The organism is Salipiger bermudensis, from assembly GCF_017309175.1.
Classification (GTDB): Bacteria; Pseudomonadota; Alphaproteobacteria; order Rhodobacterales; family Rhodobacteraceae; genus Salipiger; species Salipiger bermudensis.
Genome location: NZ_JAEKJV010000006.1, coordinates 1 through 55460, shown reverse-complemented (window position 1 = coordinate 55460; position 55460 = coordinate 1). Strand labels below are relative to the sequence as shown.

At 66.6% G+C, this 55460-nt stretch carries 52 protein-coding genes and 1 tRNA gene; 16 read left to right on the top strand and 37 right to left on the bottom strand.

What is annotated here, in order from left to right; genetic code table 11:
- Positions 1-278: 278 nt before the first annotated feature.
- The 5 genes from JF542_RS09655 to JF542_RS09635 all read right to left on the bottom strand — a co-directional run bounded on the left by JF542_RS09655 (position 279) and on the right by JF542_RS09635 (position 5896).
- Complete coding sequence (locus JF542_RS09655) at positions 279-1598, bottom strand: NAD(P)/FAD-dependent oxidoreductase (RefSeq protein ID WP_207075691.1); 1320 nt, start codon at positions 1596-1598, stop codon at positions 279-281.
- On the bottom strand, positions 1595-2413 hold the full coding sequence (locus JF542_RS09650; RefSeq protein ID WP_207075690.1) for an ABC transporter permease: 819 nt from the start codon (positions 2411-2413) through the stop codon (positions 1595-1597). The genes JF542_RS09655 and JF542_RS09650 overlap by 4 nt, the downstream gene beginning before the upstream one ends.
- A complete protein-coding gene (locus tag JF542_RS09645; protein WP_207075689.1) occupies positions 2410-3300 on the bottom strand; it encodes an ABC transporter permease subunit in 891 nt (296 codons plus the stop codon). Before JF542_RS09645 ends, JF542_RS09650 begins: the two co-directional genes overlap by 4 nt.
- Before the next feature lie 3 nt (positions 3301-3303).
- A complete protein-coding gene (locus JF542_RS09640) occupies positions 3304-4743 on the bottom strand; it encodes an ABC transporter ATP-binding protein (protein ID WP_207075688.1) in 1440 nt (479 codons plus the stop codon).
- 67 nt (positions 4744-4810) lie between these two features.
- Positions 4811-5896, bottom strand: a complete 1086-nt coding sequence (locus tag JF542_RS09635) for a polyamine ABC transporter substrate-binding protein (protein WP_040545172.1) — start codon at positions 5894-5896, stop codon at positions 4811-4813.
- A 151-nt stretch (positions 5897-6047) separates the two neighbouring features.
- Here JF542_RS09635 and JF542_RS09630 point away from each other — a divergent pair, with 151 nt between their 5' ends.
- A complete protein-coding gene (locus JF542_RS09630; protein ID WP_207075687.1) occupies positions 6048-6707 on the top strand; it encodes a GntR family transcriptional regulator in 660 nt (219 codons plus the stop codon).
- A 264-nt stretch (positions 6708-6971) separates the two neighbouring features.
- Entirely contained in the window at positions 6972-8372 is a 1401-nt protein-coding gene (locus tag JF542_RS09625) for an aspartate aminotransferase family protein (RefSeq protein WP_207075686.1), read from the top strand.
- A 111-nt stretch (positions 8373-8483) separates the two neighbouring features.
- Here the strand turns inward: JF542_RS09625 and JF542_RS09620 are convergent, their stop codons facing one another.
- Together JF542_RS09620 and JF542_RS09615 are read right to left on the bottom strand one after the other, a co-directional pair.
- Positions 8484-8858, bottom strand: a complete 375-nt coding sequence (locus JF542_RS09620; RefSeq protein ID WP_007794817.1) for a rhodanese-like domain-containing protein — start codon at positions 8856-8858, stop codon at positions 8484-8486.
- A 235-nt stretch (positions 8859-9093) separates the two neighbouring features.
- Positions 9094-10332 carry an MFS transporter gene (locus JF542_RS09615; protein ID WP_007794813.1) on the bottom strand — a complete coding sequence of 413 codons (1239 nt, stop codon included), beginning with the start codon at positions 10330-10332 and terminating at the stop codon, positions 9094-9096.
- Between the two features lie 143 nt (positions 10333-10475).
- Here JF542_RS09615 and zapE point away from each other — a divergent pair, with 143 nt between their 5' ends.
- Positions 10476-11552, top strand: a complete 1077-nt coding sequence (gene zapE / locus JF542_RS09610) for a cell division protein ZapE (protein ID WP_207075685.1) — start codon at positions 10476-10478, stop codon at positions 11550-11552.
- Positions 11553-12158: 606 nt separating this feature from the next.
- On the opposite strand, the gene JF542_RS09605 is transcribed toward zapE, so the two are convergent.
- From JF542_RS09605 to JF542_RS09595, 3 genes are all read right to left on the bottom strand, one after another.
- On the bottom strand, positions 12159-13436 hold the full coding sequence (locus JF542_RS09605; RefSeq protein ID WP_207075684.1) for a bifunctional folylpolyglutamate synthase/dihydrofolate synthase: 1278 nt from the start codon (positions 13434-13436) through the stop codon (positions 12159-12161).
- Positions 13433-14350: an acetyl-CoA carboxylase, carboxyltransferase subunit beta gene (gene accD, locus JF542_RS09600; RefSeq protein ID WP_207075683.1), complete on the bottom strand. Its 918-nt coding sequence runs from the start codon at positions 14348-14350 to the stop codon at positions 13433-13435. The genes JF542_RS09605 and accD overlap by 4 nt, the downstream gene beginning before the upstream one ends.
- Before the next feature lie 68 nt (positions 14351-14418).
- Positions 14419-15306, bottom strand: coding sequence for a CPBP family intramembrane glutamic endopeptidase (locus JF542_RS09595; RefSeq protein ID WP_207075682.1), 888 nt, complete (start codon positions 15304-15306; stop codon positions 14419-14421).
- Between the two features lie 195 nt (positions 15307-15501).
- On the opposite strand from JF542_RS09595, the gene JF542_RS09590 reads away from it, so the two are divergent.
- From JF542_RS09590 to JF542_RS09575, 4 genes are all read left to right on the top strand, one after another.
- The gene (locus JF542_RS09590) at positions 15502-16095 is read left to right on the top strand and encodes a dihydroxy-acid dehydratase (RefSeq protein WP_242533695.1); all 594 of its coding nucleotides are present in this window, start codon (positions 15502-15504) and stop codon (positions 16093-16095) included.
- A 117-nt stretch (positions 16096-16212) separates the two neighbouring features.
- Positions 16213-16986: a DUF6478 family protein gene (locus JF542_RS09585; RefSeq protein ID WP_207075681.1), complete on the top strand. Its 774-nt coding sequence runs from the start codon at positions 16213-16215 to the stop codon at positions 16984-16986.
- A gap of 12 nt (positions 16987-16998) precedes the next feature.
- The gene (locus JF542_RS09580) at positions 16999-17373 is read left to right on the top strand and encodes a hypothetical protein (RefSeq protein WP_207075680.1); all 375 of its coding nucleotides are present in this window, start codon (positions 16999-17001) and stop codon (positions 17371-17373) included.
- 102 nt (positions 17374-17475) lie between these two features.
- Positions 17476-18387: a DMT family transporter gene (locus JF542_RS09575; protein ID WP_207075679.1), complete on the top strand. Its 912-nt coding sequence runs from the start codon at positions 17476-17478 to the stop codon at positions 18385-18387.
- A gap of 84 nt (positions 18388-18471) precedes the next feature.
- On the opposite strand, the gene JF542_RS09570 is transcribed toward JF542_RS09575, so the two are convergent.
- Complete coding sequence (locus tag JF542_RS09570) at positions 18472-18981, bottom strand: Hint domain-containing protein (protein WP_207075678.1); 510 nt, start codon at positions 18979-18981, stop codon at positions 18472-18474.
- A 135-nt stretch (positions 18982-19116) separates the two neighbouring features.
- Here JF542_RS09570 and JF542_RS09565 point away from each other — a divergent pair.
- A tRNA-Leu gene (locus tag JF542_RS09565) sits at positions 19117-19200 on the top strand.
- A gap of 315 nt (positions 19201-19515) precedes the next feature.
- On the top strand, positions 19516-20883 hold the full coding sequence (locus JF542_RS09560; RefSeq protein WP_207075677.1) for an aminotransferase-like domain-containing protein: 1368 nt from the start codon (positions 19516-19518) through the stop codon (positions 20881-20883).
- Between the two features lie 10 nt (positions 20884-20893).
- On the opposite strand, the gene JF542_RS09555 is transcribed toward JF542_RS09560, so the two are convergent.
- The 12 genes from JF542_RS09555 to pcaQ all read right to left on the bottom strand — a co-directional run bounded on the left by JF542_RS09555 (position 20894) and on the right by pcaQ (position 32701).
- Positions 20894-21268: a DUF983 domain-containing protein gene (locus JF542_RS09555; protein ID WP_207075676.1), complete on the bottom strand. Its 375-nt coding sequence runs from the start codon at positions 21266-21268 to the stop codon at positions 20894-20896.
- 233 nt (positions 21269-21501) lie between these two features.
- Positions 21502-23073 (bottom strand): acyl-CoA dehydrogenase family protein, encoded by a 1572-nt coding sequence (locus JF542_RS09550; RefSeq protein WP_207075675.1) that lies wholly within the window; start codon positions 23071-23073, stop codon positions 21502-21504.
- A gap of 1 nt (position 23074) precedes the next feature.
- Positions 23075-23947 (bottom strand): 4-hydroxyphenyl-beta-ketoacyl-CoA hydrolase, encoded by an 873-nt coding sequence (locus JF542_RS09545; RefSeq protein WP_007794793.1) that lies wholly within the window; start codon positions 23945-23947, stop codon positions 23075-23077.
- Between the two features lie 12 nt (positions 23948-23959).
- Complete coding sequence (locus JF542_RS09540; protein WP_207075674.1) at positions 23960-25834, bottom strand: feruloyl-CoA synthase; 1875 nt, start codon at positions 25832-25834, stop codon at positions 23960-23962.
- 21 nt (positions 25835-25855) lie between these two features.
- Entirely contained in the window at positions 25856-26623 is a 768-nt protein-coding gene (locus JF542_RS09535; protein WP_207075673.1) for a crotonase/enoyl-CoA hydratase family protein, read from the bottom strand.
- Between the two features lie 23 nt (positions 26624-26646).
- Complete coding sequence (locus JF542_RS09530; protein ID WP_207075672.1) at positions 26647-27414, bottom strand: SDR family NAD(P)-dependent oxidoreductase; 768 nt, start codon at positions 27412-27414, stop codon at positions 26647-26649.
- Between the two features lie 11 nt (positions 27415-27425).
- Positions 27426-28706 (bottom strand): TRAP transporter large permease, encoded by a 1281-nt coding sequence (locus JF542_RS09525; RefSeq protein WP_007794781.1) that lies wholly within the window; start codon positions 28704-28706, stop codon positions 27426-27428.
- Positions 28706-29245: a TRAP transporter small permease gene (locus JF542_RS09520; RefSeq protein ID WP_007794778.1), complete on the bottom strand. Its 540-nt coding sequence runs from the start codon at positions 29243-29245 to the stop codon at positions 28706-28708. The genes JF542_RS09525 and JF542_RS09520 overlap by 1 nt, the downstream gene beginning before the upstream one ends.
- A gap of 77 nt (positions 29246-29322) precedes the next feature.
- Positions 29323-30426 carry a C4-dicarboxylate TRAP transporter substrate-binding protein gene (locus tag JF542_RS09515; RefSeq protein ID WP_207075671.1) on the bottom strand — a complete coding sequence of 368 codons (1104 nt, stop codon included), beginning with the start codon at positions 30424-30426 and terminating at the stop codon, positions 29323-29325.
- A gap of 48 nt (positions 30427-30474) precedes the next feature.
- Entirely contained in the window at positions 30475-30951 is a 477-nt protein-coding gene (locus JF542_RS09510) for a MarR family winged helix-turn-helix transcriptional regulator (protein ID WP_007794771.1), read from the bottom strand.
- Between the two features lie 189 nt (positions 30952-31140).
- The gene (locus tag JF542_RS09505; RefSeq protein ID WP_040545169.1) at positions 31141-31638 is read right to left on the bottom strand and encodes a MarR family winged helix-turn-helix transcriptional regulator; all 498 of its coding nucleotides are present in this window, start codon (positions 31636-31638) and stop codon (positions 31141-31143) included.
- A gap of 148 nt (positions 31639-31786) precedes the next feature.
- Entirely contained in the window at positions 31787-32701 is a 915-nt protein-coding gene (gene pcaQ / locus JF542_RS09500) for a pca operon transcription factor PcaQ (RefSeq protein ID WP_207075670.1), read from the bottom strand.
- Between the two features lie 185 nt (positions 32702-32886).
- Between pcaQ and pcaD the strand changes: the two genes are divergently transcribed.
- Genes pcaD through JF542_RS09475 form a run of 5 tightly spaced genes read left to right on the top strand, consistent with a single transcriptional unit; the run spans position 32887 to position 36370 of the window.
- Positions 32887-33675, top strand: coding sequence for a 3-oxoadipate enol-lactonase (pcaD, locus tag JF542_RS09495; protein ID WP_207075669.1), 789 nt, complete (start codon positions 32887-32889; stop codon positions 33673-33675).
- Entirely contained in the window at positions 33668-34054 is a 387-nt protein-coding gene (gene pcaC, locus JF542_RS09490; RefSeq protein WP_007794729.1) for a 4-carboxymuconolactone decarboxylase, read from the top strand. The genes pcaD and pcaC overlap by 8 nt, the downstream gene beginning before the upstream one ends.
- Complete coding sequence (gene pcaH, locus JF542_RS09485) at positions 34051-34776, top strand: protocatechuate 3,4-dioxygenase subunit beta (RefSeq protein WP_007794732.1); 726 nt, start codon at positions 34051-34053, stop codon at positions 34774-34776. The genes pcaC and pcaH overlap by 4 nt, the downstream gene beginning before the upstream one ends.
- A gap of 4 nt (positions 34777-34780) precedes the next feature.
- Positions 34781-35473 carry a protocatechuate 3,4-dioxygenase subunit alpha gene (locus tag JF542_RS09480; RefSeq protein ID WP_207075668.1) on the top strand — a complete coding sequence of 231 codons (693 nt, stop codon included), beginning with the start codon at positions 34781-34783 and terminating at the stop codon, positions 35471-35473.
- Between the two features lie 60 nt (positions 35474-35533).
- Positions 35534-36370 carry a 3-oxoadipate:acetyl-CoA acetyltransferase gene (locus JF542_RS09475; protein ID WP_207075667.1) on the top strand — a complete coding sequence of 279 codons (837 nt, stop codon included), beginning with the start codon at positions 35534-35536 and terminating at the stop codon, positions 36368-36370.
- Between the two features lie 347 nt (positions 36371-36717).
- Here JF542_RS09475 and JF542_RS09470 read toward each other — a convergent pair whose 3' ends face one another.
- The gene (locus JF542_RS09470) at positions 36718-37581 is read right to left on the bottom strand and encodes a helix-turn-helix domain-containing protein (RefSeq protein WP_207075666.1); all 864 of its coding nucleotides are present in this window, start codon (positions 37579-37581) and stop codon (positions 36718-36720) included.
- A gap of 93 nt (positions 37582-37674) precedes the next feature.
- Between JF542_RS09470 and pobA the strand changes: the two genes are divergently transcribed.
- Entirely contained in the window at positions 37675-38853 is a 1179-nt protein-coding gene (gene pobA, locus JF542_RS09465) for a 4-hydroxybenzoate 3-monooxygenase (protein ID WP_207075665.1), read from the top strand.
- A 115-nt stretch (positions 38854-38968) separates the two neighbouring features.
- Here pobA and JF542_RS09460 read toward each other — a convergent pair whose 3' ends face one another.
- The 10 genes from JF542_RS09460 to cyoA all read right to left on the bottom strand — a co-directional run bounded on the left by JF542_RS09460 (position 38969) and on the right by cyoA (position 50215).
- Positions 38969-40021: a 3-carboxy-cis,cis-muconate cycloisomerase gene (locus JF542_RS09460; protein ID WP_207075664.1), complete on the bottom strand. Its 1053-nt coding sequence runs from the start codon at positions 40019-40021 to the stop codon at positions 38969-38971.
- A gap of 84 nt (positions 40022-40105) precedes the next feature.
- Positions 40106-41308 carry an OpgC family protein gene (locus JF542_RS09455; RefSeq protein WP_207075663.1) on the bottom strand — a complete coding sequence of 401 codons (1203 nt, stop codon included), beginning with the start codon at positions 41306-41308 and terminating at the stop codon, positions 40106-40108.
- A complete protein-coding gene (gene mdoH / locus JF542_RS09450) occupies positions 41295-43082 on the bottom strand; it encodes a glucans biosynthesis glucosyltransferase MdoH (RefSeq protein WP_207075662.1) in 1788 nt (595 codons plus the stop codon). Before mdoH ends, JF542_RS09455 begins: the two co-directional genes overlap by 14 nt.
- Before the next feature lie 11 nt (positions 43083-43093).
- Positions 43094-43276 carry a hypothetical protein gene (locus tag JF542_RS09445; protein WP_207075661.1) on the bottom strand — a complete coding sequence of 61 codons (183 nt, stop codon included), beginning with the start codon at positions 43274-43276 and terminating at the stop codon, positions 43094-43096.
- A complete protein-coding gene (locus tag JF542_RS09440) occupies positions 43273-44829 on the bottom strand; it encodes an OpgD/OpgG family glucan biosynthesis protein (protein ID WP_242533694.1) in 1557 nt (518 codons plus the stop codon). The genes JF542_RS09445 and JF542_RS09440 overlap by 4 nt, the downstream gene beginning before the upstream one ends.
- 445 nt (positions 44830-45274) lie before the next feature.
- Positions 45275-45994 (bottom strand): SURF1 family protein, encoded by a 720-nt coding sequence (locus tag JF542_RS09435; protein WP_207075659.1) that lies wholly within the window; start codon positions 45992-45994, stop codon positions 45275-45277.
- A gap of 64 nt (positions 45995-46058) precedes the next feature.
- The gene (gene cyoD, locus JF542_RS09430) at positions 46059-46442 is read right to left on the bottom strand and encodes a cytochrome o ubiquinol oxidase subunit IV (protein WP_207075658.1); all 384 of its coding nucleotides are present in this window, start codon (positions 46440-46442) and stop codon (positions 46059-46061) included.
- On the bottom strand, positions 46442-47101 hold the full coding sequence (gene cyoC / locus JF542_RS09425; RefSeq protein ID WP_007794699.1) for a cytochrome o ubiquinol oxidase subunit III: 660 nt from the start codon (positions 47099-47101) through the stop codon (positions 46442-46444). Before cyoC ends, cyoD begins: the two co-directional genes overlap by 1 nt.
- Positions 47098-49092, bottom strand: a complete 1995-nt coding sequence (cyoB, locus tag JF542_RS09420; RefSeq protein ID WP_207075657.1) for a cytochrome o ubiquinol oxidase subunit I — start codon at positions 49090-49092, stop codon at positions 47098-47100. The genes cyoC and cyoB overlap by 4 nt, the downstream gene beginning before the upstream one ends.
- Positions 49082-50215, bottom strand: coding sequence for a ubiquinol oxidase subunit II (gene cyoA / locus JF542_RS09415; protein WP_207075656.1), 1134 nt, complete (start codon positions 50213-50215; stop codon positions 49082-49084). Before cyoA ends, cyoB begins: the two co-directional genes overlap by 11 nt.
- Before the next feature lie 407 nt (positions 50216-50622).
- Between cyoA and htpX the strand changes: the two genes are divergently transcribed.
- Positions 50623-51570 (top strand): zinc metalloprotease HtpX, encoded by a 948-nt coding sequence (gene htpX, locus JF542_RS09410; RefSeq protein WP_007794713.1) that lies wholly within the window; start codon positions 50623-50625, stop codon positions 51568-51570.
- A gap of 12 nt (positions 51571-51582) precedes the next feature.
- Here htpX and JF542_RS09405 read toward each other — a convergent pair whose 3' ends face one another.
- Genes JF542_RS09405 through JF542_RS09395 form a run of 3 tightly spaced genes read right to left on the bottom strand, consistent with a single transcriptional unit; the run spans position 51583 to position 54588 of the window.
- Complete coding sequence (locus JF542_RS09405; protein WP_207075655.1) at positions 51583-53103, bottom strand: PhnE/PtxC family ABC transporter permease; 1521 nt, start codon at positions 53101-53103, stop codon at positions 51583-51585.
- Complete coding sequence (locus JF542_RS09400; RefSeq protein WP_207075654.1) at positions 53072-53734, bottom strand: ATP-binding cassette domain-containing protein; 663 nt, start codon at positions 53732-53734, stop codon at positions 53072-53074. The genes JF542_RS09405 and JF542_RS09400 overlap by 32 nt, the downstream gene beginning before the upstream one ends.
- A complete protein-coding gene (locus tag JF542_RS09395) occupies positions 53731-54588 on the bottom strand; it encodes a putative selenate ABC transporter substrate-binding protein (RefSeq protein WP_207075653.1) in 858 nt (285 codons plus the stop codon). The genes JF542_RS09400 and JF542_RS09395 overlap by 4 nt, the downstream gene beginning before the upstream one ends.
- Positions 54589-55460: the final 872 nt, after the last annotated feature.

Sequence of the window (55460 nt, the reverse complement as noted above, 5' to 3'; positions counted from 1 at the left end):
TGGGGCAATCGAGCGGAGACCAGCGCGGAATCAAGGCCGCAGGCTGCCTCTCACACATCGCGTTCTGCGATGTGTTGCCGGCAGGCGTTTGCAAGCAAACGCCGAGAGGCGTGCCATTGTCGGGCTGCCCCCCGGACCGGCGATTTGGTCGGGCTGGGTGCCGAGCTGTGAGGTCCTTCGGGTTTGGCGGGGATAAATCGAGGGATTCTGCACTGGTATCGCCGATCCGCGGCCCGACGATGCGCGGCGGCGTCCTGATCCCGAAAGGTCGTACCCTCTCAAAGATCGAACAGCGTCGCCGTGGCGTAGGCCGGGGCCAGCAGCGCCCGGCGCCAGCGGCCCAGCGGAAAGCGGCGCGGGGGATGCCGCATAATCTCGGGGTATGGCCCGCGCGGTGGCTTGTCCTGCACCAGATCGGCCAGCACCATGCCCGTGTGGCTCGCCATGGCGACGCCGTTGCCGTGATAGCCCATGCCGGCAAACAACCCGGGATGATCCGGTACCGCGCCGGCGAAGGGCGTCAGGCTCGCCATCAGGCACACCAGCCCGTCCCATTCGTGGGTGATCTCGGCGTCCTGCCAGCCGGGGAACATGCGGGCGAAATCGGCACGGATCTTGCGCGAGATCGAGTCCCGCGCCCGCGGCGTCGCGGTCAGCCCGCCGCGCATCCCGAACAAGAAGCGTCCGTTCGGCATCAGGCGGAAGTAGTGCAGCAGCACCCGCGTGTCATAGGCCATCTGGTGCGAGCTCCAGCCCTGCGCGTCGATTTGCGCCTGCTCCAGCGGGGCTGTCACGATGACGCTGGACTGTACCGGCAGGTAGCGGGCGCGCAGCCAGTCGGGCAGGTCTTCCGAGGAATAGCCGTTGGTGGCGAGGATCACGCGGTTGGCGGTGACCGTGCCGTGCGGGGTCTCGAGCTCCCAGCGCGCCCCCCTGCGCAGCGCGGTGACCGGGCTGTGGCCGTGCAGCACGGCCCCGGCAGACTGCGCGGCGCGGGCGAGCCCGGCATGGTACTTGCGCGGGTTGAGCGCGATGCCGACGGGCGTGGTCATGGCGCCGAAGAACGGCCCCGAAAGCCCTTGCGCCGCCATCTCCTCGAGCTCGATGAGCTGCGGGGTGACGCCGTATTCGCGCTCGGTCTCCTCGATCCCGTCACGCAGCTTGGCGAAGGCGCGCGGCGAGTGGGCGATCAGGGTCTCGCCCTCGGAATGGGTGTCGGCCTCGATGCCGTGCGCGTCGATCAGGCCGCGCGCGGTGGCAACGGCGGCCTTCTCGGTGGCGCGCCAGCCGCGCAGGGCCGTCTCGCCGTAGCGCCGGCGCAGGTAGCCGCTCGAGCCCTTGGATCCTCCGAGGCAGCAGAACCCGCCATTGCGCCCCGAGGCCCCGTAGCCCGCGTGACCGGCCTCGAGCGCGGTGACCTCGACCCCGTCCTGCGCAAGGTGAAGCGCCGCCGAAAGGCCGGTGAACCCGCCGCCGATGATCGCGACCTCGCTGTGGCGCGGGCCGGTCAGGGCGGGCCAGTCGTCGCCCTCGACCGTGTCGGCCCAGTAGCACTTGCCCTGTGGCCCGTAGGCCGGGGCCTCGTAAATACGTTTCATTCGTTGCGCTCGGCCGCCTGTTCGTCACGCGCCTGCGCCACCGCCGCCCGCTTGGTCACGATCGAGGCGGTGATGACGCCGACGGTGACGATGCCGATCAGGAGGGTCGAGAGCGCGTTGATCTCGGGGCTGACGCCGAGACGCACCGCCGAGAAGATCTTGATTGGCAGGGTGGTGGCCGAGGGGCCGGTGGTGAAACTCGCGATCACCAGGTCGTCGAGCGACAGGGTGAAGGCCAGCAGCCAGCCCGAGATCACGGCGGGTGCGATGATCGGCAGGGTCACCAGCCGGAACGCCTCGAAGGGCGAGCAGCCAAGATCGAGCGCCGCCTCCTCGAGCGAGCGGTCGAAGCTGGTGAGCCGCGACGACACCACCACCGAGACGTAGCACATCGAGAAGGTGGTGTGTGCCAGCACGATGGTCAGCACGCCGCGGTCGAGGCCGATGCCGATGAACAGCAGCAGCAGCGACAGGCCGGTGATCACCTCGGGCATGACGAGCGGCGCATAGATCATCCCCGAGAACAGCGTGCGCCCCCGGAACCGGCCCGCGCGCACCAGCACGTAGGCCGCCATGGTGCCCAGCACCGTCGCGATGGTCGACGAGAACACCGCCACCTTGAGCGTCACCCATGCGGCGTCGAGGAACTCTTCGTTGCGCAGAAGCTCGCCGTACCACTTGGTCGAGAAGCCGGCCCAGACGGTGACCAGCCGGCTCTCGTTGAAGCTGTAGACCACCAGCAGGATCATCGGAAGGTACAGGAAGGCGAAGCCGAGCGTCAGCGATGTGACGTTGAACCAGGAAAAGCGTCTCATCCTTCGGCCTCCCGTGCCTTCTGCTCGTTGCGCTGGAACAGGATGATCGGGATGATCAGGATCAACAGAAGGATCACCGCCACCGCCGAGGCCACCGGCCAGTCACGGTTGGAGAAGAACTCCTCGAACAGCACCTTGCCGATCATCAGCGTGCCGGAGCCGCCGAGCAGCGAGGGGATCACGAATTCGCCGATGGCCGGGATGAAGACGAGGAAGCAGCCGGCGATGATGCCGTTGCGCGAGAGCGGCCAGGTCACCAGCCAGAAGGCGGCGAGCTTGGAGCAGCCAAGATCCTCGGCGGCCTCGATCAGGCTTTCGTCCATCTTCTCGAGCGCCGAGTAGATCGGCAGCACCATGAAGGGCAGGTAGGTGTAGACGATGCCGATATAGACCGCGGTGTTGGTGTTCATGATCTGCAGCGGCGTGTCGATCACCCCGAGCCAGAGCAGCACGGTGTTGAGCGTGCCCTCGTTCGACAGGATTCCCATCCACGAGTAGACCCGGATCAGGAACGAGGTCCAGAACGGCAGGATCACCAGCATCAGGAGGGTCGGGCGCCATTCGTTCGGGGCGCGCGCCATGCCGTAGGCGATGGGATAGCCCACCAGCAGGGTCAGCAGGGTCGAGACCAGCGCGATCTTGAGCGAGCTGACATAGGCCTTCCAGTAGAGATCGTCGGTGGTCAGGAAGACGAAGTTCTCGAAGTCGAGCTCGGAGAAGAAGGCGCGCAGCCCCTCCCAGCCAGCGCTGAGGTCGAGTTGCGGCGTGTAGGGCGGTCGGGCCAGCGCCACGTCCGACAGCGAGATCTTGAGCACGATCACGAAGGGAACGAGGAACAGGATCATCAGCCAGAAATACGGGATGGCGATCAGGGCGAAGCGGCGCATGGCTTACTCCTCGAGCACGACGCCGGCGGTCTCGGTAAAGCCGATCCAGACCGCGTCTTCCCAGGTGATGTGCCGGTTCGAGAGACGCCGGGCGTTGACCATCTGCGCCTTGACCATCTGCCCGCTGGCCAGCTCGACATGGTAGGTCGAAATGTTGCCGAGATAGGCGATGTCGATGACCTTGCCGGGCAGCACGTTGGGTCGGTCGGGCTTTTCGAGGTCGATGGTGACCTTCTCGGGCCGGATCGACAGGGTCACCGGCTTGCCGTCGAGCGCCGGATCGCCATTCGCGGCGATGATCGGCGGCTGGCCTTCGGCCCAGTCAATGAGGATGCCTCCGGGCTTGATCGCCGGCTTTGGCGCCGGGGCGGGAGACGGCGCGGGTTTTGCGGCGGCTTTGGCCTCGGCCTTGCGGGCCGCGGCGAGCTCTTCGGGGCTTGGCGGGGGCAGTTGCGGCGTTGCGAGGTCGCGCTGGCCCATGAAGCGGGCGAAGACCTTCTTGTAGAGCCACTCGCCGCGCGCGTTGGGCGCGGGCAGGCGAGCGTCGGTCTGGACCTTGGCCTGCGCGGTGGCCTCGGGGGAAGTCTCCTCCGCCGCGGGCGCGGCGTCTTCGACCGCGGCCGGAGCGGGCTCCGGGGCGGGCGCCTCCGGCTCTGCAGGGCGCGGTTTGGCGGTACCGGGAATGAGGTTCACGTCGCCGATGAAATCCGCCACGTAGACCGAGTTCGGCGCCTCGTAGATCACGTCCGGGGTGTCGACCTGCACAAGGCGGCCCTCGTCCATCACCGCGATGCGGGAGGCCACGGTCATCGCCTCTTCCTGGTCGTGGGTCACGATCACGAAAGTGGTGCCGGTCTTTTCCTGAATGTCCATCAGCTCGAACTGCGTTTCTTCACGCAGCTTCTTGTCGAGCGCGCCGAGCGGCTCGTCGAGCAGCAGCAGTTTCGGCGCCTTGGCGAGGCTGCGCGCCAGCGCCACGCGCTGCCGCTGGCCGCCGGAGATCTGGTGCGGCTTGCGCCTGGCGAACTTGGTCAGGCGGGTGAGGCGCAGCATCTCCTCGACGCGCTCCTCGATCATCGCCTTGTCCTTGCTCTCGCGCCGCAGGCCGAAGGCGATGTTGTCCCAGATCGACAGGTGCGGGAACAGCGCGTAGCTCTGGAACATCATGTTCACCGGGCGCTTGTTGGGCGGCACGTTGATGATGTCCTGCCCGCCCAGCCAGATATGGCCCTCGGTGACGCTCTCGAAGCCCGCGAGCATCCGCATCATCGTCGTCTTGCCGCAGCCCGAGGGGCCGAGCAAGGCGAAGAACTCGCGCTCGTAGATATTGAGCGAGAGATCGTCGATCGCGGTGAACTCGCCGAAGCGCTTGGTCACATTGCGAAACTCGATCAGCGGCTTCTGCTCTGGGTCTTCCCAGGGGGCAAAGACGGTCTGGGCCATGTGCGGGATACGTCCTGTCAGAGAAAGGCCCGCGCCTTCGCAAAGGCGCGGGCCGGTCAGTCGCGGATCAGGTGCCGGACTTGATCTTGGTCCAGAGGCGCGTGACGGTGCGCTGCACGCGGGGCTCGTAGGGCGTGGTGGTGTAGGTGTTCTCCATCGCCTCTGGCGTCGGGTAGATCGCCGGATCGCCGATCACGTCCTCCTCGAGATACTGCTGCGAGGCCTCGTTGCCGTTGGCGTAGTAGACGTAGTTCGACGCCGCCGCCATGTTTTCGGCATCCATGATGAAGTTCAGGAAGGTGTGCGCCGCCTCGGGGTTCGGCGCGTCGACCGGAATCGCCATCTGGTCGAACCACATCTGCGCACCCTCGTCGGGGGCATAGTAGGACACCTCGACGCCGTTGTCGGCCTCGGCGGCGCGGTCGCGGGCCTGCAGGATATCGCCGGACCAGCCAACCGCCACGCAGACGTCGCCATTGGCCAGCGCGTTGATGTATTCCGAGCTGTGGAATTTCTGGATGTAGGGGCGGATCGGCATGAACACGTCTTCGGCCTTGGCGATCACGTCGGGATCGTGGCTGTCAGGATCCTCGCCGATGTAGTTCAGCGCCGCCGGGATCATCTCGGCCGGGGCGTCGAGGAACATCACGCCGCATTCGGCGAGCTTTTCCATGTTCGCCGGATCGAAGACGAGGTCCCACGAGGTCACCGGGGCGTCTTCGCCGAGGATCTCGCGCACCTTGGGTTCGTTCACGCCGAGGCCGGTGGTGCCCCACATGTAGTTGATGGCGTATTCGTTGCCGGGGTCGTATTTCGAGGTCCGGTCCGAGATCACGTCCCACATGTTGTCGATGTTGGGCAGCTTCGACTTGTCGAGCGGCTGGAACGCGCCGGCCATGATCTGGCGTTGCAGGAAGGTGCCGGTGGGCACCACCACGTCGTAGCCCGAGCCGCCGGCGAGCATCTTGGTCTCGAGCACCTCGTTGCTGTCGAACACGTCATAGATCAGGTCGATGCCGGTCTCTTCCTCGAACTTGGCCAGCAGGCTCTCGTCGATATAGTCGGACCAGTTGTAGACCCGGACCTCGTCGGCCTGCGCCAGTCCGGCGGTCAGGGCGAGGGTCGCGGTGAGGGTCAGAAAGGGTGTCTTCATCATGTGCTCCCGGTTGGTCATGGGGTCTTGCCGCCCCGTGGCCCCTGAATTTGATCAAATGTTGCACCCGTTGGCAACATGAGAGATGTTTCCACGGCCCAACATGCCGTGCAAGATGGCTTAGCGGGCGGTTTGGTCAAGCAGGAGGCAGATGGTGAATATGCGGGCAGACAGCGCGGGGCTCCCGACTCACGAGGTGGTCTACCGCCGCCTGCGGGACATGATTCTCTTCGGCGAACTCGCGCCCGGGCAGCCTGTGACGATCCAGGGGCTGGTCGAGCGGCTCGAGGTCGGCATGACCCCGGTGCGCGAGGCGCTGCGGCGGCTGATCGCCGAGGGCGCACTGGTGTTTCAGGGCAACCGGCGGATCACCGTGCCGGTGCTTGATGCGGCGGCGGTGGAGGAGCTGACGCTGGCGCGCGTGGCGCTCGAGCCGCAGCTGGCGCGGCGCGCGGCACGGCGCTGCGGTGCCGAGGGCGTGGCGCGGCTACGTGCCACGGACGCGCGGCTCGATGCGGCGATCGGCAAGGGCGACGTCACCGGCTACCTCGTCGAGAACCACCAGTTCCACACCGAGCTGAACGAGATCGCGGGGGCACCGATTCTCACCGATCTGGTCGAGGGGCTGTGGCTGCGCTTCGGTCCGTCGCTGCGCGTGGTCTGCGGCCAGTTCGGCACCCGCAACCTGCCTGACCTGCACAAGGCCATCCTCGATGCGCTTGAGGCCGGGGATGCCGAGGCTGCGGCGGAGGCGATGGAGCAGGACGTGCGGCAGGGGATGGAGCAGATCGCGGCGGCGCTGGAGGGGTAAGGAGCCGGCGCAAATGCGGCCCGCGTGCGTCCAGGCTCATCGAAACCGGTTGAGGTCGTCGTGCCATCGCCAGCCCGCTCGGGCGGGTCTTGCCGAATGCAGGCCCTTCGCATGACGATAGCGCGGCGACACGGTCACCTGGAGGCGCTGCGCATCCGGCGGCGGTGCTGCCCTCGGCAACGTCGTGAAAGCCGCGATTCGATTGACAGGAAATAATTTGATCATATTCTGCGGCCAAACCCGGATTCCCAAGGAGGCGCGGCCATGACGCTGATTTCCACCAACACCCCCACCGCCGAGCTTCAGGCGCTGGACGCCGCTCACCACATGCACCCGTTCACCACCGGCGCCGACCTTGCGCGCAAGGGCGCGCGGGTGATTACCCGCGCCGAAGGCTGCTGGCTCACCGACAGCGAGGGCGAGCGCATCCTCGACGGTATGGCGGGCCTGTGGTGCGTCAACGTGGGCTACGGTCGCAAGGAGCTGGCCGCCGCCGCGGCGCGCCAGATGGAAGAACTGCCCTATTACAACACCTTCTTCCAGACCACGCATGTGCCGGCGATCCAGTTGTCGGCGCGGCTTGCGGAACTGGCGCCGGGCGACCTGAACAACGTGTTCTACGCCTCCTCCGGTTCGGAGGCGAACGATACCAACATCCGCCTCGTGCGCACCTACTGGGAAGAGAAGGGCCAGCCCGAGCGTAAGGTCATCATCTCGCGCTGGAACGCCTATCACGGCTCGTCGGTTGGCTCGGGCAGCCTTGGCGGCATGAAGGGCATGCACGCGCAGGGCGGCATGCCGATTCCCGACATCCATCATATCGACCAGCCCAACTGGTGGGCCGAGGGCGGCGACATGACGCCCGAGGAATTCGGTCTCGAGCGCGCGCGCCAGCTTGAGCAGGCCCTCGAGGAGATCGGCCCCGAGAAGGTTGCCGCCTTCATCGCCGAGCCGGTGCAGGGCGCCGGTGGCGTGATCATCCCGCCGGAGACCTACTGGCCCGAGATCCAGCGCATCGTCGACAAGTACGGCATCATCCTGATTGCGGACGAGGTGATCTGCGGCTTCGGGCGCACCGGCAACTGGTTCGGCTCCGAGACCATGGGCATCAAGCCGCACATCATGACCATCGCCAAGGGGCTGTCCTCGGGCTACCAGCCGATCGGCGGCTCGATCGTCAATGACGAGATCGCGGGCGTCATCGGCAAGACCGAGTTCAACCACGGCTACACCTATTCCGGCCACCCGGTGGCCGCCGCCGTGGCGCTCGAGAACCTGCGCATCCTCGATGAGGAGGGCGTCGTCACCCGCGTCCGCGAGGAGACCGGCCCCTACCTCAAACAGAAATTCGAGGCGCTGGCCGACCACCCGCTGGTGGGCGAGGCCAAGATCTCGGGTTTCATGGGCTCTTTGGCGCTGACGCCGGACAAGGCCAGCCGCGCGCCCTTCGCCGCCGATGCCGGCACCGTGGGCTATATCTGCCGCGAGCGCTGCTTCGCCAACAATCTGGTGATGCGCCACGTGGGCGACCGCATGATCATCTCGCCGCCGCTGGTGCTCTCGAAAGACGAGATCGACACGCTGATCGACCGCGCGACCCGCTCGCTGGACGAATGCCATGCCGAGCTGAAAAAGCAGGGGCTGATGGTCGCCGGCACACACTGACCCTCACGGCTGGGGCACGCCCGCGACACGAAAACACAAGAGCCCGGCGTCCAAGAGAGGGACGCCGGGCTCTTTCATGTCATGATGGCCGCATCGGGGCGGTCCCGTGACTCAGCTCACCTGATGCGGGGCGCCGGTGGCCATGTTGGTGCCGATATAGGGCTTCTTGGCGCCTTTCCACGCGCCGAAGCCGCCTTCCATGTGGGCGATCTTGGCAAAGCCGGCCTCGATCGAGGCCCGCGCAACCTTTTCCGAGCGCACGCCCGATCCGCAATGGAACACGATGCGCTTTTCGGTCTGCCCCGGCAGCTTCGCCGCCTTGAAGAAGGCCAGCGGCATCAGCAGCGCGCCCTCGATATGCTCGAACATGTATTCCTGCGGGGTGCGCACGTCGATCAGCACGATCTCGTTCTTGTCGAAGGCCTCCTGAACCTCGTCCACGGTCCAGGTTTCCAGAATGCTGTCGCCGACCTGTTCGGTTTTCATGGCGTGTGTCCTTTCGAACGTTGGGAACGGTTCCATTCGATAATTGGGATGTATCGCGCCGCTGGCAAGGGCAAGGGGGGCTTAACTGGTCGTGGCACGGGCAAATCCGCGGCATTTTGCTGACGCCGTAGTGGGTGCCGGGATCACGCGATGCAAAGCCGGGGGATCTGGGCTTCTTGGGCGGGAGCCGAGCCCCGGGGCTCGGTCGCGTCGCGGGGCACGTCGGTCCGGGGGCTCAGCCGGCCGCCGGCACAGGGGCGCGGTTTTCCTTCACCGGCAGGTGGATGATCGCCGAGAGCGCGCCGACGCCCACGCCAATCCACCAGACCAGCGTGTAATCGCCATAGGCGTCGTACATCCGACCACCGAGCCAGACGCCGAGGAAGCCGCCAAGCTGGTGCGAGAAGAACACGATGCCGTAGAGCGTGCCCATGTAGCGCAGCCCGTAGAGATGCGCGACAAGTCCCGAGGTCAACGGCACCGTGGCAAGCCAGAGCGAGCCCATTACGGCGGAGAACACGATCACCGTGGCCGGCGTGATCGGAAACATGATGAACAGCGCCGCGGCGATGGTGCGGCCGGTATAGATCAGCGCCAGCAGGTATTTCCGCGGGAAGCGCTTGCCGGCCCAGCCGGCGGCCAGCGTGCCGGCGATATTGGCGATGCCGATCACCGCGATGGCCCATGCGCCGAGCGCCGAGGTCGTGGTGATGCCCACCGAGTGCAGCACGCCCCCGGGCTGGATCGGGCCACACATCTCCTCGACGAAGGCCGGGAAATGCGCGGTGATGAAGGCCAGCTGGTAGCCGCAGGAAAAGAAGCCGATGAAGATCATCGCAAACGATGGATCGCGCGCGGCGCGCTTGAGGATTGTGCCCATGCTCTCCTCGATCTCGGCCTTGCTGGCCGCCGGCGCGCGCATCAGCGGCAGCGTGAGCAGCATCGCGAGAATGAGAGCGGCAAAGATCAGGAAAACGGTCTGCCACGTGTAGAGCCCGAGCAGCGCCTCGGCCAGCGGCGCGCCGATCACCTGCCCGGCGCTGCCGGCGGCGGTGGTGATCGCCAGCGACATCGAGCGGTTGTCGTCCGACGAGGCCCGGCCAACGACGGCGAGGATCACGCCAAAGCCGGTGCCGGCGATGCCGAAGCCCACCAGAACCTCGGCGCTCTGCATCCCGAGAGGCGTGTTGGCACCCGCCGACAGTACGAGGCCCACCGCGTAGACGATGGCGCCGATGACGATGGCCTTGCGGTCGCCGATGCGCTCGGCCACGGCACCGAAGAGCGGCTGGCCGATGCCCCAGAACAGGTTCTGCAGCGCGATGGCGAGGCTGAACTCGGCGCGCGGCCAGTTGAACTCCTCGGCAATCGGGATCTGGAACACGCCAAAGCTCGCCCGGATCGCGAAGGACACGAGGATGATCAGGCACCCGACGATCAGGACCGGGGTGAAGATGCTGGGCTGCTTGGGCATGAGACGCTTCCTTTGCGGCGGTGCGGCGTCAACCTGAGCCGCGCCTCCGAAAGCGTCAATCGAAGAAATGTTACCGATACAATCATGTTTGCTGATGCTTGAGGCATCTACACTTTCCTGTCCGGGCAAGCTATGCGCGGGATATGACCACGCTGACCGACCTTTACGACGAACGCGTTGCCGAAGGGCACATCCTGCGCGATCCCGCGCAGGAAGAGGCGCTTCCCGAGTTCGAACGCATCCGCCGCGAGCTGGCAGAGGCGCCGGAGAAGCCCAAGCGCGGGCTGTTCCGCAAGGCCAAGGTGCCCGAGCCGCCGAAAGGGCTCTATCTCTGGGGGGGCGTCGGGCGTGGCAAGTCGATGCTGATGGATCTCTTTGTCGAGAGCCTCGACGTGCCGGTGCGCCGGGTGCATTTCCACGCCTTCATGCAGGAGATGCAGGCCGAGTTGCACCGCCTGCGCGGCGAAGGCGTCGACGATCCGGTCAAGCCGATGGCCAAGGGCGTGTCGGACGCGGTCAAGGTGCTGGCCTTCGACGAGATGCAGATCACCGACATCGCCGACGCGATGCTGGTCGGACGGCTTTTCGAAGAACTGTTCAAGGCCGGCACAGTGGTGGTCACCACCTCGAACCGGGTGCCCGACGATCTCTACAAGGATGGGCTCAACCGGCAGCTCTTCCTGCCGTTCATCGACCTGATCAAGGAGCGCCTGGTGGTGCGCGAGCTGGCCTCGGAGCGCGATCACCGGCAGGACCGGCTGAAGGGGGCGAAGGTCTATTTTACCCCCATCGACCGCGAGGCGCGGGCCGAGATCGACCGGGTCTGGCAGGAGCTGACCCACGGCAACGAAGAGCCGCTGGTGCTCACCATCAAGGGTCGCAAACTCGAGCTGCCGCGCTACCACAACGGCGTGGCGCGGGCCTCGTTCTACGATCTCTGCGGCCAGATGCTTGGACCGGGCGACTACCTCGCCATAGCAGACGCGCTGCGCCTGCTGGTGCTCGAGAACCTGCCGCGGCTGGGACGGACGAACTTCAACGAGGCCAAGCGCTTCGTGACGCTGATCGACGCGCTCTACGAGGCCAAGGTAAAGCTCATCGTCTCGGCTGTGGACGAGCCCGAGAGCCTCTATATCGAAGGGCCGGGGGCCTTCGAGTTCGAGCGCACCGCCAGCCGCCTGCGCGAGATGCAGGCCGCCGATTGGGGCCACGGCCACTGAGGCCACCGGCATTGCCGCCGCGCGCCATAAAAAAGAGGGTCCCGAAGGACCCTCTCAGGCTGCTCGATTGATTATTATTGCCTGTTAGTAATGGGTTCGGAGGGCAGGCGCGGTGGCTGACATCGACGCTGAATTTGCGCGACGCTGGCTTCCGAAAGTTCTGTGAGTGGTTGAGTTCGCCGGGGCATTCGCCACGGAGCGCGCCGGTGCCGGGCGTCCGCGCCCGTTGCATGACTGTACTCCGGTCCCGTCTGCGAGGCGATGCCGCGCAGGGGCGAATTGTGTCCCCATGTCCCTGTCCCTCAGGCTTGCGTGTGATCTTGCGCCACACGCTGCTTGTTTCATCAGCATAGGTGATTTTACGGAGAACCGTCAACATTTTGTGTCGCGGCCAAGAAGTATGTTTGAATTATTGGACAACCCCAAGAGGTTGTGGCCGGAAACGCTTATCAATGAGGCGATTTTGCCACGCCAAGCTTGGGCGAACTGGCAGCGCCACCGTTAGCGCTCGAGGCGCGCGGGTGATGTTCCAGATATAGGAGAGGGCGAATCACCCAGTCAAGTGACAGCGGCGACGCGCCAGGGCGCGTGACGCAAGAGCGCCGCTCAGCCGTTCTCGCGCAGCACCGCCCCCGCGAGGTAGAGCGAGCCGCAGATCAGCACGCGGGCGTGCGGGTCCCTGGCGGCGATGCCTTCCAGTGCTTCAGCCACCGAGCCTGCGGTCCCGGCCTGCATCCCGACCGACGCCGCGATGCGCGCGGTCTCGTCTGCCGGCAGGGTGTTGGCCTCGCCCGGGATCGAGACCGCGGTGAGGCTCGAGACGGCGCCGGCCATCGGGCGCAGGTAGCCGCTGATGTCCTTGGTGTTGAGCATGCCGCAGATCAGGTGCGTCGGACGCTTGGGCAGGGTGCCGAGATGGCGCGCCAGCGCGATCCCCGCCGCCGGGTTGTGGCCGCCGTCGAGCCAGAGCTCGACGCCCGGCGCGGCCTCGAGCAGAGGGCCGCTGCGCAGGCGCTGCATCCGGGCCGGCCATTGCGCCTCGGTCACCGCGGCGTCGCAGGCATCGGCGCCAAGGCCAAGGTGGCGCAGCGCCGCCAGCGCGGCACCGGCATTCTCGATCTGATGTGCGCCGGGCAGGTTCGGCAGCGGCAGGTCGAGCAGCCCGGTCTCGTCCTGGAACACCAGCCGGCCGCGCTCTTCCCAGACATGCCAGTGCTGGCCATGGGCCAGTAGCGGCGCCCCGAGCCGGTCGGCGCGGGCCTCGATGACCTCCATCGCCGCCTCGGGCTGCGGGCCGACCACACAGGGCACCCCGCGCTTGAGGATGCCGGCCTTCTCGCCGGCGATCTCTGCCAGTGTCTCGCCAAGGAACTGCTGGTGATCGAGCGAGATCGGCGTGATCACCGTCAACGCAGGACGCTCGAACACGTTGGTGGCGTCCAGCCGCCCGCCAAGGCCCGTCTCCATCAGGGTCACGTCGGCCTGCGTGCGCGAGAAGGCGAGGAAGGCCGCGCAGGTGGTGATCTCGAAATAGGTGATGCTCTCGCCGCCATTGGCGTCCCAGCACTCGTCGAGCACCTGCGACAGCTCCGCCTCCGGGATCAGCTCTCCGGCGAGGCGGATGCGCTCGTGGAAGCGCGCCAGGTGCGGCGAGGTATAGGCGTGGACGCGCTTGCCCGCGCCCTCGTAGCCCGCGCGGATCATCGCCAGCGTCGAGCCCTTGCCGTTGGTGCCGGCGGCATGGATCACCGGCGGCAGCTTGCGCTCCGGATGGTCGAGTGCCGCGAGCAGACGCCAGACCCGGTCGAGGGTCAGGTCGATGATCTTGGGATGCAGCGACATCATCCGCTGCAGGATGGCGTCAGACCCCTGCTGCGCGGTCATTTGTCGTCAGCGACGGCAGTGTCGGGCAGGGGCTCGGGCGGCGGCAGGTCGCCATGCACCGCGGGCGGCATGCCGGTGAGCATGCGCACGATGGTGGTCAGCTCCTCGCGCATCTTGCGGCGGTCGGTGACCCGGTCGAGCATGCCGTGCTCGAGCAGGTACTCGGCGCGCTGGAACCCTTCGGGCAGCTTCTCGCGGATGGTCTGCTCGATGACGCGGGGACCGGCGAAGCAGATCAGCGCGTTGGGCTCGGCGATCTGCACGTCGCCCAGCATCGCGTAGGAGGCGGTGACGCCGCCGGTGGTCGGGTGGGTGAGCACCACGATGTAGGGCAGCCCGGCCTCGCGCAGCATCTGGATCGCCACGGTGGTGCGCGGCATCTGCATCAGCGACAGGATGCCTTCCTGCATCCGCGCGCCGCCTGCGGCCGAGAACAGGATCAGCGGACGCTTCAGGCGCTTGGCCTCCTGCGCGGCCTTGATGATCGCGTTGCCAACATACATGCCCATGGATCCGCCCATGAACGAGAAATCCTGCGCGGCGCAGACCACCGGGGTGCGTCCGATCTCGCCAGCAGCGACAAGCATCGCCTCTTTCTCGCCGGTCGTGCGCTGTGCTGCGCGCATCCGGTCGGGGTATTTCTTCTGGTCGCGGAAATGCAGCGGATCCTGCGTCGGCTCGGGGACGTCGATCTCCGAGAAGATGCCGCCGTCGAACAGCGCGGTGAAGCGCGCCCGCGGCGTGATGTTCATGTGGTGGGTGCAGTTGGTGCAGACGCCGAGATTGTCCGTCACCTCGCGGTGGAACAGCATGGTTCCGCAGCTGTCACATTTCGTCCAGAGGTTCTCGGGCATCTCGCGGCGCGAGAAGATCGAGTTGATCCGGGGACGAACGTAATTGGTGATCCAGTTCATGGCTGCGCCCTTCGCGACTTCGTGTCGCGGCTCACTTATGCCTGCTTCGACGGAAATGCAATCGCGGCTCAGGCGCGCAGGGCAATCCGTGCCGCCAGCCAGCTCAGCCCGATCGAGGCCAGGTCGAGCGGCAGCAGCGCGCGGATCGCCTCTTCGTCGCCGGCGCCGAAGGGCAGCTGATAGAGCGCCAGCCCCGACATCGTGCCCTGTGGCGAGATCAGCGCGATGGCCACGAGGTTGTTGAGCATGTGCAGGGCAATGGCCGGCCCCAGTGTACCTGACCGCGCGGTCAGGTCGGCGGCGGCGAGGCCAAAGGCGAAGGCCCAGGCCATCACCAGCCAAGCATTGCCGCCATAGGTCGCGGGCGTCCAGTGGCCGAGAGCGAAGAGCGCCGAGGGAGCGATGAGCCAGACCGCCGGGTGGGGCAGACGCGCCGCGAGCTGGGATTGCAGGTAGCCGCGAAACAGCAGCTCTTCGCTGCCGGTCTGGATCAGCAACGCCGCCAGCGTCAGCGGCAGCAGCGCCAGCCAGGGCCCGAGCGTCAGACCTGGTTGCAGGTCTTGTACCATGTCCCATGGCGGCAGGGCGCCGATCACAAGGTAAAGCAGCCCCACCGCGAGGAAGACCCTCACGAACTGGCGCACCGCCATCGGCAAGGGCCCGAAGAGGCTGCGGGCGCGGCGATGGTGGATCAGTTGCGTGGCGGCGATGGTGCCGATCCCGAGCGTCCCCATCGCCAGAAGCAGCACCAGAAGCGTGGCGGGCGTGTCGCCCTGCTGCAGCCCGGTCAGAAAGGCCCGCGAGGTTTCGGCAGGGACGAGGATCGAGATCACCGCGAAGATCCCCTGCGGCAGCGCGAAGGCCACCAGCACGATCAGGCACAGCCCGATGATCAGCCGCCAGAGCTCGGTGCGGCGGGCGGTGCCGGTCATCAGTAGGAACGGGCGGTAGGACATAGCGGCAGATCCGGCGCGGCGGGAGGGCAATGCGCCGCTCCTCGAATGACGCTGAGATAGGGCCTAGGGCGGGGCCGGGCAACCACCCCGGCCGGCCCTTGGACCGCACATGAGGCGCGGCTGGATTCATTTCTTGTTTCATCGCAAGCGCTTCGCTATCCCGATTGGGTCGGGGCGGGAGTGGAGCAAGAACGCATGACGTGGAACAGGGCTCTGGTTGGTCTCGCCGGCTTGGCGATGCTCGTGGGCTGCGTGCCGACCTCCGGCAGCGCGCCATTGCCGAGCGCCACGCTCGCCGGAGGCGAGATCGTGGTGGCTGGGCCGAGGGGCTACTGCATTGATCCGGTGACGCTCTCGCGCGGCACCAGCCGCAGTTTCGCGGTGCTTGCCTCGTGCAATATCCTGTCGGGCGGCGAGGAGGGCATCTTTGTCGAGCCGATGATGGTGACGATCACCGTGGGGCCGCGCTTGCAGAGCCCGGCGATCCCCGCGCCCGAGGCGCTGGCCGCCGAGGCCGGGCAGCCCTTCGTCTCGGGCAGCGCGCGCGATGGCCTGACCACGGCGCTGCTGGGGGGCGGTGGCGGCGAGGTGCTTGACGATGGCGATCCGCGCTACTGGCGCGGCGCCTTTGTCGAGAACGGTCACCTGATCGGGCTGGCGCTCTACGCCCCGGAGGGCAGTCGCCTCGTCGGGGGGGGTGGTGCCGAGATGCTGAGCCGCGTGCATCGGCAGATCATGCGACTGAGCCCGGAGCTCGCATCGGCGAGCAGCGCTGCCGCGCCAGGCTAGGCCGGGCCGGCACGGCCGGGGATTTGGCCGTTTATTCGATGCAAAGGATTTGCCATAACTGTTGCAAGGGCCACCGCGGTGAGAGTGGCCGGGAGACGAGAGGCAACGGCAAGGCATATGGCGGGCATCGGCGATGGTTGGATGAGCCGGGCGTTCTCGGCGCTGGCGCTGAAGCGCTGGAGCGAGGCGGCGCGCATGGCCGAAACCGCCGACCTGCGCCAGCTACGCCGCCAGCGCTCGGTTGCGCGGCGCCTCAGGGACCGGCTCGACCGCTTGATCCAGGTGGCGGACGGGCGACTGGCCTTGCCGGTGCTCGGGAACCAGTCCTTTCCGCGCCCGCATGATGCCGATTGGGCCTGGCGCCCCGAGCTCTGGTGCGGGCCGCTGGCGGTGGCAGGCATGTCGTCGGTGCAGTCGCAATCGCGGCTCGGCCGCGAGGTGACGCTGTTCCACGACTGCGCCCATTCCGAGATCACCCTGCGCCAGCTGCGCAACACCCGTGAGGCAGACCTCGCCGCCTACGGCCTGCGGCTCGACGTGTTCAAGTTCGACGGCTCGTACCTGTCGCTCGCCATTGATCTGCCGGAGGCAAGCTGCGACGGGCTCAAGCGCAAGCATCTGATCCGCATCGACACCATCGTCGAGATGGAGAAGCCGCTCGAGATTTTCGCCCGGCTCAATATCCGCCATGGACCCAACACCGAGCAGATCGTGCGCGAGCTGCCGCTGCACGAGGAAGAGATCCGCGTGGAGTTCGACCTTGCCTACACCAAGCTCAACGAAAAGCGGGTCGACCGCATGTGGCTCGACCTGATCTTCGAGGGGCCCGAGATGAACCAGGTGATCCTGCGCGATCTCACCTTCAGCCGCCGCCCGCGGGCCGAGATGTAACGGAGACACGCGATGAGCGCCTATTCGCTGACCAAGACACGGTTCAAGGAAGGGGTCTGGGAGGGGCTTCTGGCCGCGGATTCCGGCGCGCCGACGCCCGAGATCACCGTCGATTTCGATGGCCGCCCGGTGCGCGGCGTCACGGTGACCGAAACCACCGAGTCGGGGCGCTGGGCGGTCGAGGTGCCGGTGCCGCAGGAGGCGATCTGCGACGGGGTACAGACCTTCGCGATCCGCGAGGCCGCCAGCGACGAGGTGCTGGGCAGCTTCACCCTGATCGCCGGCGAAGCGCTGGGCGATGACCTGCGTGCAGAGGTCTCGCTGTTGCGGGCCGAACTCGACATGCTCAAGCGCGCCTTCCGGCGCCATTGCCTCGAGACCATGTAGGCGACCGTTCGCACACGAATAGCGGCATTGCACCCGCGATGCATTGCACACGGGCGTGTGAGCGGTCACAGTGGCGGCAATGGTATACCACCCGGAGCCCTCATGACCCCGCTGCGCGGCATTGCGCTGAAAATCACCTCTGTCATCCTGTTCGTGATCATGTCGTCCCTGATCAAGGCGGCGGACAGCGTCCCGACCGGCGAGGCCGTTTTCTTCCGGTCCTTCTTTGCGCTGCCGGTGATCATCGGCTGGCTGCTCTGGCGCGGGGACATGGCGACCGGGCTGCGGGCGAAGAAACCCTCCCTGCATGTGCTGCGCGGCATCGTCGGGGTCTCGGCGATGGGGTTCAACTTCGCGGCGCTGACCCTGCTGCCTTTGCCCGAGGTCACCGCGCTGGGTTATGCCGCGCCGCTGCTGACGGTGATCTTCGGGGCCATCCTGCTTGGCGAGCAGGTGCGCCTGTTCCGCCTTTCGGCGGTGGCGATGGGGATCTTCGGTGTCGGGCTGGTGATGTGGCCGCTGCTGACCGTCTCCGAAATGAACGACACCGTGCTGCTCGGCATCGGCTTCGTGATGGCCTCGGCGGTGCTGCGCGCATTGGTGCAGATCCACATCCGCCGCATGGTGCAGACCGAGCAGACCTCGGCCATCGTGTTCTATTTCACCATGACCTCGACGGTGCTGTCGATGCTGACCATCCCGTTCGGCTGGGTCATGCCGAGCGGACCCGAGACGCTGATGCTGATCGCAGCCGGGCTGATCGGGGGTGTGGCGCAGATCTGCATCACTTCGGCCTATCGTGGCGCAGAAGCGGGGCTGCTGGCACCGTTCGACTATGCCTCGATCCTGTTCGCGATCCTGATCGGCTACGTGGTCTTTGCCGAAGTGCCGACGGCGCTGATGCTGCTTGGCTCGGCGGTGGTGATCTCTTCGGGGGTGGCGATCATCCTGCGCGAGCGCTACCTCGGGCTGCAGCGCAACCGCGCCCGACCGAACATGACCCCGCAGGGCTGAGACCCGGTGGCGGCTGGCGTCGCGTGCGGGTTCCCTAAGGGGGGCGCGTTGGGGGAGGCGGTTGGGCGGTGACCGGCGGTCGCGTCAGGCGGTGACCGGCTCCACGACGGCGGAGGCCAGCTCCAGCCCGTCGGCGTAGAGGATGTGCGGCGCGTCGAAGCAGAGCTCGACCACCGAAACCTCGCGCGTGCCGATCACCCGAATGAACTCACCATCGGCGAGCCGTTCCGCAGGCACCAGCGCGCGTTCTGCGCCAAACAGGGTCTTGGCCCGCCAGTCGCGCACAAGGATTTCCTGCGTGGCCGGCAACACGGCGTCACTGTCAGGGCGCGAATTGCCCAGCGTGCCGGCACGGATCGCCACCAGCTTCAACCGCTGCTTGCGGCTGTGGATCGCGCTAAGCGTGGCGGTGCCGCTGTCTCGGGTGATGACGCGGTCGCCGGGCAAGAGATATTCCACTGGAATCGCGCCTTCGAGCGTGAGCACCACGGTGCCCGCAATCAGTGCGTTGAGTGTCTGCGACGTCACGATATGTCGGGCGGGGACGGTTGCGCCCCCGGTCGTGCCATCGCGCCGGACCGTTTTCGGTTCCATGGGCGCAATCCTGCTGTGTCTGCCTCGCTATTGTCCGGGAGAGTATGGCAAGATTCGGTAAATGTCGCGGCTTTTCAATGCCGCATTTTCCACTCGCCTTGGAAGCGTGGCTTTGCTAGGACAGCGCGGCGTTAAGCGGGTGTGGCGGAATTGGTAGACGCACCAGATTTAGGTTCTGGCGCCTTTGGCGTGGGGGTTCGAGTCCCTTCACCCGCACCACGCAACCCTCAGACACTAGTGTGGGGCGATCCGCCCCCGGACGTCGAGCCCTTCGGCCGCGTCTGCGGTGACGCTGTCGCCGCCTTTGACGAGGAGCGTCGGCCTTGATCGACGCGGAAGCCGGGCGGAGGCCGATGATCCAGGGCCCCGCGCGTATGGTCGCCCCGGTGCGCCCTTCTTCCGGTGCCCGGAGCTGTTCGAAGGGCGGTTCTTGCCGGTGAAAATGCCGTCAATGTTTCCGCTCGTGCCATACAATTGTCCCTTCAATTTTGCGCGCCGACGGCATAGACCTTCCGAAACGCGAGAGCAGGCAAGATGACCGACTGGACCCCCGATACGCTCGACAGCGGCAAGCCGCGCTACCAGGCCATCGCCGATGCCATCGCCGGGGATATCCGCAGCGGCAGGCTTGCCGACGGGATGCGTTTGCCGCCGCAGCGTCGGCTGGCAGCGGTTCTGGGCATCGACTTCACCACCGTCAGCCGGGCCTATGCCGAGGCGCAGGCGCGTGGCCATGTCGAGAGCCATGTCGGGCGCGGCACCTTCGTGAAGGGGCGCGTCGCGACCGACCGGCCCGATCCCTCGCGCAGCGCCGAGGCCGACCTGTCGATGAACATGCCGCCCGAGCCGCAGGACCCCGAGCTACGCCGTCGGATGCAGGAGGGGCTGGGCCATGTCTCGGCCAACCTTATCGACCTGCTGCGCTACCAGGGCGCCACCGGTTCCAAGCGCGACCGGCTCGCCGCCTCGAGCTGGCTGAGCATGCGCGGCATGGTTCCGGCGCTCGAGTGCGTCGCGGTGACGCCGGGGGCGCACTCGACGATGGCCGCGATCCTATCGATCCTCACCCGGCCCGGCGACACGGTGCTCTGCGAGGCGGTCACCTATCCCGGCATCCGCAACGTGGCGGGGAGGTTCCGTCTCAACCTCATCGGCATCGAGATGGACGCGGACGGCATCCTGCCCGAGGCGCTCGAGGCGGCGATCCGCGCACACGGGCCCAAGGCGCTCTACCTCAATCCGACGCTGCAGAACCCGACCACGCTGACCATGCCCGAGGCGCGGCGACTCGAGGTTGCGGCGGTGCTGCGCCGGCACGCGTTGATACTGATCGAGGACGACGCCTATGGCTTCATCCCGACCAGGACGCCGCCGCCCATCGCGCTTTCGGCGCCGGAGCTGACCTGGCATATCGGCGGGTTGGCGAAATGCATCGGCGCCGGGCTGCGGCTGGCTTTCACCATCGCGCCGACACCGCGCTGCGCGCATGATCTGGCGCAGGCGATCCGGGCGCTTTCGGTGATGCCCTCGCCACTGTCGATGGCGCTTGTCACGCAATGGATCGAGGACGGCACCGCCGACGGCATTCGTCGCTTTGTCCGCGCAGAAAGCGCGGCGCGGCAGGCGCTGGCGGGCGAAGTGCTGAGCAATATGCGCTATCGCGGGGCGGAGAACGCCTTCAACATCTGGCTCGACCTGCCCGAGGGTGTGGGGCGCGCCGATGTCGTTGCGCGGATGGCGCGGCGGCAGATCGGGTTGATGCCTTCGGATGCGTTCACCGTGCTGGGGCGCCCGGGCGAACAGCTGCGCGTCTGCCTCGGCGGTCCCGCCACGCGCGAGACCCTGAGCGAGAACCTGCATGCCCTCGCAAACGCGCTCACGCCGAACAGTTTCATGGGCTGAGCGGGTTCGGTCAGCCCGCCCTTGCGCCGAAGCCGTGCATGCCCTTGGCCCACTGGATGGCGACGACCATGCCCTTGACCGGCGGCAGAAGGGCGAGCGACAGCGCGAGCGCGGCGCCGCCGAGGATCAGGGCAAGCATCAGCGGATCGTCGAGGAACGACTTGTACATCAGGTGCATGGCGAAGCCGACGATGTGGCAGACCAGCAGGATCACGATATAGGCCGGGCCGTCATCGGCGCGCTGGGGCGTTAGGTCTAGGCCGCAGGCGTCGCAGGAGGCGGTGACCTTGAGATAGCTGTCGAAGAGCTTTCCCTCGCCGCATTGCGGGCAGCGCAACCGCGCGCCCTTGAGCATGGCGCTCTTGGTGTCTTTCGTCTCGCACATTGCCTGTGTCCCATTTCGACCACTTGACCACACAGCAGGTCGCAGGAATCAATTATGCCGTCAATGCTTGAATTGATTGCAGTCAATCAGAGCAGCACATCCGCGCTCGCCGGTGCGACATGGCGCACCGAGGCATACTGTGCACGGCGCCATTCCGCGCGAGACGCGCGACTGACCCGACCAAGACCTGAGTCGCGCCCGGAGCCGGGTGGGCCGGGCTCCGGGCGCGACGATCAGCCGGCAGCGCGCAGGTCGCCGAGCTCGCCAAGGACGCTTGCGGCAAGCCGCTGCAGCCGACTGCTGTCCGGGGCCTGCTCGGCAGCGCTCTTCAGCCGGCCCCATGCGGCGCGGTAGGCGAGATCGCAGGTCAGTTCCATGAAGCGATGGGCATCGCGTGCGGCATGGCCGCCGCCGGAGATGCGCTGTGCTTCGGCCTCCCACTGCCCTGCGCCCTCCTCGAGCGCGGGGTCGCTGTCGCGCAGGAAGGCGGCAAAGGCGCGTGCCCCGGCCCCGTCGTTGAGCGTCAGCGAGCGGGTGGCGGTGGTGCGGGCGTGGATGCCGTTGGTGCCTTCGTAGATGGCGCAGATGCGGTTGTCGCGCCAGTTCTGCTCGGCGCCGTATTCGCGCAGGTAGCCGTAGCCGCCCATCACCTGGATCGCGAGGTCGGCGGCACGGCTGCCGGCCTCGGTGCAGAAATACTTGCACACGGGGGTCATGAACTCGACGAAGTCGGGCTCGGTGCCGAGCTCTTGCGCCACCAGCGTGATGTGGCAGAGCGCCCGGCCACCAAGTGCCAGCGCGTCGCATTCGTCGATCATGCGTGCCACGTCGGGGTGCTGGTCGATGCTCGCCACGTTCCCATCGGCGCCACGGCCCTGCTTGCGCTCGGCGGCGTAATGCAAGGCGAGGTCCGCCGCGCGGGCGGCGTGGGCGACGCCCTGCAGGCCCACGTCGAGTCGGGCGTGGTTCATCATCGCGAACATCGCCTTGAGCCCTGCGCCCTCGGCGCCAACGAGTTCCCCCTGCGCGCCGTCGAAGGCGAGCTGGCAGGTCGGCGAGGCGTGCAGGCCGAGCTTTTCCTCGATCCGGGTCACGGTGACGGCGTTGCGCACCCCATCTTCGCGGATCGCCGGGCAGGCAAACAGGCTGAGCCCGCGGATCCCGTCCTCGGGCGCGCCGGTGCGGGCGAGCACGAGGTGCAGGATGTTGTCGGTCATGTCCTGATCGCCGCCGGAGATGAAGATCTTCTCGCCCTCGATGCGCCAGCTCTCGCCGTCGCGCGTGGCCTTGGTGCGGATCGCCGACAGGTCGGAGCCGGCGCCCGGCTCGGTCAGGCACATGGTCGAGAGCCACTCGCCCGAGGCGAGCTTCGGGATATACGCCTCTTTTTGCGCCTCGGAGCCGAAGCGCATCAGCAGCGAGATCGCGCCATGGGCCAGCGAGGTGACCATCTGCAGCGAATGGTTGGCGCCGGTGAAGATCTCGCTCACCGCCGCCAGCACCGGCCCGCCCAGCCCCATGCCGCCGAACTCCTCGGGCGCCGCGATGCCCTGCCAGCCGCCCTCGGAGAGCTCGGCATAGACCTCGGCAAAGCCGTCGGGCATCCGGACGCGGCCGTTCTCGAGCCGGCAGCCCTGTTCGTCGCCGGGCGCGTCGAGCGGTGCGATGCGGCCCTCGGCGAAGGCGGCGAAATGGCCGGTGATCTCGCTGGCCAGCTCGTCGTCCCAGTCGGGCAGGCGGTCGGCGCGGGCGACGTGGCGCAGCGAGAACAGGATGTCGTCGGTGGGGGCGTGGAACGTGGTCATGTCACGACACCCCCAGGAGCCGCATGGCGTTGTCCTTGAGGATCATCGGGCGGACCTCGTCGCGGAACTCGGCCTTGTCGAAGGCGTTCAGCCACTTCTCGGGCGCGATCATCGGCCAGTCGGAGCCGAAGAGCATCTTCTTCTTCAGGATCGTGTTGGCGTATTGCACGAGGATCTTGGGGAAGTACTTCGGCGACCAGCCGCTCAGGTCGATATAGACGTTGGGCTTGTGCTGCGCGACCGAGAGCGCCTCTTCCTGCCAGGGGAAGGAGGGGTGCGCGAGGATGATCGGCATGTCGGGGAAGTCGACGGCGAGATCGTCCATGTACATCGGGTTCGAGTACTTGAGCCGCATGCCGTTGCCGCCGCGCATCCCCGATCCGACGCCGGTCTGGCCGGTGTGGAACAGCGCCGGCACGCCGGCCTCGGCGATGGCCTCGTAAAGCGGGTAGGCCATGCGGTCGTTGGGGTAGAAACCCTGCATCGTGGGGTGGAACTTGAACCCCTTGATGCCGTGGTTTTCCACCAGGTCGCGTGCCTCTCGGGCGCCGAGCTTGCCCTTGGCCGGGTCGATCGAGGCAAACGGGATCAGGATGTCGGCGTTCTTGGCGCAGGCCTCGGCGACCTCGTAATTGTTGTAGCGCCGGTAGCCGGTCTCGCGTTCGCTATCGACCGGGAAGATCACCGCGGCGATGTTCTTCTCGCGGTAATGCGCGGCGGTCTCGTCGATGGTCGGCGGATGCGCCCAGGGTGCGCCGAAATACTTGGCCATCGTCGACTGAAGCTCGTCGTAGCCATCATCGGTGTGACAGCCGCAGGCCTCCTCGGCATGGGTGTGGAAGTCGATCGCGCGGACCTTTTCGAAATCGATCATGGTCAGTCCTCCTCAGACGCGGATCAGCGCCGGGTCTTCGTTGTCGTAGAGCCGCTCGAGCAGGTCGGCCCGGCGGGTCAGGATCTTCTTGATGTTGAGAGACCCCTTGTCGGTGATCTCGTGGTGCTCCAGCGAAGGCGGCTCGGCGAGAACGATGGCCCGGGTGATGCGCTTGGCCGAGCCGGTGACATGGGCGTTCATCTCGCGCAGCTTGACCTCGATCTGGGTCATCAGATGGGTGTCGGTGACCGCGCCCTCGGTGACCTCTCCGGGCTCTGCCGCACCGGGCGCGGGGAAGATGAACAGCCCCACCTCGCCGCGGTCATGGCCGCAGATCACCACGTCCTGCGCCAGCCCTGCCAGCTCCTTGAGCGCGGTCATGCGCAGGTTGCCGGCCTGTACCCAGGTGCCGGTGTCGAGCTTGAAATCCTCGGACACGCGGCCATCGAAGACCAGGCCACGGTTCTCGTCCTCGGGATCGACGAAGCGCACCGCGTCGCCGGTGATGAAGAAGCCCTCCTCGTCGAACGCTTGCGCGGTTTTCTCTGGGTCGCCGTAATAGCCCGGCATGATGTTGGGGCCCTTGACCCGGATCTCGCAGCGCATGTCCGCGTCGGGGATCAGCTTGAGCTCGACCGCCGGCAGCGGCACGCCGATGACGCCCGAGCGTCCGATCGGCTCGTGCACCATGACGCAGGCCGGCGCGGTCTCGGTCAGGCCCCAGCTCGAGATCATCATCGGCAGGCCGCCACGGGCGCGCAGGCAGAACTGCTCGAGCGCCTCCCAGACGTCCTGCGGCAGCGAGGCGCCGGCGTAGAACAGCAGCTGCTGGTCCTTGAACAGGTGTTCCTGCGTGGCGGGATCGTCCTTGATGGCGTCGACCAGCATGTTCCAGCCCACCGGCACGTTGAAGGCCAGCGTGCCGGGGCGGTCGGTTCGGTTCTTCAGCGTGGTGGCAAAGCCGCGCCCGGTGGGCTTGCCGCTGTCGATGGTCAGCGTGCCGCCGTGGCTCAGCATCATGTTGACGTTGTGCGAGCCGCCGAACACGTGGTTCCACGGCAGCCAGTCGGTGATGCGCGGTGCGTGGTCCTTCAGGAAGGGCAGGGCCACCTCCATCTGCACCTGGTTCACGCACATCATCCGGTGCGTGGTGAGCACGCCCTTGGGATCCGAGCTCGACCCGGAGGTGAAGAGGATCTTGGCCAGCGTGTCCGGGCCGACCTTGGCATGGGCGGCGTCGAGCTCGGGGCTCTCCTCGGTATGCACAAGTTCGGACATGGGGGTGACCGGGCGCCCGGCCTCGCCACGCGCGGCAACGATCTCCACATCGGCAAGCTGCGGCAGCGCCAGCGCCGCCGCGTAACGGGTGGCGTCATCGACGAAGGCCATCTTGGGGGTCACCTTGTCGAGCACGTAGATCAGCCGGCCATGGGCTTCGGTGATCAGCGAATACTGCTCGGCCAGCGGCACCACCGGCAGGCCGATATACTGCGCCGCGAGGGACAGCAGCAGGTGGTCGAGCCCGTTGCCCGACATCATGGCGATGGTGTCGCCCTCGCCAAGGCCGCGGGCCAGCAGCGCCGAGGCGATGGCGCGGACCTGCTGCAGCAGCTCGAGATAGGTGATGTTGCGCCAGCCCGGCCCCTCGACGGGGCGCTCTGAGACGGCGACCCGGTAGGGTGCCTTCTCGGCCCATTCATGCAGCCAGACGCCGGTATTGGCGACCGGCTCGGGCAGGTCGTAGCCCGAGCGCAGCAGGATGCTGCCGTCGGCGCGGTCCTCGCGGATCACCTTGTGCGGAACAAAGCGGGTCAGGGTGTGGCGGCGGGCCCAGTCGGCCCGGGCGGTCGGGTCCTTTGGGGCGCGTTCGATGACGTGGGTGTTCATTGGCTCCTCCTCCCCGCGTTCTCAGCGGAAGACCGGGTTGCGCTTTTCGAGGAAGGCGCGCAGGCCCTCCTCGGCGTCCGGCGTGGTCTGCACCAGCGCCGCCGCGAGGCTCTCGGTAAAGAGCCCGTCCGAGCGCGACATGTCGCCGATGCGGGTCAGGGCGTTGACCATGAAGTAGTTCGACATCGGCGCGTTGGCGGCGATCTTGGCGGCCAGCTTGCGCGCCATCGGCAGGGCCTCGCCCTCGCCGACACTGTAATGGGTGAGGCCGAGCTGCAGGCCCTCGTCGGCGTTGTACTTGCGCCCGGTGAGCATCATCTCGACCATCCGGTCGGGGCCGAGGATGCGGCCCACGCGCACCGTGGCGCCACCGCCCACGAAGATGCCGCGACGGCCTTCCGGCAGCTGGAAGATCACCGACGGCTCGGCAATGCGCACATGGGTGGCGGTGGCCATCTCGAGCCCGCCGCCGATCACCGCGCCGGTCATGGCGCTGACGGTGATGACGCCGCCATACTGGATCATGTCGAGCACACGGTGCCAGTTGCGCGAGTGGTAGACGCCGTCCTCGGCGCTGCGCGACACGTGCTCGGCCAGATCGAGCCCGGAGCAGTAGTGACCGCCGCGACCGTGCAGCACGACCACGCGGACCTCTTTCGGCAGAGTGTTGTAGAACTCCTCGATCTCGGCCAGCAGCCCGTCGGACATGGCGTTGCGCTTGTCCTCGCGGATCAGTTCGAGCTCGGCGATCTGCCCGTCGTAGGAGGCTTCGGTATAGGTGCCTTTCATGGTGTCAGTCCTCACTTGGGCGTTCATTTGGGGGCAAGGCGGACGGCGCTGTCGATGCGGATGACCTCGCCGTTCAGAAGGGGGTTCTCGACGATCTGCTGCACCAGCATCGCGTATTCTTCGGGTTTGCCCATCCGCGACGGGAAGGGCAGGCCGGCCTCGAGCGAGGCCTTGGCTTCGGGCGGCAGCCCGGCGCTCATGGCGGTCTCGAAGAGGCCCGGGGCGACGGTCATCACCCGGATGCCGAAGCGCGCCAGCTCGCGCGCGGCCGGCAGGGTCAGTGAAGCCACACCGCCCTTGGAGGCGGCATAAGCGGCCTGGCCGATCTGGCCGTCCTGATAGGCCACCGAGGCAGTGTTGACGATGACGCCGCGAGCGCCGTCATCGTCGACCGGTTCGAGCGCAGCCATCTCGCGGGCGGCGATGTTGAGCACCGTGTAGGTGCCCAGCAGGTTCACCCGGAGGGTGCGCTCGAACAGGTCGACGGTCAGCGCCCCGTCGCGCGGGAGGATGCGCGACGCGGTGCCGATCCCGGCGCAGCTCACCACGATGCGCGGTGCGCTGCCCAGCTCGTCCTTGCAGCGGGCGAAGCCGGCCTCGACCGAGGCCGCGTCGGAGACGTCGGCCGCGAGGCCAAGCCCGCCGATCTCGGCCGCGACGGCCTTGGCGGCTTCGAGGCTCAGGTCCATGACGACGACGCGGGCCCCCGCCTTTGCCAGCCGCCGGGCGGTGGCGGCGCCGAGGCCGCTGCCGCCGCCGGTGACCAGCGCGATGGTGTTGTTGATGTCCATTGGGAGGCTCCTCAGAACAGGCCGCGGGTCAGCAGCATGGCTGCGACAAGCGCGATGTCGGCGGCGAGAAACGGCAGGATGCCGGCGAAGATCTGCTCGAGCTTGACGTAGTCCCGCGCCACAGAGTGGATGACGAAGACGTTGAGCCCGACCGGTGGCGTGATCATCCCGATCTCGAGCAGCTTGGCGACCAGCAGGCCGAACCAGATGGTGTCGATGCCATGCGCGGTGGTCAGGGGCAGGAACAGCGGCAGGGTCAGCAGCAACGCGCCGATCGGCTCGAGGAACATGCCGAGCGCGATGTAGATCAGCACGATGATCAGCAGCAGCCCGGTGGTGCCGAGGCCCATCGCCTCGACCAGCATCCCCACTTCCCGCGAGAGCCCCGACATCGCCACGAGGCGGGTGAAGAGCCCTGCACCGATGGCGATGATGAACAGCGCGCCCGAAGCGAGGATGGTGTCGACGAGGCTTTCCTTGAAATCGGCCCAGCTCAGCGAGCGGCGCAGAAGTCCCAGCGCCAGGGCCATGAAGGCGCCGAAGGCCCCGGCCTCGGTGGCGGTGAAGATGCCGCCGAAGAGACCGCCGAGCACGGCGCAGATCAGCAGCAGCACCGGCCAGATCTCGAGCGTCTTCTTCCAACGGTCGCCCATCGTGTAGGGCTCGACCATGGGCAGCCGCTCGGGCTTGCGCCACCAGACGAAGAGCACCGCCATGATGTAGAACAGCAGTGAGGCGAGGCCGAGGAAGATGCCGCCCATGAACAGCGCGTTGATCGAGCTGTTTGACTGGATGCCGAACAGGATCAGGATGATCGAGGGCGGGATCAGCGCGCCGATGGTCCCGCCTGCGGCGACCGAGCCGGTGGCGACGCGCAGGTCGTAATTGTTGCGCTTCATCTCGGGGATGGCGATGCGGCCGATGGCGGCGGAGCAAGCGACGGACGAGCCGGAGACCGCGGCGAAGCCGCTGGCGCCGGCCAGCGAGGCGATGGCGAGCCCGCCGGGCAGCCAGCTCCACCAGACCCTAGCGGCCTCGAACAGGCCCTTGGTGAGGCCCGAGTGGTAGGCGATGTAGCCCATCAGCAGGAACATCGGAATCGAGCTCAGCGTCCAGCTTGCCGAGGAGGTGTAGGGAATGTTGGACAGCATGCTCATGGCGGGGCGCAGGCCGGCGATGCCGCAGATGCCGAGGAACGACACGAAGATCAGGCTGACGCCGATCGGCACGCGCAGCGCGATGAGACCCAGCAGCCCGACGAGGGCCAGAAGGCCGACGGTGATCGGATCCATCAGTTTGTCTCCTTATGCGTGGCCTGCAGTTCGTCGAGCGGGTCATGGGCGCGCAGTTCGAACTTGCCGGTGGCGACCTCGATGAGGCGCAGCACCAGCACCAGCGACATCAGCCCGAACGAGATCGGCAGGATCCAGTAGGTGGGCCAGGTCTGGAACACGGTGGTGCCGACCTCGACATAGGCGCCCCGGTCGGTCTGGCGCAGCGCGTTCTGCGCCGTGCCCCAGGTCATCGGCACGAAGGCGGCGAGCGCGATGGCGAAGCCCAGGAAGGCGATGACCTGGCGCGGCCGGCCCGTGAGATTGTCGGTGAAGATCGTCGCCTCGATATGGCGGCGGCGGATTTCGGTCATGGCGAGCGGCAGGAAACTGATCGCGACCATGTAGTAGCGGCTGACGAGATCGGCGGTGGCCGGGAAGCCCGAGCCCAGGAAGGTGCGCATGAAGACGTCGATGACGATCTGCAGCATCATTGCCAGCAGGACGAGCGACGCCAGTACGGCGCTGATCCGGCCGATCCATTTCTCGATGAGGTACATGACCCTCTCCGACGGAATATGTGTGGGGGGAGTGATGAGGTGCGCGCCCGGCCTCGGGGCAGGGCGCGCCAGCCCGGTCAGGAGCCGTAGTTGTTGAGGTCGATCTTGGAGAAGATCTCTTCGTAGCGCAGCTCGGCGAGATCCTCGTAGCTCATGTCGGTGGAAACGAGCCCTTCCCACTTTTCGATCAGCGCCTTGTAGCGGTCGATCTTGGCCTGCGCGTCCTCGACGCCGCGCTCGGTCAGGATGTCGGCGGCGGCGGCGAGGCGCTCTTCGTTGTAGGCTTCCTTGGCGGCGAGCAGGGTATCATCGGGAGCGATGAACTCGATGCCCTCGACCTCGCGGGCCTTCTCGGCATCTTCGAGGAAGCCGACGAGGCCCTTGGCGATGCCGTACTGGGTCGCGCGGGCCAGCGCCTGGCGATCCTCTCCAGACATCCGCATCCAGAGCAGGCCGCTCACGCCGCCGGCTGCGGCGCCGTTGAACACACCTTCCTCGATCTCGGTCACGTAGCTGATGACGTCGCCGAGACGGTTGGCGATGATCTCGTGGTTGGCGCTGAAGGTGCCGTCGATGACGCCCTGGCTCAGGCCCTCGAACAGCTCCGACGACGGCAGCTGGGTCGGCTCGCCGCCCATCGCCTGCACGAACCCCGCATAGAGCGGCGCACCGGTACGGATGCGCATGCCCTGCAGGTCCTCAGTGCTGCGCACCGGCGAGGTGGTGAGCAGGTTGTAGGGCGGGGTCGCGTCGGTGCCGAGATAGACCTGGCCGTTCTGGGTGAACTCGGCCTGGCAGTCGTCGCAGGTGGCGATGTACTCGGTCACGGCAGACGAGATCACCAGGTTGTTGGAGCCGAGGATCGACAGCTCCGACGGCAGTGCCGCGTCGGGGAACTCCGCCGGGAAATAGGGCATCAAGAGCGTGCCCATCTCGGTGACGCCGTCGCGCAGGCCCGAGCTCATCTCGTTGGGCGCCACGAGGCCCGAGGGGGTGTCCTGCAGGTCCCAGCCGCCATCGGTAAACTCTTCGAGGCGGGTGCCGATTTCGGGATACACCACGGTGGCCAGCACGTGCGCCGGGCCGAAGCCGCTGGTGGCGCGGATGGTGTCGGCCTGCGCCAGCGTGGTGCTCGCCATGAGGGCACCGGCAACGGCCAGTGCGGTCATTCTGATGGTCATGTCTTCCTCCCTTGAATCCGCCCAATCCCTCCGGGCGGAATGTCCGGCCTAGTCGGCCATTGAACCTTCGATGCGGTTCAGCAGCGCCAGCAGCAGCTGCTGTTCGTCGTCTTGCAATGCGGTCAGGCACGCGGCCTCGGCGGCGGCGATGGCCTCGGCGGCCTTGTCGTGAAGGCGGCGCCCGCGCACCGTCGCCTTCAGCTCGAAGCGGCGGCGATCGGTCTTCATCTGGGTGCGGCTGACCAGCTCGCGGGTCTCGAGCTCATCGACCATGACGACGAGGTTGGAGCGCTCGATCTTCAGCAGCTCGGCCAGTGCCGAGGGGGTGATGCCCGGATTTCGCACGATCACCGACAGGCAGCTGAAAGTGGGAATGCGCAGGTCGAACGCGGCCGCGGCCTGCTGCGCGGCGGAGTGCAGCACGATGTAGGCGCGCTTGACATTGTAGCCCATCAGGCCGCGCACCGCGCCTTCGTCAACAGGCGCTGTCGTGGCGTTGGTGGTGCTGGGCTTGCTGGGCGGCATGTCGAATCTCCTCTTGCTTGCAAGGATGCGAACAAAAGTAGTTATGGTCAATAACTATTATCCAACATAACTAGCTGCGATGCAGAAAGCGACCGTGATCCGGCCTACGTGAAATAGGCCAAGCTTCTGACTTCGAGCTGAATTCTGGGATGCCGCGGCGCGGCGATGTGACCTCCGCAGGTCTTGTGCTCAGCCGTTCTGCGAGGGCTTTCCGCTCGTGGCTGCGCCCTCGGCGGGGCGTAGCGGGGCACGGCTGAGATCGTTCTCGGCGGTGGTGACCTTCGAGAGCAACGTGACCAGCGTGTCGCGTTCGCCGGGGCCGAGCTGCTTCAGCATCACCTCTTGGGCGCGGCGCACCACCGGGCGCACATCGCGCAGAAGAGCCGCGCCCGTCTCGGTCAGGGTCAGGACCCGGGCCCGGCGGTCGGTGCGGCTGACGCTGCGCTCGAGCAGCCCGCGGGCTTCCAGCCGCGCCACGACGCCGCCGATGGTGGCGCGGTCGATGGCAACCAGCCCCGCCAGCGTCGCCTGTTCGATGCCGGGGTTTTCCTCGAGCATGCAGAGCGCCGCGAACTGCATCGGTGTCAGATCGAAGCCGGCGGCCTTGGTCTCGGCGGCGAAGGCCGAGACCGAGATCTGGTGCATGCGGCGGATCAGGTGGCCGGGCAGGTCGTAGAGGTCTGTCATCATGGGGCACCGGAGCGGCTGCGGAACGGGTCTGGACACTATGTCATCCAAGGCCACGGCGGGTAAAGATATAAGTATGCTTACCTTTTGCCCGAAGCAGCCTCGCAACAGGTCGCCTTTCCGGCGCGCGGGCCTGTGCCGGGCGGGCTCAGATCCCCAGCGTCTCGATGGCGGCAGTTACCGCAAGGCGGAAGATCTCTTCGGCGGGCGGCGGCGTGGTCTCGGGGCGGGTGACCAGCCCCACCGGCCCGATCGACATGGCGGTGTCGAAGGGCAGGCGGGCCAGCCGCCCTTCCTGCACCTCCTTGGCGACCACCCCGGCCGAGATGATCCAGATCGCGTCGGAACTCGGCACGTAGTTGCGCCCGAAGGCCCCCGAGACGGTCTCGAGACGCCGCGGCGGCACGCCTACGCCTTGAGCGATCAGGAGGCGCTCGACCAGCGCCCGGATCGCCGCGCCCTCTGGCGGATAGATCACCGGCCACTCGGCGATGCGGCGGATGTCGGGCGCCTCGAGCAGCGGGTGGCCGGGGCGCACGACGAAATCGAGATGCTCGTTGTAGAGCTGTGTGAAGGAGATCCCCTGCATCGTCTCGGGCGGCCCGAGCCGTCCGATCACCACGTCGATCTGGCCGCGTCGAAGCAGGTCGATCAGGTAGCCATGCGGGCCATCGATGATGCGCAGCGTCACCTCCGGGACGCGCTCGAAGAATTCATGCGTGACCTGTGGCATCAGCCGCGCCGCGACGCTGGGCAGCGCGCCCACTGTGAAGGCGGTGCCGCCGCCGCGCCCGAGCTGCTCGATCTCGTCGAACCCCTGTTGCAGCGTCACTAGGCTGCGTTCGGCGAAATGCAGGAAGACCTCGCCCTGCCGGGTCAGGGCGATTCCGGCGCGGCTGCGGGTCAACACTGGCGTACCGAGGATGTCCTCGAGCTCCTTCAGGGTCTTTGAGATCGCCGGCTGGGTGACGAACAGCGTCTCGGCGGCACGCTTGAGGCTGCGCTGGCGCACGATCTCGACGAAGCTCTGGATGTGCCGGAACTTGATGCGGCGGTCGATCATGGCATTACTTGCCTTTTTGGTTAAGTTAAGCGGCCTCGATCTCATTTTACTTTCAATTCGGCGCATGTGAAGACTCGGGACGAGGGGCAGGCCGGCCTTTCTTCGGAACGCGGCCTGCATATGGGAGCCAGAGACACGCCGCCGGGCATGCCCGCCGCGTGCAATCACCAAGGAGAGCCGCCGCGATGCGCAGCCTTCATGTGAACGGGATCGATCTGCATTGGCGCGAGGATGGCGACCCCGAGGGCCGGCCGGTGGTGTTCGCCAATTCGCTCGGCACCGATCTGCGGCTCTGGGACGACCTGTTGCCGCTGCTGCCCAAGGGGCTGCGGCTGATCCGCTTCGACCTGCGCGGCCACGGCCTCAGCGGCTGCCCCGAGGCGCCCTACGAGATGGACACGCTCGTCGCCGATGCCGAGGCGTTGATCGACGCGCTGGGCCTCGAGAACCCGGTCTTTGTCGGCCTGTCGATCGGCGGCATGATCGGGCAGGGGCTCGCGGCCAAGCGCCCGGAGCTGCTGCGCGCGCTGGTGCTGTCGAACACCGCTGCCAAGATGGGCGAGGCGGCGATGTGGCGGACCCGGATGCAGGCGATCCGCGAGGACGGGCTGGCCTCCATCGGTGACGCGGTCATGCAGCGCTGGTTCGCCCCGGCCTTTCTGCAGACCGATGCCCTGCCGGCGTGGCGCAACATGATGTGCCGCACCCCGCAGGAGGGCTATCTCGGCTGCTGCGCCGCCATTGCCGGCACCGATCTTGCCACCAGCACCGCCAAGCTGACGCTGCCGGTTCTGGGAATTGCGGGGGCGGATGACGGCGCCAGCCCGCCCGAGCTGGTCAAGGGCACGGTCGACCTGATCGACGGCGCCCGCTTCGAGGTGATCGACGGCACCGGCCATCTGCCCTGCGCCGAGAAGCCCGAAGCCTATGCAGAAATTCTCACCCGCTTCCTGAAGGAGATCGGACATGTCTGATCGTTACGACACCGGCATGTCGGTGCGGCGCAGCGTACTTGGCGATGCCCATGTCGACCGTGCCGAAGCCGCCAAGACCGAGTACGACCTGCCGTTCCAGACCCTCATCACCGAGAGCGCCTGGGGCACGGTCTGGGCGTCCGACGGCATCGCCCGGCGCGAGCGCTCGATGCTGACGCTGGCGCTGCTCGCCGCGATGGGCAATTTCGAGGAAATCCCGATGCACATCCGCGCCGCCACCCGCACCGGGGCGTCGCGCAGCGACATCATGGAGGCCTTCCAGCACGTCGCCGTCTATTGCGGCGTGCCCAAGGCCAACCACGCCATCAAACTTGCCAAGCAGACCTGGGCAGAGCTCGATCAGGGAGAGGATTCATGAGCCAAGCAGAATTCTACCAGCGCGACCGCGAGCGCCATCCGCCGGCGCTGACGCCGGATTACAAGACCAGCGTCATGCGCAGCCCGCGCGCCGCGCTGATCTCGCTGCAGCAGTCGGTCTCGGAAATCACTGGCCCGGTCTTCGGCCACAATGACATCGACCCGATCGACAACGACCTGATCCACAACTACGCCAAGGACGGCGAGAGCGCCATCGGTGAGCGGATCATCATGCACGGCCGGGTGCTGGACGAGAACGGCCGCCCGGTGCCGAACACCCTCGTCGAGGCGTGGCAGGCCAATGCGGGCGGGCGCTACCGTCACAAGAAGGACACCTATCTCGCGCCGGTCGACCCGAATTTCGGCGGCTGCGGCCGCACGATCACAGACGAGAACGGCTACTACTTCTTCCGCACGGTGAAGCCCGGTGCCTACCCGTGGCGCAACTGGGTCAACAACTGGCGCCCGGCGCATATCCACCTGTCGGTCTTCGGCACGAGCTTCTCGCAGCGCCTGATCACCCAGTGCTACTTCGAGGGCGACCCGCTGATCGCCAAGTGTCCGATCGTCAAGACGATCCCGACGCAGGATGGCATCGACAGCCTCGTTGCGGCGCTCGATCTGAACGCCACCGTGCCGCTCGACTCGATCGCCTACAAGTTCGACATCGTGCTGCGCGGCCGCCGCTCGACCCTGTTCGAGAACCGCCTGGAGGGGAACTGATCCAATGGTGCAGAAACTCGACTACCTGAAAGAGACCCCGTCGCAGACCGCCGGCCCCTACGTTCATATCGGCCTCGCGCCCGGTGCCGCGGGCTTCGATATCTACCGTCAGGAGCTTGGCTGGGACATCGCCGGCCCGAACGCCAAGGGCGAGCGGATCCGCGTCGAGGGCATTGTCATCGACGGCACCGGAAACCCGGTGAAGGACGTGCTGATCGAGACCTGGCAGGCCAACGCGGACGGCGTCTATGCCCATCCCGAAAGCGAAGGCGAGGTCGAAGAGGGCTTCCGTGGCTGGGGCCGCGTGATCACCGATTTCGAAACCGGCGAGTGGGGCTTCGACACCGTGAAGCCCGGCCCGGTGAAGGCGCGCAAGTCGCTGGGCACCGGTCCGCTGCACCCGCCGGCCCATGCTGGCGACGACTGGCTTGGCCGTGGCGACGAGGGGCACGAGGACATGGCCCCGCATATCAACCTCTGGATCGTGGCGCGGGGCATCAATATCGGCCTCAACACGCGGCTCTATTTCGATGACGAGGCAGAGGCCAACGCCAAGGACCCTGTGCTGAACCTCATCGAGTGGCACAACCGCCGTCCGACGTTGATCGCCAAGCGCAGCGAGCGCGACGGCAAGGTGGTCTACCGCTTCGACATCCGCCTGCAGGGCGAGGGCGAGACCGTCTTCTTCGACATCTGAGACATCTGATTTCCGGCGTCGCCCACAATGGGCGGCGCTTGCTTTCTGAAAGGGACGACCATGGGGAAACCCTGCATCATCTGCGTTGCGATCACCGGATCGCTGCCGACCAAGGACAACAACCCGGCGGTGCCGATCACCGTATCGGAACAGATCGAGAGCACTCAGGAGGCCTTCGAGGCCGGCGCAACCATCGCGCATTGCCACGTGCGTGACGACGAGGGCAAGCCGACCTCGGATCCCGAGCGCTTCGGCAAGCTGCTCGAGGGTCTCAAGCAGCACTGCCCCGGCATGATCGTGCAGCTCTCCACCGGTGGCCGTTCCGGCGCCGGGCAGGCACGCGGAGGCATGCTGCCGCTGAAACCCGACATGGCCTCGCTGTCGGTGGGCTCCAACAACTTCCCGACCCGCGTCTACGAGAACCCGCCGGATCTTGTCGATTGGCTGGCCTCGGAGATGGTGGAGCATGGCGTGAAGCCCGAGATCGAGGCCTTCGACCTGAGCCACATCCTCAAGGCCCACGAGATGTGGCAGAAGGGCCAGATCGCGGCGCGCCCCTACGTGCAGTTCGTCATGGGCGTGAAGAACGCCATGCCGGTCGATCGCATGGTGTTCGACTACTACATCCAGACCGTGAAGCGCCTCTTCGGCGAGGAGGCCGCGTGGTGCGCCGCCGGCATCGGCCCGAACCAGATCGTGTTGAACGAGTGGGCGATCTCGCAGGGTGGCCACGCCCGTACCGGCCTCGAGGACAACGTCCGCATCGACCGCAACACGCTGGCGCCCTCAAACGCCGCGCTTGTCACCCGCGCCGCCGAGCTCTGCGACAAGTACGATCGCCCGGTGGCCGATTGGCAGACCGCGCGCGAGATCCTCGGCCTCCCGCTGGTGGCCTGAGTAGGGGCGGATTGAAGCCGCGCGAGCGCCGGACCGTGGTTTGGCGCTCCGTGCTTCGAGCCCCTTGTTTTCTCGCTGCCCCATCCGAAGGACCTCGACCCGCAAACGCGGATGTCACCAAAGCGCCAGACCGCGGGGACGGTCCGGCGCTCGCGTGGCGCCCTGCGGGCTTGAGTCCGCGCGTCGGCGCCCGCCCCCCGGGCTGGCGATTTGGTTGCGCTCGGCGCTGAGTGTCGAGGTTCTTCGGATTTGCCGAGGATAAATCGAGAGGTTCATTGCAAGGGCTTGCCATCCCACGGGCCGGCGATGGCGCGGATTCGCGCTCCCAGCGAATAGGTGCGGGGAACCTACTCCGCCGCCCGTTCCCCCGAGACCCGCGCCCGGTAGGCGCTGGGCGTCTCGCCCATCCGCAGCCGGAAGCGGCGCGAGAAATAGGGCGGGTCGGCATAGCCCAGCCGGTAGCCGACCTCGGCCACCGGCAGCCGGGTGAAGGCGATGAGGCGGCAGGCCTCGGTCATCACCGCGGTCTCGAGATAGGCGGTCAGGCTCATTCCCGCCGCACCGCGCACCACCCGGTTCAGATGCCCGGTGGTGACATGCAGCGCCGAGGCATAATCCCGCGCGCTCCAGCCCTCGGCCAGATGCCCGGTGATCAGCGCGTCGAGCTGCTGCATTTGCCGGTTCGGATCCTTGGGCGAAGGGGTTTCCGCGGTGCTTTCATCGGCGAGAGCCGCCAGCAACGCGTGGGTGAGAGATACCAGTCTCTGGGCGCGAAAATTACCATTTCCGGCGTAGGCTTGAACGACCGAGGCGAGCAGCGCGCCAGCATCCTCCGACAGAGCGCCGTGCTGGCTGGCCCCGAGCCAGGCGCTCAGCGCCGGGGTCTTTGGTCCGAGGCGCGCCACGACCGGCGAAGGGATCGAGAGAACGGTCCCCTCGGTGCCACGGCTGAACGCAAAGCCATGCACGATTTGCGGCGCAATATAGAGATACTGCCCCGGTTCCAGCCGCCTCTCAACCCCGTCCAACGTGACCTGTGCGACCCCTGACGAGATCTGGAAGACCTGCGCCATCTGGGTGTGCCGATGCGGTGAGATCACCCAACCATGCAGCCCGGCACGGTCGAGCACCGCCTCGCAATGCACCACATCCGGAAACGCCGTGGTTTCTCCGAAGAGGTTGAAAATGGGGATGTGTGCGGGCCGAGACATGCGCGAATAGTACCATTTAATGAGGCTCCCGTCCATTCGCGTGGAGACCCGTGCGGGCTAGTGTCGGGCAACGGAAACGGGAGGACTTCGCGCATGACAACCCTGACGACCCAAGTCGCCATCATCGGCGGCGGCCCCTCTGGCCTGCTGCTGTCGCAACTGCTCAACAAGTCCGGTGTCGAGACCGTCATCCTCGAGCGCTCGACCCGCGATCACGTGCTGTCGCGCATCCGCGCCGGCATCCTGGAATGGGGCACGGTCGAGCTGCTGCGCGCCGCCGGGGTGGATGCCCGCATGGACAGGGAAGGCATCCCGCATGACGGCTGCTACCTGACCGATGACGAGCTCATGGTGCATATCGATTTCAAGGAGCTCACCGGAAAGCAGGTCATGGTCTATGGCCAGACCGAGGTGACCGCCGATCTCTACAACGCGCAGGATGCCATGGGCACGACCGTGCTGCACGGGGTCTCGGACGTGTCGATCCACGATCTCGACCAGTCCAAGTCGCGGGTCGAGTTCACCCACGAGGGCGAGCGCAAGGTGCTGGAATGCCTCTATGTCGCCGGTTGCGACGGCTTCCACGGCGTCTCGCGCAAGACCATCCCCGAGGAGACGCGCCGCGAGTTCGAGCGGGTCTACCCGTTCGGCTGGCTTGGCATCCTGTCGGAGACGCCACCGGTCAATGACGAGCTGATCTACTCGAACTCGAAGCACGGCTTTGCGCTGGCCTCGATGCGCAACGAGAACCTCGTGCGCTACTACGTGCAGGTGCCGCTGTCGGACAAGGTCGAGGACTGGTCGGATCAGCGCTTCTGGGACGAATTCAGCCGCCGCATCCCCTCGGAGGCCGCGAACCGCCTGATCACCGGCCCGTCGATCGAGAAATCCATCGCGCCGCTGCGCAGCTTCGTCTCCGAGCCGCTGCGCTGGGGCAACCTGTTCCTGGTGGGCGACTCGGCGCATATCGTGCCGCCGACCGGTGCCAAGGGCCTCAACCTCGCCGCCTCCGACGTGTTCTACCTGCACAGCGCGCTGACAGAGGCGGTGACCGGCAAGGGCACCGGCGGAATCGACGACTACTCGTCGAAGGCGCTGGCGCGAATCTGGAAAGCGATGCGTTTCAGCTGGCAGATGACCACGATGCTGCACCGTTTCGACGGGGAGGATGCCTTTGCCGAGCAGATGCGCAAGGCGACGTTGGATCATCTCGCGCATTCCGAGACGGCGCGGCGCGATCTGGCCGAGAACTACATCGGCCTGCCGTTCTGAGCCCTGTCACACGTGAAAACAAACCCCGCCGCGAGGAGGCTCGTGGCGGGGTTTGCGTTCGGCAGAGCAAGTGTTTGGGGCAAAGCCGGGCGCAGCGACGCTTGCCTGGCTGGTCTTAGCTCGCCCCGAGCCGGGTCACCTTGCCCGCGATATCCTGCGCCACGGCCAGGGCGCGCGCGGTTGTCATCACCATCTGCGGCAGCACCATCCATTCCAAGGTCCACGCGACGCCCGAGCGCTCCTGTTCGTGCAGCATGGCGTGGTGCATGGCGCTGACCTGTGTGGCGTTGTAGCGCGCCAGCGTGACCAGAAGCTCCGCCGCCACCGGGTTCTGCTTATGCGGCATCGCCGAGGACCCGCCGCCACCCGAGAGCGCGATGTCCTCGACGCCCTGCTGCGCCATCAGGGCGACGTCGCCACCGATCTTGCCGAGCGTGCCCGTCACCAGAGACAGGAACGAGGCATAGCCCGCGATGCCTTCGCGCATGGCGTGCCAGGCCTTGTCCGTCGACGCGAGACCCAGTTCCTGCGCCACAGCAGTGACCACGGCGTCAGCCTTGTCGCCAAGCGCCTTGCGGTCGCCCGAGGCCCCTCCGATCTGCACCCGCTCGACTTGCGGGCGCAGCGCGGCAAGGCGCTCGCGATGCCCCGAAAGCGGCAGGCGCCAGGCCAGAAGACGGTCGCGCACGGTGATCTCGGTGGCGGCCTGCATCCGCGTGCGGCCCATCAGCGGAGCATCCCCGAAGCGCGCCTCCAGCTCCGTGAGTGCCTCGTCGAGCCCTGCAAGCCGCGTGTCGATCAGATTGGATGCCTCGCGCAATGACAGGACCAGCGCGGTGTCGACCACGTCCTGCGAGGTCGCGCCCTTGTGCACCGCCTCGGCCGGGGCGACGGCCTTGAGCTGTTTCACCAGACGCGGGACAGGCACGCCGTCCTGCGCCATGCCGGCGGCAATGTCGGCAAAGTCGATCTTGGCGCTCTCGATTGCGGACGCGGCCTCGGCGGCTATTTCGGGATCGAACAGGCCGGCAGCGCCGCAGGCGCGCGACCATGCCGCCTCGAAGGCGAGCATTTGCGCCATCTGCCGCTCGGGCGAAAGCAACGCGGCCATCTCGGGATCGTTGAACAGCCCCGAGAGCCAGGGGTGGTCGAAAACGGCGCTGGTCATGGGCGTGCTCCTCGGTCGTGCCGCCCCGGTTTACAGCTTTTCGGGGCGGATGACAGGGATGGGAGCGCTACCGAATTCTCGGTATCAGCTTCTGACGCGCATCGGTGCGGTGGGTGGCATCTGCGGCACGATCTCGGTCGCGGCATTGCGCGCGCCCTGCTTGCGCCGTTCGGCGAGCCAGGCAACGCCAAGCATGATCGCAAGCCCCACCGGCAGGACGAGCCATGCCATCGGCTCGGGGTCGAGCATCGCCGCCATCAGCACCTGCAGCGCCAGCGAGGTCAGCGTGCCGACCGAGAATACGAGCAGACCGTGCTTGCCCAGAAGTCGCAGCGGCGCCGCTGCGGGCAGACCGCTGAGCGCGCGCACCTGCGGCAGGCAGGAGAGCACATAGAACAGCGCCAGCGCGTGCAGCATCCGGGGCACCGCCACGAAGGTCTTGTCATGCGAAACGAAATGGAAGGGCACCCCGGCGGCGCCAAGCTTGGCCATCTGGTGGTTGAGGAAGGTGCCGACCCCCGGCGCATAGCGCCATGCGAGCACCAGCGCCAGCCAGCCGAGGGCGAGCCAGAACAGTGTACGCGAAACCGGCACGAAGCGGGTGCCTTTGCGGGCGTGAATGCCGGTGAGCAGGCCTGCGACGAAGAGGATCTGCCACGCGAAGGGGTTGAAGAACCAGCCGCCGGGATTGGGGTGGTTGGGCAGGTTCAGCCGCCAGAGCCCGGTGACGAACCAAAGCCCGACCGAGAGCCCTGCCAGCACCCAAGGATGCCGCATACCCAGCATTACGGCAAAGGGGGTCGCCAGAAGCAGCACGCTGTAGGCGGGCAGGATGTTGACGTAGCCGATCTGATGCAGCAGCGCGGGCAGCGCCGCGAGGGTCTCCCCGGGGCGCTCGAAAATGGCGCTGAGGTTGTTCTTTTCGAGCAATTCGGGCAGGCCGAAGACCTCTGCGCCAACGGCAAAGATGGCGATGCCCCAGAAGGTCAGCAGGATATGCGCGAGGTAAAGCGTCCAGGCACGTTTCCAGACCGGTTCGGCGGCAGTGAGAAAGGGCTTTCGGGCGAAGCTTCCGGAGTAGGCCAGCCCCGCCGCGATCCCCGACATGATGAAGAACGCCTCGGCCGCATCCGAGAAGCCGAGGTTGCGGATGGTGAGGTATTCGTATGGATTGCCCGGCACGTGATCGACGAAGATCATCAGCAGCGCGAGTCCGCGGAAGGCATCGATGCGCGGGTCGCGCTCGCGCCTCGGCGCGGGCGCCGTGGTTGGCTCAGGCCGCGACATCTGCGGTCACTCCGGGCGGGGGCGTGTCGGGCGAGTGCGGCGCGGGAGCATTGCGGCGCATCAGCGCGCGATAGCGGGCGACCACGGGAGCTGGCTCGGCCTCGTCGGGCACGCGGAACAGCGCGTGGGTCAGCGGGCGCGAGGTCCATGCGATGAGCAATGGTGCGAGGATCATCGGCACGCAGACCGGCAGGAGCCACGGCACCAGATCGGCGGAGAGCAGGTAGACCGCCGCCAGACCGACCACGCCGGTCGCCACGATCCAGGCGCTCGCCTTGAACGCTTCGCCGAGATGCAGAAGCCCCTCGCCGCGGGCATTGGCGGGCCAGCCGCCGTCGCGCCCCATGAAGACCTGAATCACCGCGCGCAGCTGGTACATCATCATCACCGGCGCCATCAGCGAGCTGAGCAGGATCTCGAGCACCAGTGAGGCCAGCGCCTTGCCGGTGCCGCCGAAGCCGCGGACCCGCCCGGTCGCCGCGGCGTCGATCAGGATCGCGAGCTTGGGCAGGATCAACAGGCCCACGATGCCGATGGCCAGCGCGGTGATCTCCTTGGTGCGGTCGCTCGGGAACACCGGGAAGAGCTGGTTGGGCTCGGGGAAATAGTCGGGTGCGGGGGCCAGAACGGTGGCCGCGATCGAGACCAGCAGGAAGCTCGCCCAGAGCACCGAGACCACGTAGGACAGGATGCCCTGAAAGAACACGAACCGGCTCCAGGATGCGAGGCCCGGGGCGGTCAGAAGGCGGATGTGCTGCAGGTTGCCCTGACACCAGCGACGGTCGCGCTTGGCGTAGGAGAGCACGTTCTCCGGCCCTTCCTCGAAGGAGCCGTCGAGCGAGTGGTCGACCCGCACGCTCCAGCCGGCACGGGCCAGAAGCGCCGCCTCGACGTAATCGTGGCTGAGGATGTGCCCGCCGAAGGGCGGTTTGCCGGTCAGCTCGGGCAGGGCACAACTCTCGGCGAAGGCGCGGACGCGGACGATGGCGTTGTGGCCCCAGAACGGTCCCGTGCTTCCCTGCATCCGCTCGAGCCCGCGGGTAAAGATCGGGCCGTGAAAGGCCGCCGCGAACTGCATGGCGCGTCCAAACAGGGAATGCCCGCCGACGATGCGCGGCAGGGTCTGGAACAGGCCGAGCTTCGGATCGGCCTGCATCTCGGCGATCATCGCGCGGAGGGTTTCGCCCTCCATCAGGCTGTCGGCATCAAGGATGACGGCGAATTCGTAGGCACCGCCGGAGCGACGGATGAAATCCTCGATATTGCCAGCCTTGCGGCCGCTGTTGTCGGTGCGGCGGCGGTAGAAGATCTGTCCGGGGCCGCTCTCCCCGGCGAGCAGACGGTCGAAGACCGCGACCTCCTCGGCAGCCGCGTCGGGGTTCTGTGTGTCGGAAAGCACCGCGATATCGAGGCTGAGCCCGGCGTCGATGGCCGAGGCGTGCATCGCCTGAATGCGGGTGAAGGTCGCCACCGCATCCTCGTTGCAAATCGGCACAAGCACGACCGTCGGCGGCTGCTCCCCGACGATCTCGGCGCGCTTGCGAGGCCGCGCATGCGGCAGCCCGGTCAGGGCGAGCATTGCGCCCCATGCCAGCCAGCCGGTGGTCACGAAGATGAGCAGCGTACGCAGCCCGTCCAGAAGGTCGAACCCGTCGGTGGCACCGGCTTCGGCAATCAGCGCCGAGGCGAAAGACGCCAGGAGCAGCGCGCTGGCAACGGCAAGCGTTCGCACGCGGACGGTCCGGCCGTCGGGGGCAGGGGCAGCTCTCTTCATCGTGTCAGACCTCAGGCGCGCGAGCGCTTCCGGAACAGCCGCAGAAGCGAGCTCTCGGAAGCTCGCGTCTCGGTTTCAAGCATCTGCCGCGGCATCTCGAGCGGGGCCGCGGGCGGTGCCCAGTCGGTCTCCACGGAGGTGGCGGTCTTGGTGTCGGTGTCGCGCGCGGCGCGCATGTCGGGTGTCTCGATCATTGCTTGATCCATTGATACAACCATGTCTCAGTCAAAGTTCGGCCGTAGCCCTTAAGGGAGGCCCTCAGCTCGACTGCTGACCGGGTCTCACCCTCGACGTCGATCACGAGCCGCCAGATGTCGGTCCCGCTGATCCGCGACAGGGAGGTTTGGGTGACGCTTCCCTGTTGCACTGTGATTTCCGGTACAACCTCGGCATCCGGCGAAAGGTTCCGCAACAACCCACCGGAGAAATCCACCACGAACTTGCGCTCGTCGGTTTCCTTCTCCACGCCAGAGACGCCGCCCTCGCCGGTGCGGGTACGCAACACCTGGCCAAGCTCTTCGCCACGGTCGCCCGGCGGGGTCATGCCCCAGTGCAGACGATAGGAGAATTCCAGCGCATCGCCGGCGCGGGCCGGGTCCTCGGGCACCCAGTAGGCGACGATGTTGTCATTGGCCTCGAGCTCGGTCGGGATCTCGAGCAGGCGCACGGTGCCCTTGCCCCAGTTGCCCAGCGGCTGGACCATCAGCGACGGACGCTTCTCGTAATGCGCTTGCGCGTCGAGGTACTGGTCGAACTCGCGCTCGCGTTGCACGAGGCCGAAGGAGGTCGGGTTCTCGGCCCCGAGATAGGAGCTGGCAAGCCGCGAGGGGTTCTTCAGCGGACGGTAGAAGGTGGTTTCCCCAACGTTCAGCACCAGCGCGCTGCTGTCATGCACCGAGGAGCGGTAATCGTAGAACGCACCCGGGTCGGCACCGTCGAACAGGAACATCGAGGTCAGCGGCGAGATGCCCAGCTGCGCCACGTCGTTGCGCATGTAGAGCCGCGCGGTGACGTCCATCGTGGTGGTCTCGCCCGGGGTGATGACGAAGCGGTAGGCACCGGTGACCGAATTGCTCTCGAGCGCGGCATAGATCGTCATGTGATCGGCGCCGGACGCCGGGCGCTCGAGCCAGAACTCGGTAAAGCGGGGGAACTCCTCGCCATCCGAGAGGCCGGTGTTGATCGCAAGGCCGCGCGCGCTGAGGCCGTAGACGTTGTCGCGGCCAAGGGCACGGAAATAGCTGGCACCGAGGAAGGCGACGAGCTCGTCCCACGTGTCGGCGCGATTGAGCTGGTTGTGCAGGCGGAAGCCGGCGACGCCGGGCATGTCGAGATCCTGCGGCACCTCGCCCTCGTAGGAAGAGTAGTCGAAATCCTCGACACCGAAGCCCATCGGCAGGGCTTGCCCGTCGACGACCTCGTGCATCCGGATCGGCTCCTTGAAGAGCCAGCCGAGATGGAAGGCGTGCAGGCGGAAGCGCGCGGCGGTGTCGTCGCCCCAGCGCGCGTGGTCCTTGTCGAAGCGGATGCGCTGGTAGGCGTCGTAACCGAGCTCGGCGAGGAACCCCTGCACCTGCGACGGGCTGGCCGGGTCGGACTCGCTGGCCTGTTGCATGCGCTCTGACAGCAGGTCGAAGGAAAAGGCCTCGCCTGCGGGCGCAGTTTGCTCGGGCGCGGCGGCGTCCTGTGCAAAGGCCGCAGGCGCCAGCAGCGCGGCGGGCATCGCGCTACACAGCGCGCCGATCATGGTCCGGCGGGTGAGGGCGTGGTGGGAGCAATCAGGGGTATCCCGTCGTCGCGGGTGGAGCGTTCTGTGTGCGGGCATCTGTCTTTCCATGTCGTTGATCACAAAATAAAGTCCGCTATTCCGGGAAGACCATCCTTCGCTGTCGCCATGCGCGTGCCCTTGCCGATGAGGCGCGGAACCACGCTTATGACCGGCACTGAACGCGTCAAATGACATAGTGGTTCCGGCAATCAGGTGCGCAGGCGAGGAAAAACGCTCGACGAAAGGGCCGATGCGCGGAAAGTCGCACAACCTAGCCGCGAGCATCGCGCAAACGCAATGATTTTCAGCGATTTAAGGGGAGTCTGCCGGTTGTTTGGACCGGTTTGAATCTGGCGCTCCGCAGCGCCCTGACAGCAGGCTGTCGTCTCGGTTCGTGATGGTCATAGCCCCGCCAAACACCTCTTCAACGCGACCGCAGCTCCTGCCTGAGAATCAGCGCATAGCCGCTCAGCACCAATACGCCGAGTGCAAACCAAGTCAATGCATAGCTGAGATGGCTGTTTCGGAACGAGACAACGGTCTGGCCACCACGCGGCCAGCCGTCGCTGTCGGCCCTCTCGGCATCGACGAAATACGGCGCGGCGCGCTCGAACCCCTTGGCCTCGGTGATCGAGCCAATGTCGCGACGATACCAGAGTTGCTCGTCAGGGTTGTTGTCGCGCGAGAACAGCCAGCCCTTGTCTTCCGACATACGCAAAAGGCCGGTCACGGTGGTCTTGCCCTCGATCCGCGAGATGTCGCCGGACTGGGCGCGCTCGAGCGGCACGATGCCGCGATTGACCATCACGATGGTGCCGTCATCGCGTTCGAGCGGGGTCAGGACGTAGTCGGCCGGGCCGTAGTCGGAGGGGGTATAGATCAGCACTTCCTCGTTGTTGTGGAAGCGCCCGGTCAGGGTGACGCGGGTATATTCGTTGTCCTCGGCAGTGATCGTGGGCCAGTCCGCGGGGCCGGGGGCCGGGACCGGCTCGGCATGGATGCGGCCGTCGACGCGCTCGATCAGGTCGAGTTTCCAGTGCAGGCGCTTGACCTGCCAGATCCCGAGGCTGGTGAAGCCGGCGATGCCGACCGCGGCGATCAGCGTGACGATGATCAGGCGCGGCCAGCGGATGGTGCGGGACATCTGAAACCCTCCGGAAAGCAGTCAGGGCCCCGCGGGGCCCTGACGGTTGGTGCTGGATATAGGGTCAGCCCTGCTGAGACTGAAGGCTCTTCATCTGTTCGATGTGCTGATCCATCTCGTGCATCGGCATCATGTTCTCGTTCATGTTGTGCATGACCCAGAGCGAGCCGGCGAGCACGATCACGAGGATGATCACCGCGAAGATGGTCGCGAAGAAGTTCCAGCCCTCTTCGCTCGAGCGCTTGAGGTGCAGGAAGTACACGAGGTGCACGACGATCTGCACCGCGCCCAGCCCCATGATGATCCCCACGAGGGTGGAGCGCGCCATATCGACCTCGGCCATGACGAGGTAGAACGGGATGATGGTCAGGATCGCGGCGAGCGCGAAGCCGATCATCAGCTGGCCCATGGTGCCGTGATCGTGTGCGTGGTGGGTATCGGCGGACATCAGATCAACCTCACGAGATAGACGAAGGAGAACACCCCGATCCAGACCAGATCGAGGAAGTGCCAGAACATCGACAGCGTGCCCAGACGCTGCATGTTCGGGCCGATCAGCCCGTGCATGCGGATCTGCACCATCAGGGTGATCAGCCAGATCAGGCCACCCGTCACGTGCAGGCCGTGGGTGCCCACGAGCGCGAAGAACGACGACAGGAAGGCCGACCGATCGGGCCCGGCGCCGAGATGAATCAGGTGGTTGAACTCGTAGATTTCCATCCCGATGAAGCCGGCTCCGAACAGCGCCGTCACCGCCAGCCACATCAGCGTGCCGTTGGTGTCGGACTTGCCGGCGCGCAGCATGGCAAGGCCGAAGGTCACCGACGAGAACAGCAGCAGCGCGGTCTCGACCGCGATGAAGCCGGGCTCGAACAGGTCCTTGGGGGCGGGCCCGCCGGCATAGTTGCCGCCGAGCACCGCGTAGGTGGCGAAGAGTGCACCGAAGATCACGCAGTCGCTCATCAGGTAGATCCAGAACCCCACGGGCGTGGGGCTGGAATGGGCGTGGGCATCTTCGTGGGGCTTGGCCTCACGGGCGTGATGCATCGGACGGTCTGCCAAGGGTTCCACCATGGATTGCTGGGCCGGAGAGGTCGCGCTGCTCATGCCAGTGCTCCTTTCGACTCGGTTTCGCGCACTTCATCCGCGGGGATGTAGTAGTCGCGGTGGTAGTTGAAGGTGTGGGCGATGCCGACGGCGAGCATCGCGACGAAGGACGCAATGGCGAGCCACCAGATGTACCAGACCATCGCGAAGCCGAAGACCAGCGCAAGTCCCGAGATGATCACGCCGGACGCGGTGCCCTTGGGCATGTGGATCGGCTGATAGTCGGTCGAGAACTGGTAGTTCTCCTTCTTCATCTGCCAGAACGCCTCGCGCCCGACCACGTTGACGTCCTCGGGGAAGTTGTACGGCGCCGGCGGCGAGTGGGTCGCCCATTCCAGCGTGCGCGCATCCCAAGGGTCGTTGCCGCAGGCGAGCTGCTTGCGGTCGCGGATCGAGACGTAGAAGTTCATGAAGTTGCACAGGATGCCGGCAAGGATCAGCAGCGCGCCGATGGCGGCCACGATGAAGTAGGGCTGCCAGCCCGCATCCGGGTACATGTTCATCCGGCGGGTGACGCCCATCAGGCCAAGCGCGTAGAGCGGCATGAAGGCGACGTAGAAGCCCACGAACCAGAGCCAGAAGGCGCGCTTGCCCCAGACTTCGTCGAGCTTGAAGCCGAACGCCTTGGGCCACCAGTAGGTGACGCCCGCGAACACGGCGAACACCACGCCGCCGATGATGACGTTGTGGAAGTGCGCGATCAGGAACAGCGTGTTGTGCAGCTGGAAGTCGACCGGCGGAACCGCCAGCATGACCCCGGTCATGCCGCCGATGGTGAAGGTCACCAGGAAACCGATGGTCCAGAGCATCGGCACCTCGAGCCGCACGCGGCCCTTGTACATGGTGAACAGCCAGTTGAAGATCTTCACGCCCGTGGGCACCGCGATGATCATCGTGGTGATGCCGAAGAAGGCGTTGACGTTGGCGCCCGAGCCCATGGTGAAGAAGTGGTGCAGCCAGACGACGAAGCTCAGCACCATGATGCAGCCGGTGGCCCAGACCATGGTGCGGTAGCCGAAGATCGGCTTGCGCGAAAAGGTCGAGACGATCTCGGAGATGATGCCGAAGCAGGGGATGATGAGGATGTAGACCTCGGGGTGGCCCCAGATCCAGATCAGGTTCACGTACATCATGGCGTTGCCGCCGAAGTCGTTGGTGAAGAACCGGAAGTCCATGTAGCGGTCGAGCGTCAGCATGGCGAGCGTGGCGGTCAGCACCGGGAAGGCGGCGACGATCAGCACGTTGGTGATCAGCGCGGTCCAGGTGAAGATCGGCATGTCCATCAGCTTCATGCCCGGCGCGCGCATCTTAACGATCGTGGCGATCATGTTGATGCCCGACAGCGTCGTGCCCACGCCGGCGATCTGCAGCGCCCAGAGATAGTAGTCCATCCCCGGCCCGGTGCTGTAATTCGCCCCTGAGAGGGGCGGGAAGGCCAGCCAGCCGACACGGGCGAACTCACCGATGAACAGCGAGATGTTGACCAGCAGCGCGCCGGCAACCGTCATCCACAGGGAGAAGTTGTTGAGGAACGGGAAGGCCACGTCGCGGGCGCCGATCTGCAGCGGCATCACGTAGTTCATGAAGCCGGTGATGAAGGCCATCGCCACGAAGAAGATCATGATCACGCCGTGGGCGGTGAAGACCTGATCGTAGTGGTGCGGGGGCAGCCAGCCCTCGCTGCCGCCGGCGGCCATCGCCTGCTGGCCGCGCATCATCAGCGCGTCGGCAAAGCCGCGCACCATCATGATGAAGGCGAGCACCATGTACATGATGCCGATCTTCTTGTGGTCCACCGTGGTGACCCAGTTCTTCCAGAACGGCACCCAGAGGCGGAAGTAGGTCATCAGCGCGAAGACCAGCAGCCCGCCGAGGGCGACGCCGGCGAAGGTGCCGATGAGGATGGGCTCGTGGATCGGGATCCAGTCGAGCGTCAGCCGACCGAAGATCGGCGAGAAGGTTTCAGCCGGTTGGATGTGCTCAGATGCCATTGGTTTCTTTCTCCGTCTGAGTCCCGAACGGGCTGCAGAGCGCGTTGGGATCCATTGCCAGAACGTAGGCGAGGGTGTTGGGCGCCTCGGTGCCGTTCAGGGCCTCGTGGTCACTGCCGTGACCGCCGCCGTGGCTTTCCATCGGGGGCAGCTCGATGCGGTTGCCGAAGCCGTCGATGGTGCGGGCGCGGTCGTAGCTGTAGGCCGCCGCGTTCCCGACGCCCTCGAGGCCGCCGCCGCCATTGTGGTCGACCATCATCATGTGGCCCATGCAGACCTTGCCGTCTTCCACGCACATCTCGACGATGCGGCCGAAGAGTCCGTCTTCCACCGAGCCGTAATGGCTCACCGGAACGTTCATGCTGGGCTCTTCAAGCGCGAGATAGGTCTCGCGGGTCAGCGGCCCGGCCTCGGCGCGGATGCCTTCGACCCAGGCGTCGAACTCTTCGTCGCTGGTGGCAGTGGTGTCGAACACCATGCCTGCGAAACCGGGGCCCGAATAGTGCGCGCTGCGGCCCGGGTAGACGCCTTCCTCATCGGCGATAAGGTGCAGCTTCGTTTCCATGCCGGCCATCGAGTAGACCATGCCGCCGAGCGCCGGGATCGACAGCGTGTTCATCACCGTCGAGGAGCTCAGGCTGAAGTTGATCGGACGGCCCGCGGGCACGACCAGCTCGTTGACCGAGGCGATGCCCTGTTCGGGGTAGATGAACAGCCATTTCCAGTCGAGCGACACCGCCTGGATCTCGACCGGCGCGCCGGCCTCGAGATGGTCGAGCGGGCGGTAGGGGTCGAGCCGGTGGGTGTAGACGTAGGTGTAGTAGCCAAGCGCCACGATGATCAGGATCGGAACGCCCCAGACCACCGCCTCGAGCTTGTTTGAGTGCTCGAACTCGGGATCGTAGTCGGACGTGTCCTCACGGTCGGCGCGATACTTCAGCGGGAAGTAGACCGACATGAACAGCACGGGGAGGATGACGATCAGCATGAGCAGGACCGAGATGATCAGCAGGTCGCGCTGCTGATCTCCGACCCAGCCTGCCGGTGACAGGACATCGTACTGGCAGCCGGAAAGCGCGAAAGCGCCTGCCGCGGCCAGCAGCAGATTTCGGGTTCTATACAAGACTGTGCCTCTTCTTCGGGACCGGTCCTGGGGCATCTTGGGGAGAAGGCCGCAGGCCGGAGCGATGTTTGCAGGGCGCGATCTATCGCCGTCCCCGTGTGCGGTCAGTGCGACGCATGGCCGCGACAGGCGGCAAAACGGCCAGTCTTCACAGGGATTTGAGAATTGATAACTGCGCAGTGCATCATTCGTACGCAGAAGATGACAGATCGACGCAGCTTTTCCGGCGAGCCTCGCCGCGCGGCTGCAACCAATGGGGCCGGCGAACGCTGCGAGCGACTCACGTGGAACCTTTCGGAGGTGACGGCGGGGACGTGCCGCAGGCGCGGGCGTTGCATTGTGCGGGCGCGGTCCGACCCTATATCCTCCTCGTAGCAGCCCTGTCGGAAACAGAGAGGTCCGGGCCCGTGGGATATTTCAAGACTGCCGTTCTGATGGCCGCGATGACGGCGCTGTTCATGGGGCTCGGCTACCTGCTGGGCGGGTCGGGCGGCATGGTGATCGCGCTGGTGATCGCCGGTGCGATGAACGCCTTCAGCTGGTGGTCGTCCGACAAGATGGTGCTGAAGATGCACAACGCCCGGCCTGTCAGCGGCAATGACCGCACGGGGCTGGTGCAGCTGACGGCCGATCTTGCGCGCAACGCCGATCTGCCGGTGCCGGCGGTCTACGTGATCGACACGCCGCAGCCCAACGCCTTTGCGACCGGGCGTAACCCGCAGAACGCCGCCGTGGCGGTGACGACCGGACTGATGCAGCGCCTCTCGCGAGAGGAGCTGGCGGGGGTGATCGCGCACGAGCTGGCCCACATCAAGAACCACGACACCACCATCATGACGGTGACCGCGACCTTCGCCGGTGCGATCTCGATGCTGGCGAATTTCGCGCTGTTTTTCGGAGGCCGTCGCGAGAACGGGCTCGGCATCATCGGCACGATCGCCATGATGATCCTCGCCCCCATCGCCGCGGCGTTGGTGCAGATGGCGATCAGCCGGACCCGGGAATACGCCGCCGACAAGGCCGGCGCGCAGATCTGCGGTGATCCGATGTGGCTGGCCTCGGCGCTGCAGCAGATCCAGTCCGCCGCCTCGCGCATCGACAACGATGCCGCCGAGCGTAACCCGGCCACGGCGCATATGTTCATCATCAATCCGCTGCACGCCCACAAGCGCGACAACCTCTTCGCCACCCACCCGGCGACCGAGAACCGCATTGCCGCGCTGCGCCAGCTGGCCTCCGAAATGGGCAGTGTCAGTGCCCGCGTGCCCGAGCCGCCGCGCGGGCCCTCTTCCTCTGCACCTTGGGGCGGTCAAAACCGCCAGCCGCCGCGCGACCGGTCGGGCCCATGGGGGTGATCGGCGGGCGGATCAGCAGCACTCGTCGCGATAGCGGCGCGGCTCGCCGAGCGACGTTCGCCGCCGCAGCCCGCGCGAGATCCGGTCGACCGCCGCGGTGAGCAGCCCGGTCGCGATCAGCAGAACCAGCGCCCGGTCGAGGCGCAGCTCTGCCAGCGCGCTGTCGATGTAGAAGCCCAGCGTGGCGATGCCCAAGAGCCCCATCACCGCCGTTTCGCGCAGGATGATCTCCCAGCGGTAGAGGCAGAGCGCGATGAACGGCCCTGACAGCCTCGGTGCCAGCTCCCAGCCCCAGAGTGTCAGCCCGCGTGGCGCGTCGCGGCGCAGGCCCGGCAGGATCTCCTCGCCCTCGCGGCCCAGAAGATGCGCGATGATGGCGCCGTTGTGCAGCGCCAGCGCGAGGATCGCCGGCAGCATCGAGGGCCCGAAGATCTGCAGGAAAAGGTAGGCCAGCATGTATTCCGGAAAGCTGCGCAGGATGACGAGCCCAAGATGCCCGACCATGCGGCCAAACCGGGAGGTCACCCGCGGCACGATCAGCCCGAAGCCCGCGAAGGCCAGCGCGCCGGTCAGGGCCAGCGCGATCTGCGCCACCAGCACCGTTGCGATGATGCCGGGCAGCGCCTCGCTCAGCAGCAGCGGTCTCAGCCAGTCCCAGAGCGCGGCCCCGTCCCAGCCGTCGCGCAGCGGTGCCGGCACGATATCCTGCGTGAGAAAGCGCATCAGCGCGCCCGAGCCCATCGGCGGGCTCTGGATCAGCGTGAGCGTGACGACCGAGGCCAGCAGCCAGAGCGGTGCCAGAACGGGGCGCATCCAGAGCCGGATCGAGGCGATCAGCACAACGTAGCAGATCATGATCGCCGAGGCTGCGCCGTAATCGCCCAGCCGGAAGAAGCTGTCGAGCTGGAAGCCCAGCGTCGGAAGCCCGACAAAGCCCAGCACGGCGCTCGCCCTCATGCCGCATTCCAGCCGGTAGAGCGTGTAATGCTTCATCACCGCGAGCGCGAGCGGTGCCCGGGCATAGAGAAAGCGCGACAACGCGTCGGTGCCCTTGGGCAGCACCTGCGCCGGGCGCGGGTCGGCTTCGTCGAGCTGCTCGGAGAACACCTTGGCGAAGATCCCGGCATAGGGCAGGGCGATGGCCAGAACACCGGTCATCGGCGCGATGCCCATGACCTGCATCAGCATCAACGCCCAGAACAGCTCGTGCACCGAGCGCAGCGCGATGCAGAGCCAGCGCACGCCGCGCAAATGGTAGAATGGCGCCAGAACCAGCCCCGCCGACGCGCCGGCGGCCACGCCCGCCACGGCGAAGGCGACTGTCAGCCAGATGGCACGGCCGATCTGTTCCACGGCGGTGAAATCGGGGCGGACGAAGCCCGAGAGCATCCGCGCCAGCGCCGCGCCCGCGTCGTGGCTGCCGAGGCTCAGGTCGGCGAAGGGCAGCGCCAGCAGTGCCAGCGCGAGGAACAGCGTCAGGACCCGGGGCCGGGTCCAGCGCTCAGCCTGCGTAGAGCGCGGCAATCTCGGCATCGCTCAGATCCTCGGGGGCGGCGTCGAACAGGATGGCGCCGCGACGGATGCCGACGAGGCGGGTGGCAAAGCGTCGGGCAAGGCCGACATCGTGCAGCGCCAGCATCGCGGTCGGAAAGCGGCTGCGGGCCTGCTCGAGCAGAACGCCGGCCTGGGTCTCATCGACTGCCGAGACCGGCTCGTCCCCGATCAGCACGCGGCCCCCGCGCCACCAGGCCCGGGCCAGCGCCACGCGCTGTCGCTGCCCGCCGGAAAGCGCGTGCACCGGGCGGTCGATCTCGGGCCCAAGCCCCACCGCCTCCAGCACCTCGGCCACGCCGGCACGATCCCGCGCCCGCACGCGCAGCAGGTTGGTCAGGTTGTAGAGCGCCCCGTGGTCGTCGAGGCGCCCCATCAGGACATTGCGCAGCACCGAGAGTTGCGGCACCAGCGCGTGATCCTGCGGCACGAGCGCCACGCGATGTGCCGGCGCTAGCCGGTCATGCACTGCGTTCAGCAGCGTGGACTTGCCCGCGCCGCTGCGGCCGAGCAGCACCACGCGCTCGCCCTCGGCCAGCGCGAAGCTGACCTCGGAGAGAACCGCGGTGCGCCCGTAGCCGAGCGTCTCGTTGTCGAGGATCGTCAGGCTCATTCGATCAGGCCGAGCTCCTTGGCGGTGTCCTCGATCGGCTGGAAGTCTTCGTTGGCGGCGGGGATGAAGGCCTCGCGCGGGAAAGTGGCCAGCAGTTCGGGATCGTCCATGCCGATCAACGCCGCCTGCACCTTGTCGGCAAAGCCTTCGCCAAAGCGCGCATCCACGTCGCCACGGATGGTCCAGTTGTAATCGGGGTAGGGCGGGGTCTGCCAGATCACCTTGGCGGTCTCGACCTCGGGGGCGCCCTCGGCCACGGCCTTGTCATAGACCGCGAAGTTCAGCGCACCCACCTGCCAGGCGCCGGAGGCCACCAGCCGCAGGGTCTGCGAGTGATCGCCGGAGAAGCCCACGCGATCGAAGAACGCCTCGGGCGCTTCGCCGGTCTCCTCGCGGATCCAGTATTCCGGCATCAGCCGGCCGGAGGTCGAGGTCTTGGCGCCGAAGGTGAAGGACATGCCCTGCGCCTCTGCGGGGAAGCTGTCCGAGGGCTCGAGCCCGGTCTCGGTATTGGCGATGAAGTAGCTCACGAAGATCGGGTCTTCCTTGCCCTGCGCGATGGCGCGGGCTTCGGGCACCGCAAGACGGGCCTGCACGCCGGTCAGGCCGCCGAACCAGGCGAGCTGGATCTGGTCGTTGCGGAACGCGGTGACCGAGGCGGCGTAGCTCTTCACCGGCACGAACTGCACGTCGACGCCAAGCTCGCCTTCGAGGTAGTCGGCGACCTTGGAGAAGCGCTCGACCAGACGGGTCTCGTCCTCATCGGGGATGGCGGAGAAATACAGGGTTTGGGCCGAGGCCCCCAGCGCGGTGGTGAGGGAGAGCGCGAGGGCGAGGGACGCGGTACGGATCATCGAGCGGGTTCCGGATACTGTTGTCGGGACTGGGCCTGGAGGCACCTGCAGGTTGCCTGCGAGTTTTCCCGGAGAAATGCAAGCGACGCGGCCGGGGCCGCCCGTGATCTCGCCTCGAGGGGCCTGCTCTGCGTGCCTGTCCGTCGCCGCGTTCCGGTGTCTCCGAAGGGCTGTCAGCGCATGTTCCGAATGAGCCCTATATATACTGTGTGACGGCGTGGTGCTCTGGAGGTCGCCCGAGGCTGTCCCGGGCCGGGTTTCACTGCCGAGCCGACTCGTTGGCGCCCCGCATCGTCAAGAATCTGCGTCTCTTTGCGCGAGTCGGCGACGAGTTGCGGGCGGAAGCGGCCAGTGACTCGCGGTCGTTGGCTGGCGCGAGTCGGGGGCTTTTGTGGTTCGGAATATCGCTTCCCCCAACATGTAGTTCTGACGGTTCTCCCCTTGCCCGGTGACTCGCCTGACGTTGTTGATGTTTCCGTCGGGTCAGGGTGTTTTGTTGTGGTGTTGGGCGAGAAAGTTTTCCCATCAAGTCATTGATATCATGTGATTTATCATGTTCTTTTGGAAGAACATGACGTTTTCCTAAAAAAGGGGTTGCGGGTGTCGGGGGGTATCCGTAAAAGCCCCTTCACCGGCGGCGCTGAGGCGCACGACGGGGCGCCAGACGGGGCGGCAGCGAGGCGGAGACGCGGAGCTGACGCAGATGAGGCGGCAAGACATTCGAGAGGTATGACGGGCGGGCGCGCCGGAAGTTAGGGCGCACTGGTCTGGTTTTGTCTCTCACGCTGTTTGACATCGCTAGTATCTGAAGAGATATGTGGGCGACCTTGGTTCATTCGATGGATCAAACGTCTGTATATCGCGCTTCTAGG

What these genes read in the sequence shown, in the direction of transcription:
- JF542_RS09635 (WP_040545172.1), bottom strand. Translation starts at nt 5,896, where the DNA reads ATGAAGACACCCTTTCTGACCCTCACCGCGACCCTCGCCCTGACCGCC.
- JF542_RS09545 (WP_007794793.1), bottom strand. Translation starts at nt 23,947, where the DNA reads ATGATCGATTTCGAAAAGGTCCGCGCGATCGACTTCCACACCCATGCC.
- JF542_RS09615 (WP_007794813.1), bottom strand. Translation starts at nt 10,332, where the DNA reads ATGCCCAAGCAGCCCAGCATCTTCACCCCGGTCCTGATCGTCGGGTGC.
- pcaH (WP_007794732.1), top strand. Translation starts at nt 34,051, where the DNA reads ATGAGCCAAGCAGAATTCTACCAGCGCGACCGCGAGCGCCATCCGCCG.
- cyoB (WP_207075657.1), bottom strand. Translation starts at nt 49,092, where the DNA reads ATGGCATCTGAGCACATCCAACCGGCTGAAACCTTCTCGCCGATCTTC.
- JF542_RS09580 (WP_207075680.1), top strand. Translation starts at nt 16,999, where the DNA reads ATGAGCGCCTATTCGCTGACCAAGACACGGTTCAAGGAAGGGGTCTGG.
- zapE (WP_207075685.1), top strand. Translation starts at nt 10,476, where the DNA reads ATGACCACGCTGACCGACCTTTACGACGAACGCGTTGCCGAAGGGCAC.
- JF542_RS09505 (WP_040545169.1), bottom strand. Translation starts at nt 31,638, where the DNA reads ATGACAGACCTCTACGACCTGCCCGGCCACCTGATCCGCCGCATGCAC.
- JF542_RS09405 (WP_207075655.1), bottom strand. Translation starts at nt 53,103, where the DNA reads ATGCCGAGATTGCCGCGCTCTACGCAGGCTGAGCGCTGGACCCGGCCC.
- JF542_RS09605 (WP_207075684.1), bottom strand. Translation starts at nt 13,436, where the DNA reads ATGACCGCGCAGCAGGGGTCTGACGCCATCCTGCAGCGGATGATGTCG.
- JF542_RS09645 (WP_207075689.1), bottom strand. Translation starts at nt 3,300, where the DNA reads ATGCGCCGCTTCGCCCTGATCGCCATCCCGTATTTCTGGCTGATGATC.
- JF542_RS09625 (WP_207075686.1), top strand. Translation starts at nt 6,972, where the DNA reads ATGACGCTGATTTCCACCAACACCCCCACCGCCGAGCTTCAGGCGCTG.
- JF542_RS09480 (WP_207075668.1), top strand. Translation starts at nt 34,781, where the DNA reads ATGGTGCAGAAACTCGACTACCTGAAAGAGACCCCGTCGCAGACCGCC.
- pobA (WP_207075665.1), top strand. Translation starts at nt 37,675, where the DNA reads ATGACAACCCTGACGACCCAAGTCGCCATCATCGGCGGCGGCCCCTCT.
- JF542_RS09395 (WP_207075653.1), bottom strand. Translation starts at nt 54,588, where the DNA reads ATGATCCGTACCGCGTCCCTCGCCCTCGCGCTCTCCCTCACCACCGCG.
- JF542_RS09575 (WP_207075679.1), top strand. Translation starts at nt 17,476, where the DNA reads ATGACCCCGCTGCGCGGCATTGCGCTGAAAATCACCTCTGTCATCCTG.
- JF542_RS09570 (WP_207075678.1), bottom strand. Translation starts at nt 18,981, where the DNA reads ATGGAACCGAAAACGGTCCGGCGCGATGGCACGACCGGGGGCGCAACC.
- JF542_RS09555 (WP_207075676.1), bottom strand. Translation starts at nt 21,268, where the DNA reads ATGTGCGAGACGAAAGACACCAAGAGCGCCATGCTCAAGGGCGCGCGG.
- JF542_RS09585 (WP_207075681.1), top strand. Translation starts at nt 16,213, where the DNA reads ATGGCGGGCATCGGCGATGGTTGGATGAGCCGGGCGTTCTCGGCGCTG.
- JF542_RS09560 (WP_207075677.1), top strand. Translation starts at nt 19,516, where the DNA reads ATGACCGACTGGACCCCCGATACGCTCGACAGCGGCAAGCCGCGCTAC.
- cyoD (WP_207075658.1), bottom strand. Translation starts at nt 46,442, where the DNA reads ATGTCCGCCGATACCCACCACGCACACGATCACGGCACCATGGGCCAG.
- JF542_RS09535 (WP_207075673.1), bottom strand. Translation starts at nt 26,623, where the DNA reads ATGAAAGGCACCTATACCGAAGCCTCCTACGACGGGCAGATCGCCGAG.
- JF542_RS09455 (WP_207075663.1), bottom strand. Translation starts at nt 41,308, where the DNA reads ATGTCGCGGCCTGAGCCAACCACGGCGCCCGCGCCGAGGCGCGAGCGC.
- accD (WP_207075683.1), bottom strand. Translation starts at nt 14,350, where the DNA reads ATGAACTGGATCACCAATTACGTTCGTCCCCGGATCAACTCGATCTTC.
- JF542_RS09530 (WP_207075672.1), bottom strand. Translation starts at nt 27,414, where the DNA reads ATGGACATCAACAACACCATCGCGCTGGTCACCGGCGGCGGCAGCGGC.
- pcaQ (WP_207075670.1), bottom strand. Translation starts at nt 32,701, where the DNA reads ATGATCGACCGCCGCATCAAGTTCCGGCACATCCAGAGCTTCGTCGAG.
- JF542_RS09550 (WP_207075675.1), bottom strand. Translation starts at nt 23,073, where the DNA reads ATGACCACGTTCCACGCCCCCACCGACGACATCCTGTTCTCGCTGCGC.
- JF542_RS09620 (WP_007794817.1), bottom strand. Translation starts at nt 8,858, where the DNA reads ATGAAAACCGAACAGGTCGGCGACAGCATTCTGGAAACCTGGACCGTG.
- JF542_RS09590 (WP_242533695.1), top strand. Translation starts at nt 15,502, where the DNA reads ATGACGTGGAACAGGGCTCTGGTTGGTCTCGCCGGCTTGGCGATGCTC.
- JF542_RS09440 (WP_242533694.1), bottom strand. Translation starts at nt 44,829, where the DNA reads ATGATCGGCGCGCTGTGTAGCGCGATGCCCGCCGCGCTGCTGGCGCCT.
- JF542_RS09595 (WP_207075682.1), bottom strand. Translation starts at nt 15,306, where the DNA reads ATGTCCTACCGCCCGTTCCTACTGATGACCGGCACCGCCCGCCGCACC.
- JF542_RS09515 (WP_207075671.1), bottom strand. Translation starts at nt 30,426, where the DNA reads ATGACCATCAGAATGACCGCACTGGCCGTTGCCGGTGCCCTCATGGCG.
- JF542_RS09525 (WP_007794781.1), bottom strand. Translation starts at nt 28,706, where the DNA reads ATGGATCCGATCACCGTCGGCCTTCTGGCCCTCGTCGGGCTGCTGGGT.
- pcaD (WP_207075669.1), top strand. Translation starts at nt 32,887, where the DNA reads ATGCGCAGCCTTCATGTGAACGGGATCGATCTGCATTGGCGCGAGGAT.
- JF542_RS09445 (WP_207075661.1), bottom strand. Translation starts at nt 43,276, where the DNA reads ATGATCGAGACACCCGACATGCGCGCCGCGCGCGACACCGACACCAAG.
- JF542_RS09460 (WP_207075664.1), bottom strand. Translation starts at nt 40,021, where the DNA reads ATGACCAGCGCCGTTTTCGACCACCCCTGGCTCTCGGGGCTGTTCAAC.
- JF542_RS09540 (WP_207075674.1), bottom strand. Translation starts at nt 25,834, where the DNA reads ATGAACACCCACGTCATCGAACGCGCCCCAAAGGACCCGACCGCCCGG.
- JF542_RS09520 (WP_007794778.1), bottom strand. Translation starts at nt 29,245, where the DNA reads ATGTACCTCATCGAGAAATGGATCGGCCGGATCAGCGCCGTACTGGCG.
- mdoH (WP_207075662.1), bottom strand. Translation starts at nt 43,082, where the DNA reads ATGAAGAGAGCTGCCCCTGCCCCCGACGGCCGGACCGTCCGCGTGCGA.
- JF542_RS09435 (WP_207075659.1), bottom strand. Translation starts at nt 45,994, where the DNA reads ATGTCCCGCACCATCCGCTGGCCGCGCCTGATCATCGTCACGCTGATC.
- JF542_RS09400 (WP_207075654.1), bottom strand. Translation starts at nt 53,734, where the DNA reads ATGAGCCTGACGATCCTCGACAACGAGACGCTCGGCTACGGGCGCACC.
- JF542_RS09640 (WP_207075688.1), bottom strand. Translation starts at nt 4,743, where the DNA reads ATGGCCCAGACCGTCTTTGCCCCCTGGGAAGACCCAGAGCAGAAGCCG.
- JF542_RS09510 (WP_007794771.1), bottom strand. Translation starts at nt 30,951, where the DNA reads ATGCCGCCCAGCAAGCCCAGCACCACCAACGCCACGACAGCGCCTGTT.
- JF542_RS09655 (WP_207075691.1), bottom strand. Translation starts at nt 1,598, where the DNA reads ATGAAACGTATTTACGAGGCCCCGGCCTACGGGCCACAGGGCAAGTGC.
- pcaC (WP_007794729.1), top strand. Translation starts at nt 33,668, where the DNA reads ATGTCTGATCGTTACGACACCGGCATGTCGGTGCGGCGCAGCGTACTT.
- JF542_RS09475 (WP_207075667.1), top strand. Translation starts at nt 35,534, where the DNA reads ATGGGGAAACCCTGCATCATCTGCGTTGCGATCACCGGATCGCTGCCG.
- cyoC (WP_007794699.1), bottom strand. Translation starts at nt 47,101, where the DNA reads ATGAGCAGCGCGACCTCTCCGGCCCAGCAATCCATGGTGGAACCCTTG.
- JF542_RS09650 (WP_207075690.1), bottom strand. Translation starts at nt 2,413, where the DNA reads ATGAGACGCTTTTCCTGGTTCAACGTCACATCGCTGACGCTCGGCTTC.
- JF542_RS09470 (WP_207075666.1), bottom strand. Translation starts at nt 37,581, where the DNA reads ATGTCTCGGCCCGCACACATCCCCATTTTCAACCTCTTCGGAGAAACC.
- JF542_RS09630 (WP_207075687.1), top strand. Translation starts at nt 6,048, where the DNA reads ATGGTGAATATGCGGGCAGACAGCGCGGGGCTCCCGACTCACGAGGTG.